A 55,972-nucleotide genomic window follows, 5' to 3' on the forward strand; every position below is an offset into this window, starting at 1 on the left:
ATACGGAACGTCCGAATCTGGGCGGCTCACGAACGCCTCGGGTGGTGGATTCTCGGACTTGTATTACTGGCCGTGTTGGGACTGGTCGTCGACCAGTACCTCCCGTGGCTCGTCTTCGGGTTGTTCATCTACTATGTCGCCCGGCCCATCACGCAGCGACTCGAGCAGCGCATTGCCTCGCCGTCGCTCGTAGCTGCGCTGACGCTGCTTCTGATCGTCGTCCCGATCGTGGTGATGATCGGCGCGATCCTACTGGTTGCTCTCGGGCAGTTGGTAACCGCGGTCGCGGACCTGCCGATCGACAGGATCCTCGCGCAGTTGCCGGTTCAGATCTCGGACCTTCCGAACACGCCCTCTGAGGTGTACGACACGACGGTCGTGTTGATCCAGGATCCGTCGGTTCAGAGCCTGCTCGGGTCGGTCGGCGGCGTGGTCGGCGCCATCGGTGCGACGCTGTTCAACATGTTCATCTCGCTGCTGATCGCGTTCTTCCTGCTGGTCAGTGACCGAACTATCGCCGACTGGTTCGAATCTAACGTGTTCGGCGAAGACAGCCTGGCAACCGACTACCTCTCGGTCGTCGATCGAGGACTGGGTTCGATCTACTTTGGGTACACGATGACGATTTTCGCGGTGATCGTCCTCTCGGCGATCATCTATACGGTGTTTAATTTCTTTGCGCCCGGCGACCTGGCGATCCCGTCCGCGGTGCTGTTCGCCGTCGTCACCGGCCTGTTCACGCTCGTTCCACTCGTGGGTCGGTCGATCGTCTACTTCCTCATCGCCGCGACTCTCGCCCTCCAGGCGGTCGCCGCCGATCCACGACTACTCTGGTTCCCGCTCGTGTTCCTCGCGGTCATGATCGTCGCGTTCGACAATCTCGTCCGGACGTACATCCGGCCGTACCTCTCCGGACGACTGCTCAACACCGGGCTCGTCATGTTCGCGTACCTGTTCGGACCGCCGCTGTTCGGCTGGTACGGGATCTTCCTCGGTCCATTCCTGATGGTGTTCATCGTGACGTTCGTCCGGATGATCCTCCCAGTCCTGGCCGGTCGAGATCGCGATCGCGTCGACGTCGAACCCGAACACACGCTCGACGAGTATGCCGAGAGCGTCGCCGATCGGCAGAGGAAACGGCCCTCCGAAGCAGACCGCTCCGACCTCGGGTCCGAGGGAGATCCGACAGCGTGAGTTACTCACTTCGTCGGTGAGTTCTTCGTCGTGCTGGTGATCATCGGACTGACCCTCCGGTACCTGCCGTCACAACCGAGCGACGAGCGCATCTGGTTAGATACCGATGGAACAATCCTGGGGATCGTTGGAATCATCGGCGGATCGCTGCTCGCCGGGTACTACGGCTGGATCCGCCAACTTCGGCCGCTCGTTATAACTGGAAGGCTGATTTAGCCGCTCGGTATCACCATCCTCACGGCGTTCGTCCACGGGGAACTCCGGCAGGAGCGGGCCGGCCAACCGACGCTGATTCCGCCAATCGTCCTGCGGAACCGAATGATCACTGCCGGCATCTCGACGTTCGCCAGCCAGTTGCTGATCCTGTCCGGGTTCGTATGTTTACGGTCCCGGTGTTTCTCCAGTCAGCCTTGTGGTTCTCGGCGTTCCACGCTCGCCGTGGCGGTGGGATCGACCGGCTGGCGGCGGTACGTCGCCCAGAAACGCCTCATTCAAGTCGGTCTCGTGCCCATCGGGGCCGGTCTACTGGTTTTAACCCAACGAACCGCACCAGATCTTACCATCATCGAGATGATCCTGCCGATGACAATCATCGGCGTCGCTCTCGAAAGTTCCGCCGGCAGTCATATGATAATTTAACAGAATGTTATTGTCAGCAAGACGTTCGTCGAACGCTCCTGCGACGCTCTCTCTCTCTCTTTCGGGATTGTTGTTCAGCGACATGACGAAACCGAAGTAAATAGAGTACTTGTGAGAAATAGGATGTTTATTCATGTAACCTCAACACCACTAATTACCTTTGCCGACTTACCTCTCTTGAGAGAGAACTGTGATGATGTTGCACAAGATATTCATCTCCGAAAGTGGAGGTGTCGGCCGACAGAACAAATCAGATCAGATCGAGCACGAGCCATGAGCCTCTTGCAGGTTCTCCCGTTGGTCATGGTGATGATTACAGGTCCACAGATACTCTCCCCCATCTTCCTCGCCACGAGCGAAAAGTGGCGGACGAACTCGATAGCATACGTCTTCGGTGCGTCCCTCTCCATCAGTCTCATCGTCATCATCGCGTATTTCATCGGGAATAGCCTCAGTGGTAGTGGCAGCCTGCTCGGTGCGAGCGCACAGGAGCTACTCTATCTCGTCGTCCTTGTTCTCCTCCTCTATGCAGCGGTGGGGACCTATCGGACACGGAATGTGTCAGATCCACCAGCGTGGATGGGCAAGCTGACCACGGCGACGCCACGGTTCTCGTTTCGACTGGGGTTCCTCCTGTTGGGCTTTTTCCCAACCGACATCGTCACCTCGGTGAGCGTCGGAACCTACCTCGCGGCGAATGGCGATCCGGTCGCGGACGCAGCAGGGTTCGTCCTACTTACGCTCTTCATCCTGGCGCTTCCGTCGCTCAGCGTGTTCGCACTGGGCAAACGAGCCGAAGCCGCACTCCCAAAGATTCGTGACTGGATGGACGAGAACTCATGGATCATCTCCGAAGCGGTGATTGTGCTCTTCGTCATCATGACGCTGCAGAATCTCCTCGGATGAGACATCTACAAATAAGCAAGGCGAGTGCCTCGGGGTCAAACCCCGAGGCAGTTCACAATCTATGAGTCAGAGCCTCACAAACCAGGAAGAAACCCGAAAATGACAAGCGAAGTCGTCTTCGAACGCCACTCGTGTTCTTCGAGTGGCCTGAGAACACCTACTGTGCTCAACTGATAAAGGGACACAACGAGTATGTTCGATACAGAGATGGCGTCCAGTACCGATTCCTCGGCGACGGTCGGTGAAGAAGTCTGCCGACTATACGAGCGGTATCAGTCGGTCGAGAGTGACGAGGAACGCCACGAGATTGCCCTCGAGATGGGGACGCTTGACGGACACCGTCACGCCGATATCTACGCTGCACTCGAGGACGAGTAATTCGACAGGGTTTCTCAGCACCTCCTTAGCCATCGACGGAACACTAGCAACATCAAAGCCGCCGACGAAGTAGCCGCTTGAGGAGCGTCCGAGAGTGGAAGATATCGCGGTCTACTCCGTCGAGGTCGCGTGATCCCCCTACCAGCGCCTTCCTGCCCGTCTCTCGGGAGCGTTCGGACCTTCAGTTGAGTACGCCCTTCCTACTTCTAAGGCCTGTACCAATCAATTCGCAGCTCCACTGGTTGGCTAGTTCGGGACGGATCGTTTGAAATATGTCAGTTCACTCAATTCATCTTCTCAGCCTCGTTTAGATACCTGAATTCATGGGTTAGAGTGCTCAAATTGTCGAGATTCCGTACCAACACTTATCAGCCAAGCTGCGTGTCGTGCGGTTGTACGGTAGACGCGATTCACGAGACTGATCCGGTATTCCGTCCGATTGCAGCGGTAGCCCGCGATGGCCAGCGAGACGAACACCACGGTCGCGAGGAGATACCGACGAGTGATACATGTTCCCGCGGTTACCGATCTTCGGATCCTGTGCCATCGTCCGGTCGTGATGTACCCGTTTGGATCTTCGCAATGCCATCGTCGAGGGGAACTCCCTCGAGTTCTTGACGCCAGTACGGGGTAAAGTCGGTCGGCGTCGGTTCGGTTACGGTCCACTCGTCGGTCAGAACGTGGTCGAGTTTCGCTTTGACGTCGTCCAGCAAGCGGTCACCCACGTCTCCGCTTATATCCCCGCGCTGTATCGCCTCGTTGATGGCCCGGTGTTCCGCCACGAGAATGCGCCGGGTTCCGAGTCGTTCCTCGTGGCGACGGACGTCGGGATACCGGTCGAGCAACGACTCGAGGGCGGCTTCGAGCTCCGCGCGTTCGCGTCTGTAGACCGCGGTGACGTCCTCGAAGACGCTCTCCGAAATCTCGTCGCCTTCGCGGAGTCGCTCTGCAGTGTCGAGGGCTGCGTCGACGCCGTGAAGGCGACCGACGAGCGACTCGTAGAGTTCCTGGGGCGGCGTTCGCTGACCGATCTCGAAACGGTCGAGAAGTCTGCCCATCGTCGAGCCATTGACCAGAAGCGTGAACGCGGCGACACCGATGACCATCGCAGAGAGTTGTGCCACGAGGGGGTCTGAAATCGCCCCCGTTTCGGAGACGCCCAGGATCAGCGCGATGGAGACGGAGGCGTGAATGCCGCTCCACGTCAATACGTGCTGGTAGGACCGCGGAATCGAGTCGACGAGCCATCGATTGAGCAGTTCGACCAGGGGGTAGATGACGACGGCGCGCGCGAAAAATACGAGAACGATCGCCGCGAGGACGTGCCCAACGGACTCGACCTGGAGAGCGATCGGTGTGACGATGCCGATGGCGACGAAGATGATGGTGTTCGCGATGACGGCCGCGTATTCCCAGACGTTCTCGAGGGTGAAGTGCGACGTCGGGGGCAGCTCCGTGGCCCCGCTGGGCGAGGCGAGGAAGATTCCGGCAGTCAGCGTTCCGATGACGCCGCTGCTGCCGAGAACGTCGAGGAAGACGTAGACGCCGTATGCGAGACCCACCGAGACGACGATCGTGGTCAGACTGTCGTCCGCAAAGGCGATGAGTTCGGTGGCGATGTATCCGGCTACAGCACCGACGAGTGCGCCGCCGACCACCGCGACGGTGATACCGATTCCGACGTCCCATAGGAACCGGCCGTGCGTGTACATCTCTCCGAGTGCGACGCCCGCGGATTCCGCCTCGAGGATGATAGCGAGAACCGACGAGTAGACCACGATCGAAACGCCGTCGTTCAGGAGGCTCTCGCCCTCGACGAGGATCGCGAGGCGCTCGGGGGCGCCGATGTCGTCGAACGTGGCGAGCACCGAAACGGGGTCGGTCGGCATGATGATGACGCCGAACAGGATCGCGATCACCAGCGGGAACCCGAACAGAAACCGACTCACGACGGCGACGATGGCGATCGAGACGAGGAGTCCCGGGACGGCGAGGGCGAGAATGGGGACGAGATTCTCGCGGAACCCTCGAGGGTCGATGTTGACCGCTTCGTTGAAAATGAGGATCGGCAGTAAGACGAGCAAGATGAAATCGGACGTGAGTTCGACGTCGACCGGAGAGCCGACGACGGAAATGAGCAATCCCGTGACGATGAGACCGGTCGTGTACTGTATGCGCTCACGTCTCGCACTGACGACCCCGACAACGGTGGCGATGGCGAGGAGATAGAGGAGGGTTATTAACTGGTCCTCGATGCCGACCATAGGCGCTGTTCGGCAGTTAGTCAAATAAACACCCTCTCCAAAATAGTGGTTCAGATTCCTTCCATCCGTGAATTTCACGGCAATTGTATATAGATCTCGAGTGATATTTTTCTGAGAGATGCACCGAAGATCGAAGGGGCAGCAACGTGGCTGCGCAGAGAATTCGTCCGCGTCGCCCGGTCAGCCTCAGACGGTATTCCGGAGGGTGTTCGGTGAACCGCAGAGGATGATCTACTCCTCCTCTCGCTCGTTCCGACGCCTGCGCTGTGCGATGATTTGATCGGGCGTCACCGAACAGCCACAGGGACCGACGGTACCGGTCTCGGGACCGGTGGTCGTAATTCTGGTCACCAACCGGCCACAGCACGGACAGTCTGGGAGCGACGACGATCTATCGCCGTCATCTGGGCCTCGATCGCTACTCATACCGACCCCCTATACACGGTCTGTTTCACTCCTGATCCTGGACCAAAAGCTAGTCTCGTCTTGCGATTTCGATGATGTGCGGGACGTTTATATCCCGTTGGAATGAACGTAAGCATGGCTCCTGGACCCTCGCGGGTTTGGAAGCCAAGTCTCGGGTGCTGTATCCACCCGGGGCGTTTGAGCGATGCCCCCTCGCTTCTGGAGACTGGCTTCCGTTTTACCCAATGGTCTTTTATGACTTATAACTACTGTTAAATTTGGAAAATTTACGACAGAGATAGATAGTCGAAACCAATCAAATCGCCAGCGGAAAGGGCCGAGAACGACTGACAGGCTCGTCCCGATGACAGTTCGCGAATCCGATGTTCGAACCGGCACATCGCTCGAGTCAAAATCCCGAACCCGACGCACTACGAACAGCCGATCGACGACGCGATCTCGAGCAGCGGGGAATCGTCGACGAGGCTCGAGACTTCGTAGCTCAGGTCGTCGCAGGTCCAGAAGATGCTCCGAATTCGGCCGTCGCGTCGGTAGGCCGTCTGCCCGTCGAATTCGATCTGCTCGAGCACGTCGGGATTGAACCGCTGTTGTTGTCGAACGGCAACGTAGAGTTCTTTCGCGATCACGTTCGGATCGTTGTACCAGAGCGTCGCGATGGTGCCGCCGTACTTCGGCTTCTGTTCGATCACCGTAACTCGATCGAGGACGTACGCGTCCGGCACGTCCGGGTCGGGCAGGTCGTAGGGGAGAATTTCTTCCGCGCCGGTCAGCGACTCGAAGACTCCTTCGGGCTCGGACCCGTCGGTGACGACGGTCGCACCCTCCGGCGGTTCGTACGTGAACGTTCCCGACTGTATCCCCTGATCGATCGAGAGATCCTCGTACGTGACGATCAGTTCGTGGAGCGTCTCGCCGTCCTTGGCGACTACGTTGCGCTCTTTGATCGGATATCGGTACTCGTCGTCGATCCAGATCGTCCGGGAAACGTCCACCGTCTCGGGATCGCCGGTCACTCGCAACGGGACGACGAAGGTCGTTTCGCCGACGACGAGATTGATCGTCGGCCCGACGTCTTCCGCCGGCGGTTTCGTCTCGATAACGTGTGTATCGCGCCCGTTTACGGTCTCCTGGCCCTCGTACCCGAGTTCGTGATTCGACCGAAGGTCCTCGAGGACGAGTCGGACCCCGTCAGTGTCGACCTTGTTCGGGTGATACTGTTTGTCAACCGTTTCGGTCTTCGGGTTGTACTCCCACGTCGTCGCACGGTTCGTCACGGTGACCGAACCGGCGGGGGTGTCGGGATCAGTCGACTCGACTACCTCGATGCGCTGTTTGGCCGGCGGGGCCCGTGCGAGACGCTCGACTCTTTCGACCGACCCATCGGGAGCGTCGACCTGCATGGTTCGACGGGCCGTCAGGTCGTGCATGTGACGGCGCGTCTCGATCGCGGACTCGAGGAGTTCGTCACTCGTCGGCTGCTCGCCGTTCGTGTCGTCGCTGTCAGGGGTGGTTGCACAGCCGGGGAATGCAACTGCCGCCCCGATCGCTACTATCTGCCGGCGATTCATACGTGTGAGAGTCCTAACTTAATTCATAAATGTGTTGGTCTGAATCGACAGCCGGCGACACGGAACCCTGGGATTATGTAGCCACCCGATAGATACCTTCGCATGAACGTGGACGTTGATCTCACTCCCCTTCGCGAGTACCTCTCGGAAACCGGCCTAGACGGGTACCTGATCGACGACGACGCGTCGGACGCCGACCAGCGGTACGTCTCCGGGTTCAGCGCTCCCGATCCCTACCAGACGCTAGTAACCGCTTCGGAGGTCCACGTGCTCGTCTCGGGTCTCGAGTACGGCCGCGCGAAATCGGAGGCGAACGCCGACTCGGTCTCCCGACGTGCGGACTACGAGTACCAGCGGCTGGTAGCAGAGCACGGCCAGTACGAGGGGAAAATACGGACTCTGGCGGCGTTTTGTCGGGAACACGAGGTCTCGTCGATCGCCGTTCCGCGAAACTTCCCAACGGGAACCGCGGACGGACTCCGGGAACGCGGTCTCGAGGTGACGGTCGAACCCGACGGGATCGTGACTGACGTCCGCGCGAAGAAAACTGACTGGGAGGTCGAGCAGATTCGAGCGACCCAGCGGGCCAACGAAGCGGCGATGGCGCGAGCCGAGGAACTGATCGCGACCGCCGACATCGACGACGGCGTCCTCGTTCGCGACGGGACGCCACTTACCAGCGAGCGCGTCACGGAGGAAATCGAGATCACCCTGCTGCGACACGGCTGCGGGCTCGACGAAACCATCGTCGCCTGTGGGGCCGACGGCGCCGATCCCCACGACAGGGGCAGCGGGCCGCTCGAGTCAGGCGAGTTGATCGTGATCGACATTTTCCCGCGGGACAAGGACACGGGCTACTTCGCGGACATGACCCGGACGTTCGCCCGCGGCGACCCCGGTGAGGAGGCTCGGCGGCGCTACGATGTCACGCTCGCGGCCTACGAGGCCGCACTCGAGACCGTTCGGGCCGGCGTCACGGGTGCCGACGTCCACGACGCCGCCTGCGACGTAATCGAAGACGCGGGCTACGCGACGATCCGGAGCGATCCGAACGCCGAGACGGGATTCATTCACAGCACCGGCCACGGCGTCGGCCTCGACATCCACGAGCAGCCGAGCGTCTCGCCGTCTGGCGGCGGTCTCGAACCGGGTCACGTGATCTCGATCGAACCCGGCATCTACGACCCCGCGGTCGGCGGCGTCCGCATCGAGGACCTCGTGGTCGTCACCGCGGACGGATACGAGAACCTGACCGACTATCGGATCGGGCTCGAGCCGACCGCCGACTGAATCGCTCCGCCGCGAGCCCACCGTGACCTCGAGTTAGCGATAGCCGCCGCCGGCCCCGCCGCGAGCCTCGTCGATGCGCTCGAACTGGTCGTCGTCGAGGTCAACCTCGACCGCGCCGACGTTCTCCGCGAGTTGCTCGGGCGTCCGCGCGCCGACGATCGGGACGCACGTAAAGCGTTCTTGTGCCATCAGCCACTGCAGTGACACCTGCGCCGGAGTGGCGTCGACCTCGTCTGCGACCGACTCCACCGCCTCGAGGACGTTCCAGGCGGTCTCACTCGTGTATCGGTCCTCGAAGAGGTCAGTGAGGGTGCCGCGGGAGCCGTCGGGCGCAATCACGGTCCCATCTTCCGCGCGTTCGTATTTTCCGGTGAGGAAGCCGCCAGCGAGCGGCGAGTACGGACAGACGGCGATATCCTGGTCGGCACAGACTTCGAGATAACCGGCGACGGCGTCCGTGTCGGCCGCGTTGAACATCGGCTGGGTGACGTCGAAACGTTCGAGCCCCTCGACATCGCTTTCCCACAGCGCCTTCGTGAGTTTCCAGGCCGCCATGCTCGAGGCGCCGAGGTAGTGGACTTTTCCCTCGCGGACGAGCTCCGTGAGCGTCCGGAGCGTCTCCCGAATCGGCGTGTCATCGTCCCAGCGGTGGATGTAGTAGAGGTCGAGGTAGTCGGTTCCGAGGCGATCGAGAGTGCCCTCGACCTGGGCGCGGATGTGCTTCCGGCCGAGGCCGGAGTCGTTGGGCCCCGGTTCACCCCGGCCGTCGAAGGGGAAGTAGACCTTCGAGGCAATGACGAGGTCCTCGCGATGGTGGTCGCGATCCGCGAACCACTCTCCGATCCAGCGCTCGCTCGTGCCGTCCGGATCGCCATAGACGTTCGCCGTGTCGATGAAGTTGATGCCGGCGTCCCATGCCTCGTCGAGCAATGCTCGAGCCTCCTCGCGGTTCGTTTCGACGGTCCCGCCACTTTCCTTTCCGAAGCGCCAGGTTCCGAAGCAGAGTTTCGAGACGGTCGTCCCCGTGTTTCCGAGCGTCGTATACTCCATGGAGTCGGATTCAGCGGCGAGGATCAAAACAAGTCGGGAAGCGGCGATCGGTTCGTTGCAGTCAGTACGTACGTATCTCGAGGCCGTCGACTCGTTCGAAGTGATCGAGGTTGTCGGTCACGACCGGGACGTCGTTGACGAGTGCGGTCGCAGCGATCATCACGTCTGCGTCGTCGATCGGGGCATCGTTTTGCCGCAGCGTCGCGTTGATTTCACCAGCAGTCGTGGCGCACTCTCTGTCGAACGGTAGTTCCCGAACGTCACCGAGCAGATTCTTCACGACGCCCCGCTCACGGTCGGACGAGTCCGCGAGGTGAATCCCTTCCCAGAGTTCCATCACGGTGACCGGACTCACCTGCGCCGTGCCGCCCTCGTCGATCGACCTGACCGCGTCTTGCACCGTCTCCTCCCCGCGTAGCACGTCGACGAGAAACGAGGTGTCGAGAATCATTCGAGCGCGTCCGCGATCCGTTCGACTCGGTCACGCGATTCGTTCGTCCGCTCGGTCCGCCGTCGCGAGACGATCCCTTCCAGTTCGTCCGCCGTGTCTTCCCGTAACGCCCCGTAGTACTCCTCGAGCGTCGCACCCTCCGTCAACCGACGAACGACGTCGCTGAAGCTCTCGTTCTCGCGCTTCTCTGCCCGGAGTCGTTCGTACGCATCGTCCGCCAGTGAGATCGTTTTGGTCCCCATGTCTGTGTATGTGTACGTACACAGTGTGTAAAATCTATCGCACTGGTGAATCCCTGACGTGCCGAACCGAACGAGGAGCCGACACCGATACAGCCGTTACGGCTTCCCGAAGTTACTAAGCCCTCTGCAGTCACGTACCGGTGATGAACAACTGGTGGCGGCGAATCGTCCTCTCGCTGGTCGGGGTTCTCAGTCTGGTTCTCGTGTACGCGAAACTCTACCAGAGGGGGATGGCCGCGTTCGAGGGAGAAAACAAAACGTACGTGGAATCGATCCAGACCGTAGTCGAGACCCTGACCACGGTCGGATTCGGCGGGGATGCACCGTGGGACAGCACCGTGATGAACATCTTTGTGATCGGCATGATCCTCACGGGCGTTTCACTCGTCTTCCTCGCCTTGCCGCTCATCGTCGTTCCTCTGTTTCGGGAGGCCCTCGAGGATCGGCCGCCGGAGACGACCGACCTCTCCGACCACGTCGTAATCTGCTCGTACACGCCGCGGTCGGACGTCCTCGCAGAGGAACTCGAGGCGGCGAACGTGCCGTACGTGTTCGTCGACGACGACCCCGAACTCGTCGTCGATCTCAGTCGGGAGGGCACCGACGCGATATACGGCGAACTCGACCAGGAGGAGACGCTTCGCGCGGCGAACGCCGCCGAGGCCCACGCACTCGTCACCGACGTCGACGACGAGACCAACGCGATAGTGATCCTCACCGCGCGCGAACTCTCGAGCGACCTCAGGATCGTCAGCGTCGCCGAAAACGAGGACGTCGCGAGCTATCACCGGTACGCCGGTGCCGACGAGATCGTTCGTCCGCGGCGGGTGCTCGGCCAGAGCCTCGCGCGAAAGGCGACGACGACCGTCTCGGCCGAACTCCGCGACACGATCGAGGTCAGCGAGGAGCTCGCGGTGACCGAACTGCTCGTCCAGGAGCAAAGCGACCTGGTCGGCCAGACGATACCCGAGTCTGGTATTCGAGATCGGATGGGGATCACCGTCATCGGCGCATGGTTCAACGGCGAGTTCGTCCCCGTTCCCGGTCCTGACCACCGAGTCGACGGGAACACGATTTTGCTCGTCGCGGGCCGGCGCGACGACCTCTCGGAACTGAAAACGCGGACCGTGTCGACCTTGCGACATCGTCGTGATCGGGTTGTCGTCGGCGGGTACGGCGCCGTCGGCCGAACGGCAGTAGAAACCCTCGCAGACGACGGCGTCACAACCTGCGTCATCGATCACGAGGAGATGCCGGGTGTCGATATCGTCGGGGACGTCACCACCGAGAACGATCTCGAGTCCGCCGCCGTCGACGATTCTCGGTCGATCATTCTCACCCTCGACGACGATGCGACGACGATCTACGCGACACTGATCCTGAAACAGGTGGCACCCAACATCGAAATCATTGCGCGAGCGAACGAGCCGAAGAACATTCCCAAGCTCTACCGGGCTGGGGCGGAGTACGTCCTCTCGTTGTCGACGGTAACCGGTCGGATGCTCGCGTCCGTCCTGATCGAAGACGAGGAGATACTGACGCCGGAGACGCAGTTCGAACTTGTCCGGACGGCCACACCACAGATCGCCGACCGAAGCCTCGGCGACGTCGACCTGCGGGCGCGGACCGGGTGTACAGTCGTCGCGGCCGAACGCGGTGATGAGCTATTGACGGACCTCGGCCCGGAATTTACCGTCCTCGAGGACGACACCCTGATCGTCGCGGGGAGCGACGAGGCGATCAATCGTTTCGTCGCGCTCGCGACCGAGTAGTCAGAACGAGGGCAGGACTTCCTCCGCGTAGAACTCGAGCGCCATATCCTGATCGGGCCCGATCTGGTGGAAGTAGACGTGGTCGTAGCCGGCGTCGAGCGCGTTCTCGATACTGTCGATGTGGGCCTGCGGATCGGGATCGGTGGTCGTTCCCGACTCGGCGATATCTTCCCGATCGACCATCTGGGCGGCCTGCTTGAAGTGGGCCGGGGTCGACAGCTCCTGGCCGAGTTCGCCCGGGATCGACCCGTTCGGCCACTGCTCGTAGACGGTGTCGATCGCTTCGTCCTCGGTTTCGGCGTAGCAGCCGTGTAGTTGCGTGAACGTCGGTCCGTCGCCGCCAGCCTCTTCGTACGCCTCGACCGGCTCTTCTCTCGGCCCGGAGCACCAGAGGCCGTCGGCGTGATCGGCCGTCCACTGGGCGGTCTGGGTCCCGAACGCGCTGGCGATCGTCGTCGGCTGCTCGTCGGGCACGGTGAACAGTTGCGCGTTCTCGATCGTATAGTGCTCGCCGTGGTGGCTCGTCGTCTTGCCCGTCCACAGTTTCCGCATTGCGTTCATCGCCTCCTCCAGTTTCTCGAGGCGGACGTCGTGTTCGGGCCAGCGTTCGCCCGTGACGTGTTCGTTCAGGTTCTCTCCCGTGCCGACGCCGAACGTGAACCGGTCGCCGAGCATCTCGTCCACGGTGGCGACCGCGTGGGCGACGTTGACCGGATGGATCCGGGTCGTCGGACAGGTGACGCCGGTGCCGACCTCAATCTCGTCTGTCGCTTCCGCGATTCCACCCAGCGTGGACCAGACGAACGGCGACTCGCCCTGCGCAGAAATCCACGGATGGAAGTGGTCCGAGATGGAGACGAAATCGAAGCCCACGTCTTCGGCGCTGCGGGCGATATCGACGAGTTCCGTCGGACCGAACTCTTCGCTCGAGAGGGTGTATCCGAGTTTTGGCATTCCCGATTTGGTAGCACTGACCGGCGGGTAACGGTTGAGCCTGCGAGGGCAGCCTTGCACACGACCCGGATCGGTCCACCGACGACCACGCCACCGGCGTTCCGGACGAGAAGATGGAACGTGTCATGGTCGACGGCGGACTACTGTACGTCATTGCCGGTGCAACCGCGGCCGTCCTGCAGGTGCACCGGTACACTGGTACAGCAGACCGTAGACACGAGGGCCAGCGTCGGAACGGGGCGTGGCCCTGCAGGTCGTCGACGTCTACGACCACAGCGTGACGTTCAGGCTGGGCGAACGCGACCGCTACTACCCACGACCTGACCTCCAACAGTGGACCGGCCCCCGGCTGACCCGGTCCGCGGACGGTCGCTGACGCTCGGCTCGACGTTCACGGACTGTCCGCCGCCGGAGTGGTGCGGCCGGTCGCTCGAGCCGTCCGAGCCCTTAATCCGTCGAGTATACCAGGAGGTCGAGCTAAGGCGGTGGGCTCGGATGGTGTCCAGCACGGTAATCTCCAGGAGGACGGACGACACCAATGAGCGATCCCGATCGGACGGCGTTCCAGTGGGCGAGCGGTCAGGACGAATCGAATCGAGCGACCGACACCGCCGGCGACACAGGGAGTGGACCCGGACCGTCCCGGCGGGCGTTACTGCGGAGCGGCGTCGCCGTCGGGACGGTCGCCGCGCTCAGTGCGGTTCCGGGCATGCCCGCCGGGGCCCGGACCGCGACACGGACCGTGATGTTCACCGGGTGTGCGAAGGACGGGGCGGTCACCCTGGTCGACGCGGACACCTTCGAACACATCCGATCGATCGACGTCTACCCCGACCAGGACAAGGAGGACGCACTGAACGACGCGGTCGACCAGGTCGAGCCCGTGCTCTTGAACACCCTCGTCCGGGACAACTATCTCGAACACGCCAACGTCTCGCCGGACGGGCGGACGCTGTACGCCGCCCGAGGCCACGTCGGTGACGTCATCGCCGTTGACATCGAAACGGGCGAGAAGCTGTGGGAGACGGAGCTCGAGGGGTTCCGCGCCGACCACCAGCTCATCTCGTCCGACGGCGACTACCTCTACACCTCCGACCTCACGATGGATCAGATCGACAAAATCGACACCGAGACGGGGGCCATCGTGGCCCGGGGGATGGTACGGGACCTGCCCCACGGCATCCACTACCACCGGATCCCGACCTTGGGCTCGGGGGAGGTGTTGATCAACGGTAGTCTCGGGAACATGCTGTTCCCGGACGCGACGACCGGCGACCCCCTCGAACACCAGCTCACGTTCATGGATCCCGAGTCGATGCAGGTCCTGCGGACCATGGACTTCGAGAACGGGGTGCGGCCGATGGCAGTCACCCACGACGGTCGGAAGATCTACGTCCAGGTCTCGTATTTCCACGGGTTCCACGAGTACGACTCCGTCGAGGACCGGATCACCCGCACGAAACACCTGCCCAAGACCGAGCACGTCCCGGAGGACGAGCGCGACTACCCCGCCCAGTCCGCCCACCACGGGATCGGGCTCTCCGGCGACGGGAAGTACATCTGCGTCGCGGCGACCACCGGCTGGTACGTCGCCATCGTGCGCCGGCGCGATCTCGAACTGGTCGAGACGATCCCAGTCGGGGAGTACCCCTACTGGGTCCAGACGACCCCCGATGGCGTGCACGCATTCGTCCCCGTCCGGAGAGATAACGAGGTCTCGGTCATCAGCTACGCGGACCAGGAGGAGGTTGCACGGATCCCGACGGGCAGCCACCCCCACGTGGTCGAGTCCGAGGACGTGCCCGAAGCGATCCTCTGATCGACCGTCCACCGTGGACCGGGTGCCGAGAACAACTCGCCCGACGGCGAGCGGCGACTGCGGTCCCACCAGTGGCGCCGCGCTACCGGCTCCCAGTTGTCCGACCCGCTCGGGGCCCGGGAGCGCCGACCAAAGCTTTAAATTTTCCGATGTTTATCGTTTCCCGCTGGCCACACCATCGTCGACCCACCGCTTTCGGCCAGCACCCCACCCGTGGCGGGCGGTGTCGCTTCCATCGCCCCCGCCGCTCCCATCGCTCTCTCACCACCAGCGGCGCCGACGAACTCGTCGATCCCCGGAGTCCGCGGCGGTCCTGGGGTCCGAGGTCGAGAGGGGTTGCTCGCCGAGCGGATGATCTGATACGGACTACTGTACGTCATTACCGGTGCAATCGCAGGACGGTCGCGGTTTCACCGGTACATTGGTACAACAGACCGTAGACACGAGGGCCAGCCCCGTTCCGACGCTGGCCCTCGTGAGCGTCGGCGACGTCGTCAGGGACCGCGGCTGGTCGATCGTTACTCTCGAAATCGAACTCCTTACCCGCACTCCCTGAAAATCACCTGTATGGCAGCCGCAATCGTCGCGACCGACCTCGAGAAGACCTACGGCGAGACGGTCGCGCTGGCGGGGGCCTCGCTCTCGGTCGAGCGAGGTGAGGTCTTCGCGCTGATCGGCCCGAACGGAGCCGGCAAGACGACGCTCGTGCGTGCACTGACAGGAACGACCGATCCGGACGGCGGTTCTGCACAGATCTTCGGCGAGTCACCGACGGCCGTCGATCGTGACCGGATCGGTGTTCTCCCGCAGGAGTTTTCGCCGCCGGGGAGGCTCAGTGCCCGTGAACTCCTGGCCTATTACGCGGGACTCTACGACGACGCTCGCGATTCCGACGACGTGCTCGCTGCCGTCGGTCTCGTCGACGCCGGCGGGACCTGGTACAGGGACCTCTCCGGGGGCCAACAGCGCCGTGTCTGCGTCGGGTCCGCACTGGTCAACGACCCCGATCTGCTCTTCCTCGACGAGCCGACGACCGGTATCGACCCCGCCGGCCGACGCACTGTCTGGCGACTGATCGAGGAACTCGCTGACGGCGGGACGACCGTCGTCCTGACGACGCACGATATGGCGGAAGCTGAGCGACTGGCCGACCGCGTCGGCCTGCTCGCCGACGGACGCCTCGTCGCGCAGGGGTCGCCCGAGGAACTCGTCCGCGAACACGGCGGCTCGAGCCGACTGACGATCGAAACGGCGGCCTCCCTCGAAGCGTTCGCCGATCTCGGATATCTGGTCGAACGTCCGGAACGCGACCGGGGTCGGAACCCGGAGAACGCTGTCGTCGTCCGCGACATCGAGCCCGTCGAAATTGGGGTCGTCGTCGACTACCTCGAGGCCCACACCCTCGAATACACCGAGCTCTCGTGGTCCGAACCCGACCTCGAAGACGTGTATCTCACACTGGCTGACGCCGCGGAACGCGAGCGGACCGACCGGCTCGAGGGTGGGGACGGCGGAGTCGATGAGGGAACGCTCACGCAGACGGGTGAGACCGCGTGAGTCGATTTGGACGCGTGCGTGCGGAGACCAGCGCGGGGTGGCGGTCGTTCGTCCGCCGACGGACCGCGGTATTTTTTACCTTTTTCTTCCCGGTGATCCTGATCGTTATTTTCGGAGCACTGGTCCGAACGGACCCGACCGGAGAGGGGCTGTTTACGGAGCCACCTGCCTTCTACGTGCCGGGCTATCTCGCCGTGGTCGTTCTCTTCACACCCCTGTCTCGGATGGGCAGCGAAGTCGCGCGCCACCGGGAGGGCAGCCGATTCGAGAAGCTCGCGACGACGCCGCTGTCCCGCGCGGAGTGGCTGCTCGCCCAGACCGCCGTCAACGCCGTCATCATCGGGCTCGCGAGCCTGCTCATTCTCGGTCTCGTGGTCGTCCTGACCGGGGCGGAAATCACCGTCTCACTGCTGCTTATACCGTACGTACTGGTGGGCGTCGTCTGCTTCTGCGGCGTCGGCGCGATGCTCGGCAGCTACACTGATTCGCAGGACGGTGCGGTCGCGGCGAGCAACGCGATTGGACTCCCGCTCCTCTTTCTCTCCGAGACGTTCATCTCACTCGAGCAACTCCCCGGCTGGTTCGGCCCGCTGGTGAACCTCTCGCCGCTCACCTATTTCGCCCGCGGCGTCCGGGCTGCGACGTTCCCTGGCGCAGAGCCGGCCGAAATCGCGGGGATCGATGCCGTCGTCGCGAACCTCGTGATTCTGGCCGTCGTGGCCCTCTTCGCCTTCGCGCTGGGTGCACGGTCGATTCCGCGGACGGATTGACGGCGACGATTCTCCGGTTCAGCCGCTGTCGCCGTTTCGACGGAGTACTGGCGGGCCTTCTCGAGAACGAACCGATTTAGGTTCGCCTCCCGAATCTCCCGGCAACCAGTATGCGCCCAGCCCACCCAACCGAGCAAGCCGTCGGCATGGAATACTACGTCAGCGATACCGAGGGCGTCGGCGGCCACCTGCGCGAGCAGGACGACCACTTTCGGGTGCGCGAACTCGAACGCTTCGACACCGAACCGCTCGATGCGTCGGCGGACGCCTATCCGCATCTCGTCTTCCGTGCGACACTCCGCGGGTGGGACACGAACGACTTCGCCGCACGGCTCTCGGACGCGCTCGGAATGTCCCGGGAACGGATCGATTGGGCCGGCACGAAGGACAAGTACGCCGTGACGACACAGCTGTTTTCGGTCTATGGGGCCGATCCCGAAGACCTGCCTGACATATCGGGGGTCGACGTGACGGTACTCGGCCGCGCTGGCCGGGGTCTCGAGTTCGGCGACCTCGCAGGGAACGAGTTCGAACTCGTGGTCAGCGATCCTATGCGGCCGGACAATGCGACGGCGATCTCTGACGAACTGCGAACGTTCGGTGGGCTCGATCCAGCGGCTCGTGGTGACGCGGATGGTGGGTCTGCGGTCTCGATCGGCGTCCCCAATTTCTTCGGCCAGCAGCGCTTCGGTAGCCGCCGACCGGTGACACACGAGGTCGGCCTCGCGATTGCTCGCGGCGACTGGGAGGGAGCGGTGATGACGTACCTCGGGAACCCGACTGAAGCCGAACCGGAGCGAACGCGGGAAGCCCGGGCCTTCGTCGAAGAAACTCGGGACTGGCAGGAAGCGCTCGAGCGCGTTCCCCATCGACTCCGGTACGAGCGCTCGATGATCCACGCACTCGCCGAGAGCGACGGCGAACCCGGTCCCGACGAGTTCCGCACGGCCCTCGAACGCGTCCCCTCGAACCTCCAGCGGTTGTTCGTCCACGCCGTCCAGTCCTACGCATTCAATCTAATGCTGAGTGAACGCGTCGAACGGGGGCTGCCGTTCGATCGTCCCGTCGCCGGAGACGTGGCCTGCTTTTCTGATACCAACGCTCCGGACGCGCTCGAACTACCCAACACGGAGCGGCTCCAGCGCGTCGACGAGCGTCGGGTTACGTCCGTCACCCGCCACTGCGAGCGAGGTCGGGCGTTCGTCACCGCACCGTTAGTCGGCACCGAAACCGAGCTCGCCGACGGCGAACAGGGGGTGATCGAGCGATCGGTCCTCGACGAACTCGACCTCGAGCCTGCCGACTTCGACCTGCCCGGCACATTCCACTCGACCGGGACGCGTCGCGCGATTCTCGTTCGGACAGACCTCCACCTCGAGACTGATCCGCTCACCTTCGAGTTCGCGCTACCGAAGGGTTCGTACGCGACGGTCGTCTGCCGGGAATACCTGAAGGTCGATCCGGTTTCCCTCAGCTGAACGTGGTTCTGTTCGTTTCCGACGGATTTTCCGACGATACCGGCGATGCCGTCCCAGTCGAATTCTCTGGCGGGCGATACGCGAGCATGCAGTTTTGCGATTTATGTAATTCCGTGAAAAGTAACACACGATTATCCACAGTATCTCTGTTGATGATTGCCAGTAAACACTATCGACCTCGAGACTCGAATTCCACCCAATTACGTGTTACTGGCCGCAGAACCGGGTTTCTCGAGCATGCGGTGGCGAATCTGCATCCACCCGCTCGTGGAACCGTCTCGGTCCGCAGATGGTCGCACCGTACCAATCAGACGGCTAGATTCAACATCTTCGATGGCTGTAGCGTAGGTTCTTCCGAGGCGGCGGCCCGTCAGTTTCGATTGGAACGCTGCCCCTCGGCCAGCAACGGGGATGGTGACCAAATGGACCGACCGCCGTGCGAATTATCGATGTGATATGCCAGTCTAACGAAACTTACTTAATAGCAGATAGACTTTCTAATATATGGCCTATATCCTTTCATTTAAGCCAGCGATCGGGCTCTACGGGCAACACGACCCGAGTGCCGCTCTCTTCGCCGACGGGAATCTTCGATTTGCAATCGAAGAAGAACGGCTGACCCGTGACAAACACGCCCCAGACACCTTTCCTGAGAAAGCGATACGGGCCTGTCTCGAGAGCGAGGGAATCGAACTCACGGACCTCCAAAAGATCGTGTTGCCGTACGATCCTCGACTCAGAACGAAAATCCTCGGTCATTATCTGGGCAATACGGTCCCGAATGACGGCACGCTTCGGACCGTATCGCACCTGTTCAACGTGGCCAAAGATCAGCTCGTTTCTCGATTCCTGCCGACCCGGCAGGTCGAATCGCGACTCGAACGAATCGGGACGCCGCTCCCGCCCATCGAATGTCGGTCGCACCACGCCTGTCACGCGGTCAGCGCGTTCCACCCGTCGTCGTTCGACGAAGCCCTCGTACTGACCGTCGACGCGAAGGGGGAATACGATTCGACCGTCATCTGGCACGCGACTGCCGACGGTCTCTCTCGTCTCCGAACCTACGACCATCCGAACAGCTGGGGACTGTTCTACGCGGCAATCACTGAATATCTCGGGTATCGGATGTTCAACGGCGAGGGGAAAGTGATGGGACTCGCTCCCTACGGCGAGGACGATCCGGACATCGAGCGTCGTCTCAGAGACGAAATCGAAACTGGGGTCGATTACGACGTCACGTCGCTTACCGGTCGATGGGGGACGGATCACGGGGTTCGAACGCTCGAGGACATGTTCGATCGACCGCGGTCGACCACCACCGACGAGTTCGACCAGTTCGAAAAGAACCTCGCCCACACCACACAGAAACTGCTCGAGGAATCGGTCACCGCCATCGTCGACGAGTACATCGACCGCGTCGAAACCGGGAACGTTGGGCTCGCAGGGGGTGTCGTCCTCAACTGTAAGCTCAACAAAGCCGTCATGGAGCACCCGTCAGTTGACGACCTGTTCGTCCAGCCGGTCGCCCACGACGCCGGACTCGCGCTCGGCGGGGGCTGGATCGACCAGCGTCCGGATCAGGTCGAGCCGCTGACGAACGTGTATCTGGGCCCCAAGTACGACACCGAACAGATTCGATCGCTGCTCGAGACGAACAAAGTGGAATATGCCGAGCCGTCGGATCTCGAACGAGTCGTCGCCGAATTACTTGCCGACGGGGCGCTGGTCGGCTGGTTCCAGGGGCGACTCGAACTGGGCCCTCGAGCGCTCGGCAATCGAAGCATTCTCGCGGACCCGCGAACCGATGCGTCCCGTGACCGAGTCAACGAGTTCGTCAAACACCGTGAGGGGTGGCGTCCGTTCGCGCCGTCGATGATCGAATCGGCGGCCGACGAGTACCTGGAAAACGCAACCGAATCGCCGTATATGATCAACACGTTCGACGTTTCACCGGAGCGCCGTGACGACGTGAGCGCGGTTCTCCACCCCGCAGATAACACCACGCGCCCCCAGACCGTTGGCAGAGAACAGAACCCGCGATATTACCAGTTGCTCCGGGAGTTCGAGGACATTACCGACGTTCCCGTTCTCCTCAACACCTCGTTTAACGATCACGGAGAACCGATCGTTAACACTCCGGTAGAGGCGCTCAAAGATTTCTACGGGATGGGTCTCGACGTCCTCGTCCTCGAGGACCTCCTCGTCACGAAAGACGACTCGCTGTCGGCCAATCCCTGATACGGTCTGCTGTACCGATGTACCAGTGCACTCGCAGGACGGTCGCGGTTGCACCGGCAATGACGTACAGTAGTCCGTATGACGTCCCGGGAGAGAAGAAGCTCGAACATCAGAATCCGAGAGCCTGGTTCGCAGATGCGATACCACGAGAAGCGCTTCGTGAACCGCCTCGGGGTCACGTGGCTCGAGATGCGACGCGTCTCGTCAGCGAGCGCCTCGGTCTCGCAGACCTCGCGGAGCGTCGCTCCGCGTAGTCACGGAAATCTCCGATATCCGTACGACCCCGAGGCACTCGGCTTGCACCACCTGTAGAAAGTCGGTATTGCGATTTCACAGAATCAGAATAACAGAACATAATTGAGTACCGCGTCGCCATACTCGACAGGTGAACATTCCCGCTGTGTTTCGCTGGCAAGGGTCGACACGTGGACGTGTCATCAAATACTACCTCTACAAGTCTACCAAAGCTGTCGAGTTTTATCGACCGATTATGTACCTCTTCTTTCTCGCACAGGGGCTCACCTTCACGCAGATCGCAATTCTCGAAGCAATATACAACCTCACAACACTGTTTGGTGAGATGCCGACTGGGTACATCGGGGATCGCGTCGGTCGGCGGACTAGCCTGCTCATCGGGACGGTGCTTATTTCCGTTACACTGCTCGGAATCGGTCTCGCTGGGTCGTTTCTCACGTTGGCCGTTCTCTATGTCTGCTGGTCTATGGGGTACAATTTCAGATCGGGAAGTGAGGATGCGTGGCTCTACGACGCGCTCACGGACGATCTCTCGGAAGATGAGTTTGCACACGTTCGCGGTCGCGGTGAATCCGCATCTCTCGCTGTTGGGGCTGGTGCAGCTATCGTTGGGGGATATCTGGGACGTGTCGATCTCTCGTACCCGTGGTTCGTTGCTGCCTCCGTCACCGGACTCGGCGCGATAGTGCTACTCACACTGGACGAACCGGAGACGTACGAGAAGACGAACACGGACGAATTGAGTTTTCGACGAACCGTTACTATCGCTAAAGAAGCACTGTCTCAACGGAATCTTCGGGCATTCATCCTCTATTATTACGTCCTCTATGCTGCCGTGACGTATCTCGTATTTATCTTCCTTCAACCGATATTCCGGACCATCGTTGTCGATTTGGGCATCTCTCCTGATCGAGTCGAATCGCTCCTTGGATGGTTCTATGCGGCGTACAGTTTCGTTGGTGCGATTCTCAGCTACTACACCGGTGCAATCAAGGACTTCTTCGGCATTCGGATGTGGTTCTTCATTCTTCCGTTCATCGTCGGCGCAGCGCTCATTGGTATGTACTTCGTTCCTGTTCTCGCTCTTCCGACGTTCCTCGTTGCTCGGGGGCTAGCAGATGTCACGCGAACATTCGCAGGACAGTATGTTAACGATCGCATCGAAACACTCGGGCGGGCGACTGTGTTGAGTGCCATGGCGATGGTCAGTGGTTTGGCAGTTGTTCCGTTCCAACTTGGGAGCGGCGTTATTTCGGATTACGTATCTCCACTATTTGCATTAGCCATTGGAGGAGCAGTCCTTATCGTCGGGTCAGGTGTCATCCTCCTGTGGGAAACCCCAGTGGACGAATAACCCCTCTCACAGGCATACTCGATACGAATTGTGATTTTGCACGGTGGTAGTGTGGAACAAAATTCCGGCGCTGGTGAAATGACTAACCGGTGTAGAGTTCCCCCTCCGACCAGAATCAGCTGTGCATGAAGTCGTCGGAGTCGGGAGCGAAATCTCGCACCAGTGATCGATCCGACAATGGGCCCGCTACGCGAGGTACCGCCGAAGGACTGCGCCGAAGCCGGCGGCACCGATACAGATCGACAGAATGCCGCCGACGGCGGTCAACACGAGGAGACCGTTGAGGGCTGCAGCGACCAGCAGTGGCTTCAGCCAGCCGTCGTCGCGTCCGACCAGCCGCTGTGCAATCGCAAGATAGGCGATCGCCGCGCCGATCGACCACACGAGATATGCCAGGAGCAAAAGCGGGACCGCGACCAGGACCCCCACGATGGTGATGACCAGTACGACCATCACGACGGTCACCACAAGTAGCGAGACGATCCCGTACGTGAACGAGCCCACCGGGTCCTCGAGGACGGTCGCCATCGTTCGTTCAGTGTACCCGGGGACGACAGCCACCAGGATCGCGCCGACCACGAGCGTAGTCAGGAACGCTCCGACAGCACCGCCGAGAAGGCCGTTGGTGGGTCCGATGTCGACGTTGATGCCCGGGTCCGTCTGCCCGAGCAGCGAGACGATTGGCATCCAATGGCCGACTCCGATCATACTGGCTAGATGTTCCGTAGCGATGTAAACCGTTGCCTCGCGCGTCACACACAATTTGTCATCCGTCTTCGTCGTCGTCCGTCGTCCGTCTGCGTTCCCTCACTCGCCCGTCACTCGAAGTGGGGCTGACAGCCTTTTACTCGCACTTCCCCTACGATCACCATGCGCACCAAACGGCTACAGCGCGAGATCGACGACCTCGTCGCACAGGGCTGGCAAATCGAGGACGAAACGCCGGATCGCGTCGTGATGGTCGACCGGGAGGTCGGTTCCGTCGGCTCGCACGTTCTCGTTGCGCTGCTCACGTTCTGGTTCTCGCTCGGGATCGGCAACGTCGTCTGGGCGGCCTACAATTACGTTTCGAAATCTCGCCGTCGCGTTCTCTGGGAGGACGGCGACAGGTGCCCATCCTGCGGAATGGACGTCCCGGCGGCCGCGGACTATTGCCCATCCTGCGGCGACGCCCTCGAGGTCGACGCGGAACTGAACGGAGGGGTCGCCTGTCCCGACTGTGATGCGGTCGTCGCGGAGGGATCGCGGTACTGTCCAGCTTGCGGAGCGAAACTCGCTGATGCGATCGACGGTTCATCGACGTGAATTCCGAATTGCCAAACCGAACTGATAGGTGGGTCGCTCGCTAGACGAGGAGTACGGCAATGGAACTGGACTCAGCGCCACACATTCTCCTGACGAACGACGACGGGATCGACGCGCCCGGGATTCGCGGGCTTGCGGACGCGCTCTCAACGGTCGGCACGGTCACCGTCGTCGCGCCGGATCGAAATCGAAGCGCGGTCGGCCGATCGCTGTCCTACGGCCGGACGCAGTCGTCGACCGGGGACGACCTCTCGATCAATCTGTCCGACAGCGCGTTCACCGTGCCGGTCCCCCACACCGACCACGAACTCGGCTACGCCGTCGACGGCACCCCCTGTGATTGCACCATCGTCGGCGTCAACGCCCTCGAGCCGGCGCCCGATATCGTCGTCTCCGGCTGTAATTCGGGGGCGAATCTCGGGGCGTACGTCTTCTCCCGGTCGGGTACCGTCAGCGCTGCCATGGAAGCGGCGTTCCTCGAAACCCCGTCGATCGCGATCTCGATGGATACGCTCGGCTACGACGAGGATCTCGAGCCTGCGAACTTCGAGCGGGCAGGTGAGGTCGCTGCGGCCCTCGTAGATGGCGCACCCGGAACCGGGCTGTTCGACCGCGTCGATTACCTGAACGTCAACGTTCCCCGACCGGATTGCGAGCCAAACGGCTTTGCGGTTACGCGTCCGACGAGGGTCTACGAGATGGACGCGACCCACGAGAACGGCGGGTTCCAGTTGACCAATCGACTCTGGCAGCAGATGGCGAATCGGGACATTCCGGATCCCGAGGACACCGACCGCCACGCGGTACTCGACGAACGAGTGTCGGTCTCCCCGCTCCGGGTCCCGTACGAGGTCGTCGATACGGAACCGGTTCGGAGGATTCTCGGAGACCTTCTTTGATGCCGGCGGACCGACCCACGGAGAGATTCAGGATTCCGTCGGGACGACCGAAAAACACGTCCGTTTTACACGCCGACGTTCAATCCCGCGTATGGAGTGTCGCCACTGCGCATCGTCCCTCGAGAAACCCGGAGACTTCTGTCTGGTCTGTCGGGAAGCCAACACCGCGGCGGTCGTTCTCGAGGCGGCGCGCGATAGGGCGACCATCACGATGCTCGCAGACGAGGACGACGGCCCGGTCGACACGAGGACACCGGGCGACGTCGACGAGTCGGTACTCGGCGAAACGACCATTACCACGACCCCGGAAGAGGGCGAGAACGAACCCGTCGAACTCCGTAACTTTGCGGGATTGATCGGCGACGAAATCCAACGGAAGCGACCCGAGGAAGTCTACGCCGGTGGGACGCGGGCGGTGATCCGCGCCGTCCGCGAGGACGTCCATCACTCCTTCTATCGCGTCGACGACGACGACCCCGTCCGGGCGGTCCTCGACCGTCGCGGCGATCGCGCGCTCGACGTCGTCGAGACGCCACCGGCCGAGAAAATCGGCGGCAGTCACACGACGCTCATCGGGGGTCGATCGGGAATGCAAGCCATCCAGACTGTCGCAGGCCATCCCCACGTCAAGAAGGTGATTCCGGGCCCCATCGACGCCGGCGGGAAGGGATCGCAGTCAGGGCTGCGGGCGAAGGTCACCCGTGCCGACGACGGCGGCAACGTCCGCATGCTCATCAGGGATGGCTCGAGCGTCCAGGAAAATCGCATCGTGACGACTGCCCGCGATCGGGAGATGGGCGAGCGAATTCGTACCGATCTCAACGATGTCCTGGCGGATGCGGAATTCCAGTAGGATCGGATTTCGGGGACCGCTGTTGGTTCCGCGAACGGGAGGCTCATCGGCCGACGAGTGTACCAGGCCGATGGAGGCGTCAGGTGCTGCTGGTTGTCCCAGCATTAATGGGGCGGGTGTAATTAGATATAATTAGCTATGCTCGAGCGACCGGATGTCGTTTTGACCCTGATTCCGCTGCTCGCCGTGAGCGGCCTGGCAACGCGGATGCTGATCGTGATGACGGGTATTGGCACGAGTTTGCTCGCCGCACCACTCGCACCGGTCGGATACGGTGCTGCGCTCGCGCTCGTCTTTCTGGAACTGCTTGCGTGGCCGGCCGCCGAGCGCCTCGGCGGTTTCCTGTGATCGGACTCGGGTCCACACCCTCGATCGCTGACGCGCGGGCACGCCACTCGAGCTCCGTCCGAACCGACGTGACTCAACAGGTTTAAGAATCCGCTGGCGATAGACAGCACTACTATGGCCAAGAAAGGACAGGTCGGTAGCGCTGGCCGCTTCGGTGCTCGCTACGGCCGCGTCGCCCGCCGTCGCGTCAGCGAAATCGAAGACAACATGGAACACGCCGAAGTCGACGGCGACGACGTCACCCGCGTCGGCACCGGCATCTGGAAGAACGAAGAAACGGGCGAGGTCTTCACCGGCGGCGCATACCGCCCGGAGACTCCCGCTGGCCGCACCGTCCAGCGTTCCATCCGCGCAGCACTCGCAGAGGACGACGAATAACACCGCCCCTTCAGTCCCAGTATGAGTTACAAATGCTCTCGCTGTAAACGCGACGTCCAGCTCGACGAGTACGGCGGCGTCCGCTGTCCCTACTGCGGTCACCGCGTACTCCTGAAAGAACGCAGCCGCGACGTCAAGGAAGTCGACGCCCAGTAACGACCGTGTCTTCGCACGACGCGACCCTCGAGTTCGACTACGAGAGCGCGTCGCGTGCCACACTCGTCGCCCGGAGCGTCGACCGCGAAATCGGTGAAATCGACGACGACCGGTCACGGACCACCCTCGAGCGCGACGGGGCGCGACTCGTTATCGAAATCGACGCAGACGATATCGTCGCCCTGCGAGCGGCGTTGAACACCTGGTTTTCGCTGGTCGACGTCGCCGAACGGACCGCCGATGCGGGTTCGAGGATTCTCGAGTTCGAACTGCAGTGACAGGACGCGGCTGCTGCGGATTCCGTCGAGGGAGCAACTCCTGTCGCCCCATCATCTCGTGATGGCTGCCGGATGCCTGTACCGGCAGGCAGCGCCGTCTTCGGCGCTGCGTTCGAATCGGCCGCATGGCACGACAGAACGCAAACGAAACGTGGATCGGTCTCCGACGGGACGCGAAACCGCTCGTGCTGGCCGGACTCGCACTCGGGGTTGGGATCGGCGGCTTCTTCGACGGAATCGTCTTTCACCAACTCCTGCAGATACATCACATGTTGTCCTCGTATCCGGACTCGAGCGTCGCGACCGATCTGGAACTCAACGTGATGGCGGACGGGGTCTTTCATCTCGCGACGTACACGTTCACGATCATTGGTATCGTGTTGCTCTCCCGCGCGTGGCGATTTCACCCGGTACCGAAGTCCCGGCGGACGCTGTTCGGCGCGGTGATCATGGGCTGGGGCGTCTTCAACGTCGTCGAAGGGGTCGTCGCTCACCAGTTGCTCGGGCTACACCACGTCTGGCCCGCCGGACCCGGCCCCATCCTGCTGTGGGATCTCGTGTTTCTGTTCTGGGGAGTGCTGTTCCTGCTCGGCGGGTACCTCGTGATTCGGACAGACAGCGCTACGACACCGGCTACTCGCGACAACGCGGTTACAACGGACGGGAGCGGATCGACGTAGAGATGCCACACGGAAACGGTATCCGATCGGACCGACACCGATGGGACAGCACATCGCTCTGACCGTCGGTCCGAGTTCGCGACCCGATCCAAACGATAAAGCTGGCCTTTATCAGTCCGGAGGGCGAGGGTCGAGATATGCAAGGAAACCTGCCGCCGGAAGCACAGGAGAAAATCGAACAGTTACAGGACCTTCAAGAGACGGCTCAGGAAGTCGCCGTCCAGAAACAGGAAGCCGAATCGACCCTCACCGAAACCAAAAGCGCCCTCGAGGAACTCGAGAACGTAGACGAAGAGACCACCATGTACCGCAGCGTCGGCGAACTCCTCGTCGAGACAGGGTACGATCAGGCGGAAGAGGATCTCCAGGACAAGGTCGACACCCTCGAGATCCGTCTCGAAACGCTCGAGAAACAGGAAGGGCGCGTCCAGGATCAGTTCGAGAGCCTGCAGGACGACCTCGAAGACCTACTCAGCGGTGGCGCCGGTATGGGCGGTCCGGCCGGCCCTGGCGGTCCGGGCGCTGGCGGCGCGTAAATGCCGACCGACGAGCCGTCTGACGAGACCGTCGTCCAGACGGCAGCCGAGGCCGCGGAGGACGTAATCTTCTCGCGATACAAACAATCGGCCGTGCGTGATTACGACGTCACCGTCGTCTTCGAAGCCGGCGTGCTCGAGGTCGACGTCTATCTCAACGCGCCCGAGGATCAGGCCGACCCCGACCAGGTCGCCGACGACGCCGCACTCACGGCGAGACGGGCAGTCGACGAACTGTTCGGGGAATAAACTAAAAGCACATTTCCCGGCTTCGGTTTCCGTTTTTCTACGCGTGATAGTCTGCCAAGTCACGTACTCGTGCGTACGCGGCCGTCGACCGGCCGACTTGCTGCGACCGTCACTCAGTGGGACCCAACCGTGAAGCGACCTGCGAGTCCTGGGATATGCTGGTTCCTCACACGCGGTTGAGAGAGGTATCACCGTCGGAGTCGGCCACTCCCGACGAACGCGAACGCGAGATTCCCGGCCAGTAATAGCACGGTGCGTACCGGCTCTGGGAGCGGTACGATTCTCTCACTGAGGGATCCGACCAGGACGAGCGCGACAGCGAGGGTGGCGGGACCCGGATGTGCGGCCAGTTGCTGACCGATGACCCGGATCGACCAGTTGAGCATCTCGAGTGTCAGCGCGACGGTGGATGCGAACGGATTGTTTCCGTCCGGATTCTCCGCTCGATCGAATCCCTCGAGGCCGTCGGCACCGACCGTCACGATTTCGCCGGTGCTGGCTTGCCGACCGTCAGCGTCGACCGCCGCTACGTCGCATATCCGTCGGGCGCGAGCAACTCGATTGGGTGGGGCACCTCTCGTTCGAGGAGCGTCTCGAGTTGATCGCCACAGGAGGTCCCGGACGCGACGACCGTCGGTGCATCCTCGACCTGGGTCGCCAGGCGCTCGCCGACCTCCATACTCAGTTCGTAGTAGTCTCGCTTGTAGCCGAACGAGCCGGCCATGCCACAGCACTCGGCGTCGGAGGGTTCGGGCGCGTAGCCACAGCGCTCGAGAACCGCGACGGTTGGGGCCTCGAGGTCGAGCGTCCGCTGCTGGCAGTGGGAATGGTAGGCGACCGATTCGTCACCGTCCCCCGTCGACAGCGCCGCGGGATCGGCCCCGTTCTCGAGGAGACCGTAGACGTATTCACAGATCTCGTAACTATTCGACCGGAGGCGTTCGAACGACTCCTCGGGCAGCAGCCGCTCGTATTCCCGGTGGATGGCCGCCAGATCGGACGGTTCGATGACGACGACGTCCCCACCGGCGTCGATGTCCTCCGCCAGCGCCGCGTAGAGTCGGCTGGCCTGGCGATCCGCTGTCGCGATCATCCCCTGGGAGAGTGCCGCGCGCCCGCTCTCGGGGAGGTTCGGGACGCTGACCGGGATACCGAGAGCCTCGAGCGTCCGTACGGCAGCCCGTCCGCGATCGGTGTCGACGTAATTCGTGTAGATGTCGGGGTAGAGGACCACTTCGCGATCGATCGCGACGCCGCGAGACCCGGCTCGGTCCGCGCGTCGCTTCGAGGCGTCCGCGCCGCCCCGGCTCCGGAACCAGTCGACGAGCGACGTCCGCTCGAACGACGGGAGGTCGCGACGCCGGTCGATCCCGAGCGTCCGTTCGAGTAGCCCACGGACGGGGTCCGCGTCGGTGAGCCAGTTGGAAACGGGCGCCGTCGCGCTGGCGGCTTTCGCGACCGTGCCAATGTTGCCGAAGAATCGCTTCCCGTAGTCGATGTCGCCCTCCTCTCGGTCGGGCGTGAGGCCGTCGACGAGGAAGTCGTACGCGTCCGGTTCGCCGCTGCGATTGACCCGATCTCTGACGACGGTGTTGATCCACGGAATGTCGATCTTGACCGGACAGGCGTCGACACAGCGCGAACAGCCGGTACAGAGGTCGTTGAACTCCGCAGCCGACTCCCGGCCGTGGACGCCGGCTTCCCAGCCGGTGGCGATGCCGCCGGAATAGGTTTCGCCGCCGAAACCGTGGCCGCCGACGGCGTGGAAGTTCGTACAGGAGTTTGAACAGGCCCCGCACCGAATACAATAGAGTGTCTCCCGGAGCTGGTCATCCTCGCGCATTTCCATTCGGCCGTTGTCCAGTAACACGAGGTGGAAGTCGCGCTTTCCCGCGTGGCTGTTCGCAGCCGCCGCTTCGTCCGTCGACGTCCCTCCGCTCGTGATCGACTCCTCGGGCGCGTCGAAATTCACGGTCGGCGAGTCGCTCGGCGGCGAGAGCATCGTTACGTACTGGGAGATCGGTTGGCCGGTCGCACTCTTGGCGATGATATCGACGAACGGCTCGAGGTCCGACAGCGTCGGTATCAGTTTCTCTACGCCGGCGACCGCGACGTGGGTGTCGGGCGTGACGGCGCACTTGCGGGCGTTTCCCTCGTTCGTGATGAGCGTGATCGTTCCGGTGTCGGCGACGACGAAGTTGGCGCCCGTGATACCGACGTCTGCATCGCGGATGTGTTCCCAGAGGTGGTCGCGGGCGAACCGGGTCAACTCCTCGGCCGTCTCTAACGGCTCGTCGGGGTCGAACGTTTCGTTGAACAACTCGGCGATCTCTTCCCGGGAAATGTGCATCGCCGGACCGACGATGTGCGAAGGCGTGTCGTCGGCCACCTGCAACACCCACTCGCCGAGGTCGGTCTCCGTGACGGCTATCCCGTTCGCTTCGAGCGCGTCGTTGAGGTCAATCTCCTCGGTCGTCATCGATTTCGATTTTACGACCGACGGCGTACCGTCGTCCCCTGCGACCCCGTTCGCGTCGGTCCGGGTCTCGACGACATCGGCCACGTATGCGTTCGCGTCCGCGGCATCATCGGCGACGTAGACCGTGCCGCCGTTCGCCTCGACTGCCTCTCGGACTGTGTCGATCAGGTCGGGAAGTCGATCGACAGCGGCTTCCTTGATCGATCTGGCTTCGACTCGGAGCGCCTCGAGGTCGTCAGTGGCGCCGTAGGTCTCGTATCGGAGGGCGTTCGACGCACTCGCGTGTGCGTGTATTGTCTCACCTTCGGTCTCGAGCAGGTGTCGGATCTGATCGGCCCGATCCGATCGCGTTCGCTGGGCCATCTTATCGGTCCTCCAGGACGATCACGGTGACATCACCGGGTCCGTGGACGCCGTGGACGAGATCACCCATGTCGGCGGTCGCGCTCCGTCCCGTCGCGAAGACGACGCTATCCCGACCTGCGTCGAAGCCGTCGGCGAGACGATCGAAACCGGCACCCAGATCGGGCACCACGTCGCTTTCCGCGACGACGGCGACGTGGTGCTCCGGATAGAGCGCGATCGGTTCCGCGCCACGTGGTGTCGATTCGACCGCAACGGTGCCGTACTCGGCGATGGCGAATCCGACCGGGGTCACGCCCGTTCGAGCCCCCTCGAGTTCCGCAGCCGTCGGTTCCGTCGTGACCGATTTCGGGAGCGCGACCCCGTCGAAAGGGAGCGGTGCACCGACGGCTGGCTCCTGGGAGATCCGTTCGATCCGCTCGCTTGCGTCGGCGGCCGCAACGCGCTCGAGTCCCACCTCGAGTCCCTCGAGTGCGCGTTCGAACCGACCGACCGTGTCGACTGTCATCGGCTGTCACATCTATGCGGACGGTCATGAGACTGACGATTGGTCCGCCGATTTGCCGCCGGGGCCGGTCGCTCGTGGCGCTCCTGTACTACGAACCGAACTGCTCACCGTTTCGTACTCGGTGCTGACCGATAGCGTTCTCAAGAACCCCGTCGACGCAGACGAACTCCGAATGACGTTCGTCTTCGGAATCAACGCTTCGACGAGGAAGGGATCGACATCCCCTACCCGTCCGCACGCTCGAGGGTGGCCTCTCGCTCGAGAGCGGTAAGACACTCGTGGAACCGGCCGAATAACCGAACGGAATCGGCCGTTCGTACCCCGCCGAATTTCCGCTCAGAGCCCGGACCTCGATTCACCCTACGAGATATCCCGGACAGTGGCGTTTTCTGGCGGTTGGAACGAGAACGTCTCGTTGTCCACCCCGGTATTGAACGTGACTGATTCGAACTGCTCGGTCATGATGATTCGTTCACCGTCCGGTTCTTCGAATACTACTTTCTCTTTGAGTGGATAGGTATACTCCGTATCGATCCATAGCCGTTGTTCGACGACCCTGAGTTCTTCTTTCGGATTACTGGTCTCGAGGGCGAAGACGAATCTGGTCGCGCCAACGATAGCCGATATCTCCGTCTCGACGGTATCGTTTTTCGCTTCGAGGTCGAGAACGTGTGTTTCCCGGTTCGCGACCTGTTCGGTGCCTCGGTACTCGAGGTCGTATTTATCGAGATTTTCGTCGGCCATTTCGGCGCGGTCGGACTGGGTCTCCTCGTCGTCGAACGGTTCGTCCGGGACGAAGTACTCTGCCGTGTTCGACTCCGGATAGTAGAACCAGTTCCTCGTAGCATTCGAAACGTAGATGTTGCCGATTCTGCCGGGATCCGGCGAGTCGAGTACCGTCGTCCGCTCGTTGATGTACGGTCGTGTCTTGACGCGGGCCGTTTCGATAACCGTTTCGGACCCGTTGGTCACTTTGTTCGTCCTCGTTCCCTGCACGTCCTCGAGGTCCTCTGCGTGAACGTAAGCCCCTTCGAACACCTTCGAAAGGTTTGGGTCGGGGTCGGTTGTGCCGTCTTCGTTCTCGGCCGAGGGCGTACTACCCATCGAACAGCCACTGAGAAGAACCATCAGGGCGAGCAACCCGAGGACGGCTGTGTGTCGCCTGTTTGCCATCGATACAATTATCGGATATTACCGTTGTAAGTTTTTCTATAGCTCTCCGACGAACTGAACGTGCGACAGTCGAGTCGAACGACCCGTCGCTCGAGGACCACGGGAATTGCACACCACTGAGGGGCGAGGACGATTTCACTATTGTCTACAGGCGGAGCAGGCCGAACGGCTCGGCGTCGTTCGAAAATCGAATATTTTCGTGACTGAGCGGAGCGACGCTCCGCGGGGTCTGCGAGACCGAGAGGCTCGATGACGAGACGCGTCGCGTCTCGACCTACGCGACCCCAAGGTGGTTCTTACAAACGCCTGTCTGCCGTAATTCCCGTCTCGAGAATACGTTACGCACCTGGACTAGTGCACTCGCTTGTCGTCCCGGTGAATGAGATATGAATGCGGACGACCGCGATTGCCCGGCGTTCCGACCGGGGGAATCCCGGTTGCCTTCTCCACCCCGCGACCCGTCGAGCGACAGCTGTTCGGCGGTCCACTGCTCGCTTCCGCGCCTGATGGGCTGTCGCCGACTAACTACGATGGGTCATCCCTGCGGACGGCCACCGTAGACCGCTGTCCCCGACGGACGAGGCTTCTCTGTTAGCTCCCGGGGCCCCGGTCGGTCTGACCGGACGCCCGCGGCGTTCGGACCCCGCTAAAGACCATAGCGCGGGTTATGAGCAGGGCCTAGCTGCCCGTCCTAGTCCAACCAAGAATAGTCAGGCGGTACTTAAGGACTTTTCGTCTCTCGGATCGTCGCCGTCTCCGGGTACGCGGCCGTCGAACGGGAACCGTGATCGAGCGACCGTTCGGATCAGTCCCGTTCAGTATCATTGAGCCGGCCGTCTTGCGAGCGCCTCGCCGGAAATCGCCCGCCGATTTCGGACGGCGGGCGACGTTGTGCTTCGCTTTCCGCGCTCCCGGACACGTCTTCGACGTTCCCGGCCCCGGTCGTGAATTCGCCGGCCGACTCCGTTGAAACCACTTCGAGTACTCGCTCGAAGTCGTCGTCGAGCACGCCGACGTCCTCGTAGGGGGCCTCCGGTGGGCGTCCGTTGGTTTCGCGATCGGTCTCGAGCGTGTCGGTCGCTTCGACCGGGCTGGACGCGCGACGACGCGACCCGCCGGTCCATCGACGGCGACGAACTCGCCGCTCGAGACCTCGCGTTCGGTCATCGTTTTGCGGTCGATTGCGGCCAGACCACTCCCTGCATCCGTACGTTTGAGCGGTTTGACTCGAAGTTGCATGATCGGTACCTGTTAGTTCGGACTGATCGGAGTGGGCACCACTCGTCGCGTGCGGACGATCGACGAAAGTCAGGTCAAGACAGGGACCGACCGATCGACGCGTGGAGTCGACGCGTCGACGGAGGCTGGGTCACCCGACAATGCCGGGAAACTCTTCACCGGTAGTGGACGGAAGGCAGTGCGCGATCGTCGGACTCGCGACTGCCGCATCAGGGGCGTTACGCCTCGAGCGGGATCGGTTTCCCCCGTACGGTGGTCGACTCTGCCGTCGGTAGCCGGACCTCGAGGACGCCGTTAGTGTACTCGGCGCTGGTGTAGTCGTCCTCAACCGTCTTGGGGAACCGGAACCGACAGGTACCTCGACAGGCTGTCAGACGACGTCTGACAACGCCGTGGAAACAGGAAGCCCCTCGGAGTGAACGGCGTCGGCCGCGAGCGAGTAGGGGGTAGTTCACTGGGCGTACTAATTGCTGGCCTGAAACGGGTTCGCTCTTTCCCGCGACGCGACTGCTTCGTTCGGTGACCCGATGACCGGCGGGAGACTGCCTCGCGTGATCGGGGCCGGCTGGCTCGTACGAAAGGAGATCGTGGGCTCAAGCGGACGGATACCGTGATCTAGTTCGCAGACGAATCGCTGGCAGCCGCGTCGGCCGTCCCGTCCTCGGTTGCGGCCGCACTCCGTTCGTCACCGGCCTCGTCCGTCGCCTCGAGTTCGGCCTCGTCGATCGCCGCCTCCGCCAGGATCTCCTCGCCGTGTAGGCCCTGTTCTTCCGCGATCGCGAGCAGGAGTGCGCGCTGTTCGGTGAGCTGGTGGTCCATGCGCGTGACCGTGTCGTGCGTTTCGGCCGTCTTCTCTTCCAGGCCGGTGATTCGCTGCTGGAGTTTCTGTACCTGCTTGTACATCGCTTCGGCTCGATCCGAGAGGGTCTGGATCTTCTTGGCGGTGCTTCCGAGTCCCATATTCACACGGTTTGTCGGGGAACTAATGGGTCTTTTCCTCCCTTTCACGTTATTTCGTGCCGCACGGTACCAACCTGTGCTATACGAAAGACTTATTACGAACCGTTGGCAGGCATGAATCGTATTCGAGGTGATCAGCAACGGTGCCAGCGAGGACACCGAGTACCTGAATGCAAGGCCTCGACTTGCCGTCTCAGCTCTTCGGAGAGATCGGCAGCAACAACTACGAACTGTCCGAAGAGACGGACCGTTCGCCTCCACCACCTCGACTCCGTCGTCGATCGCGTCCTGTACACCGCGCTCGAGGACGCGCTGGCGGACCTTCTGACCGCGTTGGCACCGACGTCGCAACCCGTCGTCGACGTCCCGCTCAGGCGACGAGACGACGGTGCTGGACCTTCATGCAGTAATCCTGAACGACGGTTTTCCCGCCGGCCTCCGCCCGATCGACGGCCTCGTCGTCGCGGATGCCCAGTTGCGTCCAGATGGCCTCGATTTCGTCACGTTCGAGCGCCGTGTCGACGACGTCGCCGACCTCCTCGCTCGGTCGGAAGATACAGACGACGTCGATGGCTTCGTCGACGTCCGCGAGGGAGTCGTAGGCGGTACTACCGAAGATTTCGTCGGCGTATGGATTGACCGGAATCACGTCGTAGCCGTTCCTACGCATATACTTCGGAACGCCGTGGGCTGCCTTTCCTGGCGTACTCGAGCAGCCGACAACGGCGATCGTGTCGTGCTCGAGAACCGCCACGATCTCGTCTCCCGATTCGACTGGCATGGACCGACAAAGGAACTCCAGGAGTAAACGTTCCGGGTTGCGGCGTATCGGCACTCTGTCTACACTATCGGAGCGCAATTACGTGGAGAACCCGGCAGTCCGTATGGCAGGCTCTTCGCCATCCGCCATTTCCTCGAGTTCGAGGACGGCGTCGAACAGTTGTTTGAGCGTGTTCATCGTTTGATCGTCGTGAGCCGTCGAATCGATAACGTAGACGCCCATCGCGTCGGCGCTCTGAATTCGACCCGTGAAGACGTGGAGAAATCGGAACACGGTTTGCAGATCGGAGTACATCAGTAGCGTCGAGACGGAGTGTAAGAGGACGCGGTTCTTCGTGAGCCCACGCGTCTCGTAAAAATCCTGGAGGAACTCCGAGAGCTTGATGCCGATACCGGTCATGTCGACGGGCGATGATGCGTACTTGATCCGCGGATCGTCGTCGATCGTTCCGATACCGCGCTGTTTCGTCACACAGTCGACGACGCCGACGTTCGGTTCGACGTCGTCGTCGATGTGATCGTCGAAGCTCTCAAGGACCTTGTTGGCGCTATCTTTCGTCGTCACGACGGTCGAACCGTTCCCATCGTTTGCGCCGCTTGCGAGGATATCGAAGGCGATTCGTCGTTTACCCGTCAGTGGTGGGCCCGCGACGAGAACGTTGGTCCCCGGATCGATCTGTACGTCCGGAAGGACGTCTGGAAGGTCATACATGCCAGATACTCACATCCATCGCCTTGGCGACGACCGTTGCTGGTACCGATTACACCAGCGTTCGGCGTATTGTATGAGAATACGCGAACCGGCTTATAGTACTTTTGATTATACAACCCTCGGGTTGTTACCTTGGTCGGATTCGTCATCAGCCGATCGCCGAATTCGCACTCACGTGTCATCCGGATCCCGGTAGCGCGAGCGCCGCACGCCCGACGATAAACGCCAGCGCGGCAAGAAACATGCCGTACTTGAGACGGGACTGACCGACGGTCGGATTCTCGAAACTCTGGTAGGCGGCGGCGAGCATGATCGCGTCGGCCGGGGCAACCATCACCAGGTAGGCCACCCCAAAATCGTCAGTGAGAAACGGGACCGGGCTCGCGACCACGGCCATCACGAGGAGGACGGCGGCGATACCGAGCGCACGACGTTCACCGACGGCTATCGGAAGGGTGTTTAGCCCCTCCTCGCGGTCCCCTTCGATGTCCTCGACGTCTTTGATAATTTCGCGCGTCAGCGTGGCGACTCCCGCGAGAACGAAGAGGACGACCGCCGGACCGATCTCCCCGGCTGCACCGATCGCTGCAGCCCCGAAGAGAAACGTACTGCCGACCAGATAGGCCACGAGCGCGTTACCCAGACCGGGCAGTCCTTTGAATATCTCGGTGTAAGCCACCAGTGCGAGGAGATTGACCGACGCGATGGCAATCGCCAGTTGTGGGAGGGTCACTGCGAGACCGACAGCCCCGGCAAAGAGGACGAAACTGAACGCCAGTGCGCCGCGCGGGCTCACCGCCCCACGGGGAATCGCCCTGTCAGGCTGGTTGACCCGATCGATTTCTCGGTCGAAATAATCGTTGATCGCGTTGCCGGCCCCGACCGCGAGTCCCGTCGCACCGACTGCCGTGGCGACTGCGATCGGTGCCGCGACGACGCCGCCGGCGACGAACGCCCCGATGAACGTCAACACGCTCGCCGCGAGTACGTTCACCGGTCGCGTCAACTCGAGCAACCCGCGAACGGTCTCTCCCGCTGTCATAGCGGAGAATGGTCAGTCGGGCTGGTTAAACGGTCCGATCCGACGCCGAGATCAGGGTCACCGTCTCCTGGCTCTCGAGAGGACGGAGCATACCCGTCCGTCGTCCCCCGTCTCGGCCGCCCCGCTCAGTTCGACACCGATCGACGTCTCAGGACCACTCTCCGAGATTGCACAGCGCGTCGACCTCGATCTCGAGTCACTTGCTCACTCGGTCCTCGCCGCTTGCATCGGACGGGACGGCGGTCCAGACACGCTCGTCGTCGGTGAACAGCTCGAGCGGTGTCGCGTCGGACTCCACCTCATCGTGGGCCGGGACAGCAGGTTCCGTCATCACACACGTATCCATTGTGATGCCCTACCAAAGATCCCGGGCGGCGATTGTCAGACGCTGAGAATTGCCAATCGTCGGGCTCGTCCTGACGGCCCCGCTCGAGGTGGGCGAAAATCGAGTGACTTATACGGTCTCATCGGGAACGAAGCGGTGAGGGCGCTTAGCTCAGTCTGGACAGAGTACTTGGCTTCGGACCAAGCTGTCGTGGGTTCAAATCCTGCAGCGCCCATCCGAAATTTACTCGGCGGGAATTGACCGGACAGCAGCCGATTTCGAGGCCTGAGCGCCGTCCAGTGCCGTTTGATTTCAACACGTGACGAGTCGGTCGTCGCTCCCGTAAGGCGTTCAGGAAGATCTAATGGTTCCTATAGTTATATAACTACAAGTCGGAATCACCGGCGGACTGTCAGGCAACAACGAGTTCAGGATCGAAGCGGGTGACATACCCTGACGTCTCAGATATGTTGTTTATCAACCGACACACCCCCTTTCACGCTGCCAAGGTGGTCTCTCCCTGAAAGCGGGAGTACACTGAGACAACTGATTGGTCGTTTCGGGTTTCGGTTCGGAAGCGCGCTTGAGGATAGAGACTACGAGGAGCTACCACTATTTGAGCCTGCAGCGACCACCAAGGGGTGAGATAATTGTAGGTAGGGACGTCACTGCATAGGGTGCTCTACCCAACTGAGTATGTCTCGTGAACAATTGACTCTGTTGAGATCCTCTCGGTCAGTATAGGCGAAGGCGTTACCGGAACGGCCACCTACCTATCGGAGAGACGTCAGAAACGCCCTGCTGACTCGATGGAAATTCTGCTATCCCATAAGAGCGTGACACAAGTATGGGACGCAAGAGACCGAGCTGTATTCCGTGCCCGAGAGCACGTGCTGCTGACTGGTCCGAGTGCGTAGGAAGCCGAGTCATGGGCGTCACAGCCCGACTGCCGCTCCTGGCGGCAGTCGGGAAAGCCCGTATAGGTGAATCTCTGTTTCACGCACCGCCGTCCCGAGGTGAACCCAATGTTCATCGGAATCGACGTACACAAACGGTACTCACAAATCGCAGTATTGGACGAAAACGGTGAGATTGTCGAAGAGGTTCGCGTCGAAAACGCGAACCTCGACGACTTTGCCCAGCAGTACGCTGGGTCAAAAGCCGCGCTTGAAGCGACTAGCAATTACTACCACATCCATGATACTCTTTCAGAGTATCTGGATGTGATCGTTGCTAATCCAGGCGAACTAAAGTTAATCTCCGACTCGGACAAGAAAACTGATCGCGTCGACGCGAAACAACTCGCTCGGATGGTTAGGTTAGGCTCGATTCCTGAAAGCTATGTTCCTACCGACGAGGTTCGGCAAGCCCGCGCACTTGTGCGCGGGCGCCAGAAGCTTGTCGAGAACCGGACCGAGTACGCGAACAAGATCCATGGCTTGTTGAGTGACCACGGGATCGCTCAGGAGGTAAAACCGCTGAGTGTGGAGGGACGAGAGTTCCTCGCGGAACTCTCGCTCCCGGCACCATGGGATGCGTTGCTGGAATCGTATCTAGAGCTTATTCAGACACTCACTGAGCAGATTGAGTCGTTGGAAGCAGAGATCGAGGAGCGGGCTGGGTCTCTGAAGGAGACCCAGCTCCTGATGACGATTCCTGGTGTGAGTTACTTTACAGCGTTGACGATTTACGCGGAGTTGGGAGAGGTCGCCCGGTTTGACCGGGCCAAGGAGGTCGTAAGTTACGTCGGGTTGAACCCGATAATCCGCGAGTCTGGCGACTCGCGGTTTGAGGGAAGCATCTCGAAGCGAGGATCAGGACGAGTCCGGTGGCTGCTCGTCCAAGCGTCGTACACGGCAGTTCATACATGCGAAGACGAGTACCTCGGCCGGTTTTTCAACCGGTTAGCTCGAAAGAAGAACTCGAAAACAGCGATTGTAGCAACCGCCCGGAAACTGCTGGTTTCAATGTATCATATGCTGGACCGTGAGGAGGTGTACGATCCACCAGGGGTGAGTGCCTGAGCGCCGCCGGGGCGGCGCTCATTGGCCGGTCGGTGGCAGCGTGAGTGATAACTCTCGCAACCAAGAAGTCTCCCGCCTGATGGCTGTTACAGTAGCCATCGGTTCGCCGGTTGTCGATTCTATGCTCGAAGACTGCAGCAAGTCCTGATCGCCCGAAGAATTATCTTAGCAAACGTGGCTTGTTTAATCAGCAGAATTTCCATAGGTGAATACAGAGAATGAGTTCAGTATAACGACCTCGTTTGTTTCACGTTCAAGTCAACGAACTAGCCGCTCAGTAGATATCCGAACCTATCGAACCCACCAGAATTGGGTCGACCAGTGGAAAAATTATATTATCGAAGCTTCAATTTATTTGAGGGGCCTGAAGGACGAAGACACCGTCAGAGAACTCGTGCAACAGCACTAAACCGGTGCTAATCTTCCGTTGCCACGTTGAAGGCGAGGATAGCTACGTCTACCTGATTACCACCGTCATTCGGTCTGTCGAACGAGTACTGCCACCAGTTATTTTGCTTTTTGTCTTTCAGGCCTGCGCAGAGTGGATGCTCCTCAACAGCATCCGGGATCTTCTCTAGGATGCTGGAGAACGAATCACGGTCCACGAAAAGGATTACTGCTGCCTTTGTATCTCTCCACGTAAGATAGCGTTCGAGCAGTTGTGATATTTTCCCGCCCTCCTCGTCCGCACCCGAAAGTGTCTGCGGGCCGCCCCACATCCCGCACTCTGCGATGAAGATGTTGTCTCCATCATTACGGAGGAGAATGTCGGATTTGCCGTCCTTGTTGAACGTCTCACCAGTTGCCGAGCCTTCGAAGTTCATCTCAAGGAACGTGAGCATGACGTTCCGGTAATCCTCTTCACCGAAGTCAGAGTATGTCTCCGGTGACTTCTCGAAGCCGTGTCCAACCGCATCTACTGCCTCAATAATTTCATAATAGATGTCATCAGAGATACCCGGACCAAGTTGTTCTTTGCTGATATCGTCGATGGTGATCTCTTTCCGGCGTTGGGGTTCATCAATTTTCAGCGTCTCATCTATATCGTCTCGCCGGACAACATCTATTCCGAGGGCTTGGAACCGCTGCTGTTGTTGCTGAATCTTCTCTTTCTTTTCTTCGTGAAGACTCTTTGCTTCCTCTCGAATCTCATCGTAGAACTCATCGAGGTTATTGTTGACCTGTCGATATTGCGTTTTGACGTAATCCTTGAGTTGTTCTTGGAACTTCTGGAGTTCATTATCGGAGTAACCATCATTTCGTCTGGGAAAATACACATCTACGTAGTTTTCCTCCTCATTCACCTCAGCCCGGTATCCACTTCTTCTACTGGGTGAAGGCTTGTACTGCAGAATCTGTTTATTACCGGCGTATTGGAACCGAAGGGCTGGCTCTTCATCACCCCAGTCGTCGATCGTAACCTGGGGGTTGTCCACATCGAGGTTCAGAGGATCTAACTCATAATCTTGGACGACATAATCCACAAAGTCATCCGAGCTCGTCGCTAGAATATCATCGGAAGACAAATCCTCCACCGTCCGTCTGGCCTTCTGGTGTGGCCGTTGGGTAACGTTCGAAATCGGATCGTCATTGAAAATAAAAAATGTGTTCATCATCTGTCTCAATGCTCAGGTATTCGCCCACATATAATATTCGGTCAGTGTACTGTGCTGACGATTAACACTTCCGTAGTCAAACAGGATCTCGTGCCGGATTCGCGTTTTATATTCAGTAAGGTTTTGTGAACATCACATGTGTCTGATAGAACCCTCGCCATTTGATAAGCACCTCGTAGTGAGTGGTCACTTTCATCGTGGTTTCCCCCTCTTTGTTGGCTCCTGATCATCCCTGACTGGTTGCTACACCTAATAGACGGCCACCCAAGAGAGTTCATTACTGGAATCATCGTTATCCAGGTATTCATCGGGTTACTGGGAGGAGCGTGTCATAGAAAGCGTCACGTACGAAGCAGCAGGGTGCGGAAAGTGTGTCCAACACAATCGCAGCCCTGCAAGACGTAGCTTCGGTAGACGACTTCTTGAATGCGGCGGCTACCGAAACAGTACCGCTATTCGAGCATCTTGAGTTCGAGTTTCTGCTGGAGTACGACGTGTTCGCCCCCTCGAAGCGGGGGCGAGCACGAGTTCATCAGCCACCCGATCTCTTCCGCGGTTTTCTACACTGCTACTACAAAGATGTTTACGGCACACGTCCGGTTACACGAGAACTCAAGCACGGCCTCGTCTGGTACTACTGCGGACTCGATAAACCGCCATCCAGAGACACGGTTGATCGATTTCTCACCGACCTCGAACACGTGATTGACGATGTCTTCGAGAGACTCGTCGAGCAGGCCGCCGCCCGCGGCCTGCTCGACTCCACGTACTCTATCGATTCGACTCACGTCGAGGCGATCCAATACAACGACGCTGCGTCGTGGAACTACGATCCAACAGCCCAAGAGTACTACTACGGCTTCGGCTGTACGATCGTCTCTACTGGCGCAAAGATCCCGATAGCAGCGGAGTTCACACAGGCCAAGCAAGCGGATCAGGAGACGGCGATGCGCGTCACGCGTGACGCGCTCGCCGTCGATACACCGATCTGGATGCTTGGAGACAGCGCCTACGATATCCTCAATTGGCACGACCACCTGCTGGCCGCAGGGGTCGTACCAATTGCTCCGTACAACCCGCGAAACACTGACGACCCGAAAGATATCGAGTATAGGGTCGAAGACCGGATCGAGGAACGCAGCGAGGACGTTCAGCTGAAACAATCCATCTTGGACGAGACGTACAACAATCGGACAGGAGTCGAGCGAACCAACGACGCAGTCAAGGACTGCGGCCTCGGGCACGTCCGCGCCCGAGGCCGCGTCCACGCACGAACAGAAGTGTTCCTTGCGCTGTGCCTCCGGCTCGTCGTTGCAATCACCAACTACGAGCGAGGAAACGAACCTGGCTATGAGAAGCTATGAGATGGATTCTATGACACGCTCGGGAGTACTATCCAATCAGCGTTCCAGCGAAGCAATCCGACATCGAAATAGAAGATCCACTGGAGGGACAGACAGAAATTTCTGGCCCGTCTGGCGTGACGGTGATGGCGTATATTGATACTCAAGCCCTCCCTGGTGAATTCCGGGAAATTGGTGTCGACCCAAAAGCGCCAGCATCCTGTAGCGGTACCAAGATCGGCTTCGGGTTTCGGTTCATAAGCGTCGCAGGGGTCAGAGAATACGAGGAGCTACCACTATCTGAACTTGCAGAGAGTCCCTAGGGATGAAGACCGTGGCGGATAGGATCGTCGTTACGTTGGGTTCTCGACCTAACTGAGGTATCTCAAGGCTTATTGAACTACCAGCTTAGCTCGAAGCCGACGCCGTTGACGATGATGTCCGCGGTCTCAAGCGGTTGATCCGGTGCAACGCCGTCAACGTCGTCGTGGAACAGCATTTTCATGCCTATATCCTCGGGTTCGTGGACGTTGATCACCGCTTTAACGTCGTCAGTCATCGGTCTCACGCCGTTGGATGTCGTCAGCGTCAAAGTCGTAGGTCGCACCGGACCCACCGAACAGACCTTGCGACCCGGTCTCGATCGTGTAGTGCGTTATGTCGTCGAACTCGTCTGGACTCAACTCCCTGAGAGTTCGGACCTTCGACTCAGTCAGTCCACCACCCAGGCCATTGAATCGAACCCCACCGGAGTCTAAGCGCTCGTCGCCACTAAACAACTCGATGTTGGCATACGCGTCAGACGCCGATCCGGTGTTGTTCCTGATTTCGAGGCCCATTTCAACCGCCCACTGGGTGACATTGAACCAGTGGTCTCGGAGTTCAATGTCAGGCTTATCATCGCCACCATCGCCACCATCGTCTGACGGTTCAGGCTCAGGCTCAGGGTCGTCCGACGTATCAGCACTCGCCTCCGGGTCTTCAGAGTCAGGGACCAGCGCACCCAGCGTACTCAATCCGACGATCGCCGAACCAGCGAGCACCTTACGCCGCGTCACAAAGCCACTGTCGTCGTCAGTGGTTTCGTCATCGTCGTCATCTGAGCCACGTATCTTCCTAATCGCCTTCTTTCCGGCCCAATACCAGAAGTATAGCGTGGCGAAAATGAACGACCAGCCGAGGACTCCCACCACGAATTTGGCCGCGAAACTCATAGAAGATCACTCCCACTGTCGCCACCTTCGTCCGGCGGGTGTAGCGTCAATTCTAAGCTGTCCCAGTACATTGTAATCGGCTTTCCGCGTAGAAGTCGAATCAATCCTAGACCACTCATTTGAATGGTGTCGCCTGACGATTCAGCCCGGCCATTAGAGACCATCTTTGATGATCCAGGTTCAGTTGGGGGTCTGTCGATCGCCGGTGGGACAATCACGTCATTGCTCGTTGCAGATGAGACGGCGTCGATCACTCCTTCGCGGAGGGATTGGTCCGGAATGGCTTCGAACAACCCCCCTGTTAACTGGGGATATGAGTAGGACATTCGATTATCGCCACTCGCGGCATGAGTAATAATATTGATGGATATTTTAAATGAGTTAGCTCTTGCAGTAGAGTGTATACCGTCCTGCAACCCACCCCGTGAATTTCAGAAATTGGTGTGACACCGAAAGTACCAATATTCTGTGACGGTACCGAGGTCGTCTTCGGGTTTCGGCTCAGGACTGCGGCAGTGGTCAGAGATTACGAGGAGCTACCACTGTCTGAGCTTGCAGGGGTTCCACGGGGAGGAAAGATCATTGTAGGTAGGAACGTCGCTGGATAGGGTGCTCTACCTAACTGAGAGAATCCGAGAGACTCTTAGAGATCATCGTGGGTGAAGATGAGTTTGACACTGTTCTCTTCCAGCCACTCGGCATGCTCTTCGTATTTCGGATCGTGGTCAGCGACGAGTGACCAGAATGCGTTCGTGTGACTCTGTTCCCGAAGGTGGGCGAGTTCATGGACGACGACATAGTCGATTACATCCGGGGGTGCCATCATCAGTCGCCAGTTGAGGCCCAGGGTCCCCGTCGACGAGCAACTTCCCCACTTCGTGCGCTGGTTTCGGACCTCGATTTTCTCGTATTCGACGTCCATCTCAGACGCATACTGATCCGCGCTCTCTTCGAACGTCTCGCGTGCTTTCCGTCGATAAAGTGTCTCGAGCGCCCGTTTCACAGACGTCTGTTCGACGTGATGCTCGGCAAGACGGAACTCACCATCATCGACAGCCGATGTGGGACGCTGTTCGACGACGATCTCGTGGGGTTCGTCCAGATGGGGGAACGACTCCCCGGCCTCGAAGCGACGGTCTGGAACCTGTTCCCGGTACGTCTCGTACTTTCGTTTCTTCTCGAGGACCCATGCCGCGTTTTCGGCAAGTAGCGTCTCAGGATCAGTTGACGAGCCGTCTGGAAGCACCACTCTCACACCATGGATGTCGACATCGATCCGTGGTTCGGTCGCGTCCCCACTCCGACGGATCTCATAGCTCACGGATTCACCGAGTAGATTGACTTCGCCTGAAGGTTCAGGCGTAGGCTCAGGCATAGTTCTCGAGTAGATAGCCACGGACGTCGTCGTCGAACTGATCGTCATCACTGAGCAACTCACCGAGGTCGTACTCGATGACCAGGGTATCCAGCAGGATACGCTCGATCTCGTTGATCGTGCGCTGGTTCGTCTTCCACCCTGGGTAGTCACGATCGATTCGTTCGTCGAACGCTTCGACGATGTCTTCGGCAACCGCTTCGGCTTGACTGTCGGTCTCGATAACGTCGGGAGTTTCCTCGGTCAGGTGGGTGTAGATCGCAAACTCAGCCTTGTCCATGTCCCGCTCTTCGGCTTCACTCTCGACTTCGAGAAGGTCCTCTTCGGCCCGCTTGAGCGCCTCGAGCGCCTCCGGATCGGTTCGGTTGCCCTGTTGCCAGTCTTCGACGATGTCGGTCACACGTTCGCTCAGGCGCTTGTATCGGGGGTTCTGGTTCATCCGCGGGTGAAGATGGTCTTGGGTCGCGTGGGCGACCTGTGACGCCTTCACACCGGGATTCTCGAGTCCCTCGACGTCTTCCAGGTACTCTTCGCCGAGCTTGTAGGTGGGGAAGTCCCGTTTGATCTCCCCGACGTCGACGTGTTCCTCAAGGATGTCACGGGTCTTCTCACGCATTTCTTCTTCGGGGTCGTCTGAACCCCCAGATGTCCGCTTGAAGCCGACGTAAACCCGACTCAGCCACTTGTATTCGTCTTGTATGCCCTCAGTGATGAGTCGACCGTCAGGAGCGACGGACTCGTAGAGATTCTGGAGACGTCGGAAGCCCTGCTTGAACTCTCGGCGTTCTGGATGGGTGCTGATCCGCTCGATTGCTTCACTGGTCGCTTCCTGGGTGTCCGTTTTCGGAATCCCGTCGAAGATGTCCATGACCCGATCGACCTGCTCGACGAGATCATCGTAGAGGTCTTCCTTGTCACGGGCGGCGTAGGCTTTCGTCTCGGCGTCGTAGTCGAGTGCTTCGTCGATGTTCTCGAAGACGCCCTGGAAGTCGACGATTTCGCCGTTCTCTTTCCCTTCTGCTGGACGATTGGTCCGGGCGATCGCCTGCATGAGGCTGTGGTTCTTCAGGTTCCGGTCGAGATAGATGGTTTTCAGTACGGGGGCGTCAAAGCCCGTCAGAAGCATGTTGTGGACGACCAGGAGCTTCGGGCTCTCTTCTTGCTTGAAGTCCCGGACGATCTCGTCACGCTCCTCGGTGTCCGTGTGGAACTGTGTGATGAGATCAGGGTCGTCATCGGTCGCGGTGTAGAGCACGTCGATCTGATCGTCCCCGAAGTGTTCTACGAGACGTTCACCGTACATCGCGGCCGACCGGCGACTCGGCGTGACGACCATCCCCTTCCAGCCGTTCGGTTCGACGTTGTCGGTGTAGTGGTCGACGATCTCCTCGACGGCACGCGTGACCCGCGGTTCGAGTTCCGCCATAGTCCGGCTGGTCACGTTATCCTTGATGAACTCTCGTTTCTCGTCGGTGGAGAGGGTGCGGAACTCCTGCTCGAACTCTTCGTCGAGACCAGCCTCGTCGATGTCCCACTCCATCTCGTGACGGAGCGTGAAGTAGACCGGAAGGATCAGCTCGTCGTCGATGCCCTGTTTGATCGAATACCGGTGAAGGTAGTCCTCTCCCTCGGGGCTGAACTCTCGGAACGTGTTGCGGTCTTCGTGGCGTTCACCTTCGCGGACGGGCGTTCCGGTAAACCCGAAGTGCGTGGAGTTGGGAAGCGCGGCCTCGAGTCGACTCCCGAGATCGGCCTCCATGAACCGGTGGGCCTCGTCGGACATGACCACGACCTCGTCGTTGCCCTGGCTGTCCGGCTCGACGTCCTGGAACTTCTGGATCGTTGTGAGCACCAGTTCGCTCTGGCCGTCCTCGATGAGTTGCTGAAGGTGATCGATACTCTCGGCCTCAGTCCACCGTTCGAGCGAGAGGTTCGCCAGCTGGTCCCGCATCTGGCTGTTGAGCTTGTCCGTGTCGACGATGATGAAGACCTGGGGATTGCGAGCGACGCCCCGTGACAGGAGATTCTCGGCGGCGTAGAGCATGGTGAACGACTTGCCCGACCCCTGGGTGTGCCAAATGAGTCCGCGGTTGTGTTCGCCCCAGTCGACGCGCTCGAGGATGCGATTGACGGCGTAGTACTGCATGTACCGCGGGATGATCTTCGCGGTACCGCCGAGCTGATCCTCGAAGAACACGAAGTTCTTCAGCAGGTCCAGCACCGTCTCAGGGTTGCACAGCGCCTGGACGGCCTGTTTCATTTCGTTGTCATCCTGGTACTCGGGTGGGGCGTCGTTCCACGGCTCGTAGAACTCAGCAGGGGCCCCGACAGCGCCGTAGCGCAGTTTCATCGTGTCGGCGGCAACATTGAACAGGCCAGGGACGAACAGCCGTGAGACGTCGCTCTCGTAGTTCTGTAGGTCGTCGATGGCGTCCCGGTAGTAGTTGTCCTGGGTGACGCTTTTCAGTTCCATCGTCACCAGCGGGATACCGTTGACGAACAGGTTCACGTCCGGGCGGATGGTCTGACTCCGCGAGACGGAGAACTGGTTGACCGCGTGGAAACGGTTGTTCTCGGGAGTCTCGAAGTCGATGAGATCGATGTAGACAGTCTCTGTCGAACCGTCCGGCCGCTGGACCGAGAACGTCTTGCCCTTCGTGAGTAGCTGGTGGAACTCGCGGTTGCCGTCTATCAGGTTCTCGTGGTCGAGATCGCGTCGAAGCGACGAGATGAACTTCTCGACGTTGTCCTCGGTAATGTCGTCGTTGAGCGCGATGACTTGGTCGGCCAGCAGGTCCCAGTAGATGACCTCGTTGCTCTGGTGGCCGTATCGCTTGTTGAGCGTGTTTGCGCCCCGTCCGCCGTCCTGGCCGTGGGTCTCCCACCCCACTCCGTCGAGCCACGAGAGCAGAGACCGTTCGACGCCCTGCTCGGACGGGACGCTAACCATACTGTTCGACTTCGGGTAGCACCTCTATGTTAGTGTCGATCGTTCTGACTGTACCCGAGAGGAGGTCTTGCTTGAGGCCCTGCTTGAAGCGCTGGAGTTGGTCAGTATAGCTCTCCGTGAAGATGAGTCGTTCCTGAACGTGCTTCAGGATATCACCAATTTGTTTCTGCTCTTCTTCAGGCGGGAAAGCTAATTGCAAGCGCTCCAAATCGTCGCTGCTGACCGAGTCGAACGTGCTTCCGATTGCGATTGATTTCACGTACCGCTCGCGCCGACGAAGATGCTGGTAAAGATACTCCTCCAATAACGGCCCCCCGGCGGATATTCCGGCAAGTCCCCGTCCGATACAACATTCTCTGTCGGCGGTGTTCATCTGGCCGACGTACGTACCCCGAAGTGTCATCAGAGAATCATTTTCATCTGCCGTTTTCACCGGGTTCGAACACCATCGGTCATGTTTGGGACTCCTGAGCCCGAACTCGTTATTTGCTTGGAAGAAGGGAAGCCCATCACCGGATTCGTTATAATGCTCGGACTTGGGCGACGACCCCATCGTGATTTCACATATCTCTCCCATCGGTCTAACACCCCAATGCTCCGGTATCTCCCCAAGTGTCGAAATTTCTTTCAAGTCGCTGTCCAGGTGCTTCCCCGAGAAGAGTGCCTGCTGTAGACCTCGCTCAACCCTTTCAACCTGCTCGGATATTTTACTCGCTGTATTAATCGCTTGGTCGACATTGTAGAGGACGCTGGCAATTTTTCGCTGTTCTTGAATAGGAGGAACATCAATTTCGAGAGAGTCGATTTCGGCACTACTCACCGAGTCGAAGGTGCTTCCAATAGCGATAGATTTGACATACGGTTCAATATAATTGAGATATTGGAACAGAAACTCACCATTCACTGGTCCGCCGGGAGTGATTCCGGCTAACCCTCGACCAATACAAGACTCACGGTCAGCAATATTCGTCTGGCCGACGTACGTTCCCCGGATAGTCATCAGTAAGTCTCCGGGCTGTGCTATCTTCCGAGGATTCGAACACCAGCGGTCGTGTGTCGGACTACGAAAGCCAAACTCATCGTTGGACTGAAAAAAAGGGAGGCCATTGCCGTCTTCGTTATAGTACTCGGATTTCGGGGAGGTCCCCATTGTGATGTCGGCTACCTGGGCAAGTTCTTTTGTATCCCAGTCATGCTCCTGTAACGAGGGCTGAGTCTCCTCTTGTTCCTCTACAAAATCGTCCAACGAGGCATCCTGCTCACTCATAATTCAGAGCCTCCATGTGTTGGCTCATCCGCGCCTCTATCTCATCCCGTTCAGCCTGCAACTCACGGAGAGTCGCCAGTTCTTCGCCCACGGCAATGTCCTCCTCGGGTTCGGTCGTATCGACGTACAGCGCGATGTTTAGATTGTAGTCGTTCTCCCGTATCTCATCCAGCGACACCGGCCGACTGACGCGTTCCTCGGTCGTCCACTCGCGGAAGTTATCGACGATGTGGGCCACACCCTCGTCGGTGAGTTCGTTCTGGTTGGACAGTTCCTCGTAGAACGCCTCGTCGGCCGCGTGGACTAACTGGACCTCGCCCTCGCGCTCGGCGGCCTTATCGGTGTTCAACACGAGGATGGCCGACGGGATGGAATTGTTCTGGAACAGGTTCTCGGGGAGGCCGACGATAGCCTCGACCATGTCGTTCTCCAGCATGTGCTTGCGATAGCGTGACTCGTGCTTCCGGAAGAGTACGCCGTGGGGGATGACGATGGCCGCCTTCCCACCCGTGCCGTCGGTGTTGGGATGCTTCAACTGGCTCGCCATGTGCATGATGAACGCGAAGTCGCCCCGGTCGGCGCGGGGAAGCTTCTCATGCCAGTCGAAGCGCCCGTAGGGGTCGTCCTGGAGGTCAGATTTCGCCCAGTTCGCCGAGAACGGAAAGTTGGCCAGGACGTAGTCGAACCGCTCGAGATCGTCGCCGTCGGTAAACTGCGGGCTCGACAGCGAGTCTTCGCGTTTGATCTCCCAGTTGGTCAACCCATGAATGAACAGGTTCATCCGGGCAATCGCCGCGATGTCGGGGTTGATCTCCTGACCGGTGTACCGGAGTTTCGTCGGGTCCCCTCCCTGTTCACGGTAGTACTTGGCGGCCTCGATGAGCATGCCACCCGAGCCGACGGTCGGGTCGTGGAACTCGTCGCCGTCCTCGAAGTCATCAACCAGCCGGACACACAGCTCAACGATGTGGGGCGGCGTGAAGAACTGGCCGCCGGATTTGCCTTCCGCCTCGGCGAAGTCTCGTACGAGGTCCATGTACGCCTCTCCGAGCATGTCCGGCGGGACGTTGTCGCGGTTGAGGTCGGGCTTTTTGAGGTGTTCTATCAACCGCCCGAGTCGATCGTCGTCGAGAGCGTCGGCCTCGATGTAGTTAGCCCGGAAGACGTCCTTCAACTCGGGGTTCTCTTCGGTCAGGCCCTCAAATGCATCGTTGAGCGCCTTGTCAACTCTGTCGTTGACCGCTCGGAGATCGTCCCACAGGTGACCTTCAGGGACGATGGGGACGTCGTACAGGTTGTCACGCCGAGCGAAGTCTTCGCCGTACTCGTCGACGTTCTGTTCGTACTGCTTCTCGAACTCGTCGGAGATCGTCTTGTAGTAGACCAGGGGGAGGATGTACTCTTTGTAGTCCGTCGGGTCGACAGCATCGCGTATGATGTCGGCGCATTTGAAAAGATGTGTATCGAGTTCGTTGAGGGTCAACGACATACCCCATCGATTAAATCGCTCCTCTATATCTTTCATGGTTTCCTGAAGATCTGACTCCTTCCCCAAATCGTGATGAACTTCCAACACTATCCTTTGTTCCGGTGGGATAAAATACCCTGTCAGTCGTCAACCCACGGACATCCAGTTCTGCTAATAGTTCCCTGCTGGTCCTTTCTCGACGTTGAACACGATGATCGGAGACCGGATCTGAGTCAGCCGGAATGGGATCTTCGTTGGGAGCAGACGGCAATCTCTAGAAATCCAACGATCACTGAATGGAAATACCTGTTCTACTCAAGGACCCCCGCAGATTAGCGACAGCTACCAGTCTCTTTCTCATCACTACACATGGTAGCTGAATGACACCGCGTCATCTCTACGACAGGTAAGGGGGGTATTGGTATAACACCTAGAAGACTAGTGATCTAGTATGCAATCATCTCGTTTTGTCGAAGGGGCTGGGACTACGAAGAAGTCCTTGAAGCGTTAAGAACGCTTCCCGATGAGAAGATTTCGTCGAACAGGATCAACGATCACGTAGGGGAAGTCGAGTATAACGTCGATCAATGTATACAGGACCTTATCAGATTGGGTGAAGTCGAACTCTGCCAGGAAAAGGGAACAGGTGGTGGCGTATGGTTGAAGAGACGGTCGACCCCTGAGGAAACTTGCGAGAGACGGGCTATGGCGACTCGTGGATGGCAGTGTTATGTGACCGAAGCCGAAGATTTTCGAAGACGGATTGCCGATCGTCTGTTCACAACTCGAGAAGCGGCAATGCTCCATCTCGGCGATTCTGCTGTCGTCGATCCAACGGAGTATGAAGAGATCTCTGTTCTTCAAGATGTTTGGGCTAACCAGACGCGGGGTTCGAAAGGATACTCCAAAGAAATGATCGCCGTAGTCAGACCATCGATCATCTATCAGACACCCAACGCCTCGGAACGCTTGGATCGTCTCGCCTGAACCCTCAGTCGGGGTGATAGCATGGTAGTTTACACAACACCATTTTGCCTGACCCTTCAGCGTCTCGGTTAGCAGATGCGTAGTAACGCTCGGTCTCGTCTGAACCCTCAGTCGCACAAACAAGCACAATAATTACATGATGGCATTTCGTCTGAACCCTCAGATAATAGCCGATATACCCTCTATGAATGGTATGGAAATTATGATGTGACAAGTTTAAATACATAGAGCCTATAGAGACTATCACCGATGACGGCTGACCAAACCACGATCAGCGTCACCCCGTCAGTCCGCGACCAGATACGGTCGCTGAAGCGTGGTGGCCAAAGCTACTCCGAACTGCTGGAAGCGATGGCTGACCAGTATCAGCCCGAGAAGGTGACGCAGTAACATCGACTGAGGGATGTACTCCCCCAGAAGATCGAGGTTGGGGCCTCGTCTTCTGATAAGATCCTCGAGCTATTGAGGATTTCGGAGGAATATCTCTCAGTCATGGTTTCCAACCATGACAAATACAAACCACATCCCAGCACGAGGTATAGCATCGCAGAACATCGACGAACTCGTTTCCGCAGTCGGCGAAGACCCTGACCTCCAACCCATCGAAAAGGAGACGATCATCCGCTGGGGAAAACCTGATGAACACGTCCGCATCTTCAGTGAGGAAGGAAGCATCATACGGAGGTTACTACGCCACCCCCTCTTTGAGGAAGAAAGCATCCGAACTTACACCGACTCGTCAACGGGGTGGATGGATGCTACGGACTATTCCACGGATCGTATCTGTGGCGTCAGGGGATCAATCCCTATCGGAGCGATAAAGATCCAGAGTAACAGTCGCTCCAACTCATCCCACTGCAGCGTCGTCTCCAAGGACGGGTTGAAGTCGCCATGATATCATCCGATACCCAGGCTGCAGTCGGAGCAGAATTACACCGACAACGGGAACGACTCACGGACCGACTCCAAGAAGTCGATCTCGACAGTGTGCGAGCTGTCGACCTACCCAACGGAGGAAAACGAAACGATCACGACCACACGGACCCCGGAAATCACTACCGCCCCGGCGAAATCGAGGGTAACTACGGGATCATGGGTGGTAACGGATTGGTCGTCATCGATATTGACGACCATGATGACCGATTCGAAGGACTTCCGGACGATCTCAACGCTCTGCCACCCACGCTGACGGTTCAGACGCCACATGGTGGTGAACATCGATATTACGCCACCGACACCGATCTCCGTAGCACCCGATTCCCAGGAGTCGACGTGCAAGGGGTCAATAGTTACGTCCTCGGTCCAGGATCGGTTCTGAACCAATGTAGTAAGTCCTGGCACAACTGCTCGGCGAAGGGGGAAGGACAGTATCAAATCAAGCGCGATCGCCCTATCGCGTCGCTTGGGACTGATACCCTCGAGGTCCTCTCTAAGTCCCAATCGAGTCAGGACGAACTGGATCAGGACCCGCCGATAGAGACGCCTGATCTGGTATGCCAGGATCTCGAAATCGCGATTGCGGGAATCGAGGCGGATTTCAATCCGGTTCGTGTCTTCCAGAAGATGATGAACGGGAAGAAATCTCAGCGCAATCAGAATCTTATCAATGGCCAATACGCTAAGACGGAGTATCAAAATGATCGGTCTCGAGCTGAATCAGCACTCGTCGAAGAACTCGGGTGGTGGTTCGGAGACGACAAAGAGATCGTGTGGCGAATAATGGATCTCATCTGCCAGCTGAGCCCTCAGACGGATACCGATGACCGGCGGAAGTGGCTCGAACGTAACGATAGCTGGCGTGAAACCCTCTTCGACAATAGCTGGTTCGGCGATCGAGACACCTACAACCCCCATACAATGCGGTCCCTAGGAGAAGAACGACCGCAGGTCAGTAAACCGACCAAGAAGTTCGTACTGGAAGCGATCCACGAAATGGGGGCGGCGACATCGCGAGAGATCGCGGACCATCCGCGGGTCGATCGAGGCCACCGACAGGTTCAACGAGCCCTCAAAGAACTTGAGGAACAGGAGATCATCGACTGGGAGAAGCAGGGGAATATCGCCTACCATTACCCTGCAAATCGTCCAGATCTTCTATAGACTGGCTCGCTAACTGACGCCATCTACTCTCTTCATTCGTAGCTACACCCGATCAACGGGGATGTCGGTGTGGTAGGTCTTCTGGGTCGAATAGGTTAGTCGGGAAGATCAAGACTGGGAGCTACACCCACTTGACCCCCGCTAACGCAGTCTCATACTCCGTCCAGATACTCCCGGCGTTGTTCCACCTTCACTTCTTCGGACCGCCTATCGTAGTGCTTGTCGAGCACTTCAGGGCTGACATTCATCCGATCGCTGACGACCTTCTCGGGAACGTCCTTGGTCAGAAAGTGAGTGATCGCACCCCGGCGGACGGCATGGGGTGAGACTGACGACGGACACTTACTGGCGGCCTTCTGCTGGCTATCAGCGGCTTCACAGTCAGCCTCGTTGCGGTCATGGGGACAGTCAGCGCTGTACTTACAGGGACGGGTCCAGCGGTACACTGCTTCCCGTAGGGTCGTCTTGTGGGGCCGTCCGTGGGTCGTAGCCAGTAGTGGTTCTCGACCAGCATCGTCGACCACATCAGGCCGGCTGTGGGCCAACCAGTCGTCCATCACGGCACATACATCCGCCGAGAGAGCAACGAGACGTTCTCCCTTGTCTTTGTTCTTCAACGGCGTCTCAGGCCGGTGTTGGACTCTCAGATACTCTCCGTCGGGGTCGTAGTCCGAGATATCGAGACTGTGCGCACCCCCAATCCGGATGCCCGTGTGCCAGAGTACCTCGAGAAGGACGTGATCAAACGATGCGTAGTCGAATCGGCGCAGGTGCTCGAGTATCGTCGAAGCATTCACCGAATCCAACAGCACGTCTCGCTGGTTTTGCCCATCACTGAGAGTGGGGGAGAGCACTTTCGAGTGGAGGTCCTGCTCGACGGCGTCGACGCTTTCACACCACCGGATGAAGACCCGTAGGGTATCCATCTGGGTTTTCACCGTCACTTGGTTCAGGTCACCATCGTCTCGCCGCCACAGTTTGTAGCGGTGTAGAGACCGGCCAGTGATGTCGTTTAGGTTGTCGATGCCCTTCTGGTCGCACCACCGAAGGAAATGGCCCAGGCGGTATCTGTGGGCCTTCAGTGTCGAATGAGTGACTTCAGTCGCCCGTTCTTGGAGGTACATCTCTACGGCTTCATCGGGTCGTATCGGCTCGAGTTCTTTCACCATGGTTGGCTTCCGAACGCCCAACTGGAAGGATAACCGAGCGAGCTTGGCTTCGGACCAAGCTGTCGTGTCCGCGCCTGACGGCGCGGATAGGCCGCCGTTAGGCGGCCGATGGGACAAATCCTGCAGCGCCCATCCGAAATTTACTCGGCGGGAATCCAACAGGCCATAGCGGGACGTTTTTACCATCGCGCCGTCGAGCGCGCAAGAATTCACCCATTTTCTACCTGTAACAGCGAGAGAGTCCCGCCGTGTTCGGCGTCCTCAGAACGCGAGAGTAATTGGCGTTCCCGTTGAACGTCCCAGGTCTGCAAGCTGCCTCTCATATCGTCGAGCCCAGTCTCGGCGGCAACGTGTTCAACCGTCGCGCAGACCACCAATTGGTGGTGTGCCCCCGTTCTGGGAAGACCGTCTCGTTGCCAATCACGGCGAAGCGGTTGCCTTCCGCATCGGTGACGTCCAGTTCGAAGGCATTGAACCGTGTGAACGGTGTGTCGTCATCTCGCGTGATCCGACACTGGAGAGGAGTACGACGGCGTTCGCCAGAGGTTTATCCGTAAGCGCGGAGAAACCCGTCCCGAGTGGCTCGACAGC

59 protein-coding genes, 1 tRNA gene, 1 other RNA gene and 1 pseudogene (1 of these 62 running past the window's edge) are annotated in these 55,972 nt (G+C 59.8%); 34 read left to right on the forward strand and 28 right to left on the reverse strand.

Going from position 1 to position 55,972, the window contains the following annotated elements; all coding sequences use genetic code 11:
- The 5 genes from NJU76_RS14710 to NJU76_RS14730 all read left to right on the forward strand — a co-directional run.
- Positions 1 to 1,194, forward strand: the 3' portion of a protein-coding gene (locus tag NJU76_RS14710; protein WP_254529966.1) for an AI-2E family transporter. It extends 21 nt beyond the left edge of the window; 1,194 of the gene's 1,215 nt are visible here — the last part of the coding sequence; its start codon lies off the left edge, out of view; it ends in the stop codon at positions 1,192 to 1,194.
- A gap of 30 nt (positions 1,195 to 1,224) precedes the next feature.
- Positions 1,225 to 1,410 carry a hypothetical protein gene (locus tag NJU76_RS14715; RefSeq protein WP_254529968.1) on the forward strand — a complete coding sequence of 62 codons (186 nt, stop codon included), beginning with the start codon at positions 1,225 to 1,227 and terminating at the stop codon, positions 1,408 to 1,410.
- 102 nt (positions 1,411 to 1,512) lie between these two features.
- Positions 1,513 to 1,833, forward strand: a complete 321-nt coding sequence (locus tag NJU76_RS14720; RefSeq protein WP_254529970.1) for a hypothetical protein — start codon at positions 1,513 to 1,515, stop codon at positions 1,831 to 1,833.
- 273 nt (positions 1,834 to 2,106) lie between these two features.
- Positions 2,107 to 2,739 carry a GAP family protein gene (locus NJU76_RS14725; protein WP_254529972.1) on the forward strand — a complete coding sequence of 211 codons (633 nt, stop codon included), beginning with the start codon at positions 2,107 to 2,109 and terminating at the stop codon, positions 2,737 to 2,739.
- Positions 2,740 to 2,931: 192 nt separating this feature from the next.
- Positions 2,932 to 3,117: a hypothetical protein gene (locus NJU76_RS14730; RefSeq protein ID WP_254532592.1), complete on the forward strand. Its 186-nt coding sequence runs from the start codon at positions 2,932 to 2,934 to the stop codon at positions 3,115 to 3,117.
- A gap of 521 nt (positions 3,118 to 3,638) precedes the next feature.
- Here the strand turns inward: NJU76_RS14730 and NJU76_RS14735 are convergent.
- The 3 genes from NJU76_RS14735 to NJU76_RS14745 all read right to left on the reverse strand — a co-directional run bounded on the left by NJU76_RS14735 (position 3,639) and on the right by NJU76_RS14745 (position 7,375).
- Positions 3,639 to 5,381, reverse strand: coding sequence for a cation:proton antiporter (locus tag NJU76_RS14735; RefSeq protein ID WP_254529974.1), 1,743 nt, complete (start codon positions 5,379 to 5,381; stop codon positions 3,639 to 3,641).
- A gap of 231 nt (positions 5,382 to 5,612) precedes the next feature.
- On the reverse strand, positions 5,613 to 5,807 hold the full coding sequence (locus tag NJU76_RS14740) for a hypothetical protein (RefSeq protein WP_254529976.1): 195 nt from the start codon (positions 5,805 to 5,807) through the stop codon (positions 5,613 to 5,615).
- A 410-nt stretch (positions 5,808 to 6,217) separates the two neighbouring features.
- Positions 6,218 to 7,375, reverse strand: a complete 1,158-nt coding sequence (locus NJU76_RS14745) for a LolA family protein (protein ID WP_254529978.1) — start codon at positions 7,373 to 7,375, stop codon at positions 6,218 to 6,220.
- A gap of 102 nt (positions 7,376 to 7,477) precedes the next feature.
- Between NJU76_RS14745 and NJU76_RS14750 the strand changes: the two genes are divergently transcribed.
- Positions 7,478 to 8,665 (forward strand): M24 family metallopeptidase, encoded by a 1,188-nt coding sequence (locus tag NJU76_RS14750; RefSeq protein ID WP_254529980.1) that lies wholly within the window; start codon positions 7,478 to 7,480, stop codon positions 8,663 to 8,665.
- 33 nt (positions 8,666 to 8,698) lie between these two features.
- On the opposite strand, the gene NJU76_RS14755 is transcribed toward NJU76_RS14750, so the two are convergent.
- The 3 genes from NJU76_RS14755 to NJU76_RS14765 all read right to left on the reverse strand — a co-directional run bounded on the left by NJU76_RS14755 (position 8,699) and on the right by NJU76_RS14765 (position 10,408).
- Complete coding sequence (locus NJU76_RS14755; RefSeq protein ID WP_254529982.1) at positions 8,699 to 9,715, reverse strand: aldo/keto reductase; 1,017 nt, start codon at positions 9,713 to 9,715, stop codon at positions 8,699 to 8,701.
- 61 nt (positions 9,716 to 9,776) lie between these two features.
- Positions 9,777 to 10,166: a PIN domain-containing protein gene (locus NJU76_RS14760; protein ID WP_254529984.1), complete on the reverse strand. Its 390-nt coding sequence runs from the start codon at positions 10,164 to 10,166 to the stop codon at positions 9,777 to 9,779.
- Positions 10,163 to 10,408 carry an antitoxin VapB family protein gene (locus NJU76_RS14765; protein ID WP_254529986.1) on the reverse strand — a complete coding sequence of 82 codons (246 nt, stop codon included), beginning with the start codon at positions 10,406 to 10,408 and terminating at the stop codon, positions 10,163 to 10,165. The genes NJU76_RS14760 and NJU76_RS14765 overlap by 4 nt, the downstream gene beginning before the upstream one ends.
- A 143-nt stretch (positions 10,409 to 10,551) precedes the next feature.
- Here NJU76_RS14765 and NJU76_RS14770 point away from each other — a divergent pair, with 143 nt between their 5' ends.
- Positions 10,552 to 12,180 (forward strand): potassium channel family protein, encoded by a 1,629-nt coding sequence (locus NJU76_RS14770; protein WP_254529988.1) that lies wholly within the window; start codon positions 10,552 to 10,554, stop codon positions 12,178 to 12,180.
- Here the strand turns inward: NJU76_RS14770 and NJU76_RS14775 are convergent, their stop codons facing one another.
- A complete protein-coding gene (locus NJU76_RS14775) occupies positions 12,181 to 13,134 on the reverse strand; it encodes a TIGR03557 family F420-dependent LLM class oxidoreductase (protein ID WP_254529990.1) in 954 nt (317 codons plus the stop codon). It lies immediately after the preceding gene.
- Positions 13,135 to 13,375: 241 nt separating this feature from the next.
- Between NJU76_RS14775 and NJU76_RS26575 the strand changes: the two genes are divergently transcribed.
- Positions 13,376 to 13,510, forward strand: coding sequence for a hypothetical protein (locus NJU76_RS26575; RefSeq protein WP_256566072.1), 135 nt, complete (start codon positions 13,376 to 13,378; stop codon positions 13,508 to 13,510).
- A 162-nt stretch (positions 13,511 to 13,672) separates the two neighbouring features.
- Positions 13,673 to 14,953 (forward strand): YncE family protein, encoded by a 1,281-nt coding sequence (locus NJU76_RS14780; RefSeq protein ID WP_254529992.1) that lies wholly within the window; start codon positions 13,673 to 13,675, stop codon positions 14,951 to 14,953.
- A 137-nt stretch (positions 14,954 to 15,090) separates the two neighbouring features.
- On the opposite strand, the gene NJU76_RS14785 is transcribed toward NJU76_RS14780, so the two are convergent.
- Entirely contained in the window at positions 15,091 to 15,333 is a 243-nt protein-coding gene (locus tag NJU76_RS14785) for a hypothetical protein (RefSeq protein ID WP_254529994.1), read from the reverse strand.
- 41 nt (positions 15,334 to 15,374) lie between these two features.
- Here NJU76_RS14785 and NJU76_RS26580 point away from each other — a divergent pair, with 41 nt between their 5' ends.
- From NJU76_RS26580 to NJU76_RS14815, 7 genes are all read left to right on the forward strand, one after another.
- A complete protein-coding gene (locus NJU76_RS26580) occupies positions 15,375 to 15,509 on the forward strand; it encodes a hypothetical protein (RefSeq protein WP_256566073.1) in 135 nt (44 codons plus the stop codon).
- Between the two features lie 11 nt (positions 15,510 to 15,520).
- The gene (locus NJU76_RS14790; protein ID WP_254529996.1) at positions 15,521 to 16,510 is read left to right on the forward strand and encodes an ABC transporter ATP-binding protein; all 990 of its coding nucleotides are present in this window, start codon (positions 15,521 to 15,523) and stop codon (positions 16,508 to 16,510) included.
- On the forward strand, positions 16,507 to 17,280 hold the full coding sequence (locus tag NJU76_RS14795) for an ABC transporter permease (RefSeq protein WP_254529998.1): 774 nt from the start codon (positions 16,507 to 16,509) through the stop codon (positions 17,278 to 17,280). Before NJU76_RS14790 ends, NJU76_RS14795 begins: the two co-directional genes overlap by 4 nt.
- A 110-nt stretch (positions 17,281 to 17,390) precedes the next feature.
- Positions 17,391 to 18,758, forward strand: coding sequence for a tRNA pseudouridine(13) synthase TruD (gene truD / locus NJU76_RS14800; protein WP_254530000.1), 1,368 nt, complete (start codon positions 17,391 to 17,393; stop codon positions 18,756 to 18,758).
- Between the two features lie 504 nt (positions 18,759 to 19,262).
- On the forward strand, positions 19,263 to 20,996 hold the full coding sequence (locus NJU76_RS14805; RefSeq protein ID WP_254530002.1) for a carbamoyltransferase family protein: 1,734 nt from the start codon (positions 19,263 to 19,265) through the stop codon (positions 20,994 to 20,996).
- Positions 20,997 to 21,055: 59 nt separating this feature from the next.
- Positions 21,056 to 21,250: a hypothetical protein gene (locus tag NJU76_RS14810; protein ID WP_254530004.1), complete on the forward strand. Its 195-nt coding sequence runs from the start codon at positions 21,056 to 21,058 to the stop codon at positions 21,248 to 21,250.
- 236 nt (positions 21,251 to 21,486) lie between these two features.
- Positions 21,487 to 22,605: an MFS transporter gene (locus NJU76_RS14815; RefSeq protein ID WP_345781954.1), complete on the forward strand. Its 1,119-nt coding sequence runs from the start codon at positions 21,487 to 21,489 to the stop codon at positions 22,603 to 22,605.
- Between the two features lie 186 nt (positions 22,606 to 22,791).
- On the opposite strand, the gene NJU76_RS14820 is transcribed toward NJU76_RS14815, so the two are convergent.
- On the reverse strand, positions 22,792 to 23,313 hold the full coding sequence (locus NJU76_RS14820; RefSeq protein ID WP_254530008.1) for a DUF8173 domain-containing protein: 522 nt from the start codon (positions 23,311 to 23,313) through the stop codon (positions 22,792 to 22,794).
- 162 nt (positions 23,314 to 23,475) lie between these two features.
- On the opposite strand from NJU76_RS14820, the gene NJU76_RS14825 reads away from it, so the two are divergent.
- From NJU76_RS14825 to NJU76_RS14870, 10 genes are all read left to right on the forward strand, one after another.
- The gene (locus tag NJU76_RS14825; RefSeq protein ID WP_254530010.1) at positions 23,476 to 23,910 is read left to right on the forward strand and encodes a zinc ribbon domain-containing protein; all 435 of its coding nucleotides are present in this window, start codon (positions 23,476 to 23,478) and stop codon (positions 23,908 to 23,910) included.
- Positions 23,911 to 23,969: 59 nt separating this feature from the next.
- The gene (gene surE / locus NJU76_RS14830; protein WP_254530012.1) at positions 23,970 to 24,809 is read left to right on the forward strand and encodes a 5'/3'-nucleotidase SurE; all 840 of its coding nucleotides are present in this window, start codon (positions 23,970 to 23,972) and stop codon (positions 24,807 to 24,809) included.
- Positions 24,810 to 24,900: 91 nt separating this feature from the next.
- Positions 24,901 to 25,662: a DUF2103 domain-containing protein gene (locus NJU76_RS14835; RefSeq protein ID WP_254530014.1), complete on the forward strand. Its 762-nt coding sequence runs from the start codon at positions 24,901 to 24,903 to the stop codon at positions 25,660 to 25,662.
- A 138-nt stretch (positions 25,663 to 25,800) separates the two neighbouring features.
- Entirely contained in the window at positions 25,801 to 26,010 is a 210-nt protein-coding gene (locus NJU76_RS14840; protein WP_254530016.1) for a hypothetical protein, read from the forward strand.
- 114 nt (positions 26,011 to 26,124) lie between these two features.
- Positions 26,125 to 26,388, forward strand: a complete 264-nt coding sequence (locus tag NJU76_RS14845) for an eL43 family ribosomal protein (RefSeq protein ID WP_254523405.1) — start codon at positions 26,125 to 26,127, stop codon at positions 26,386 to 26,388.
- A 21-nt stretch (positions 26,389 to 26,409) separates the two neighbouring features.
- Complete coding sequence (locus NJU76_RS14850) at positions 26,410 to 26,544, forward strand: DNA-directed RNA polymerase subunit P (RefSeq protein ID WP_092928879.1); 135 nt, start codon at positions 26,410 to 26,412, stop codon at positions 26,542 to 26,544.
- 5 nt (positions 26,545 to 26,549) lie between these two features.
- Positions 26,550 to 26,822, forward strand: a complete 273-nt coding sequence (locus NJU76_RS14855) for a KEOPS complex subunit Pcc1 (RefSeq protein ID WP_254530018.1) — start codon at positions 26,550 to 26,552, stop codon at positions 26,820 to 26,822.
- Positions 26,823 to 26,947: 125 nt separating this feature from the next.
- Entirely contained in the window at positions 26,948 to 27,502 is a 555-nt protein-coding gene (locus tag NJU76_RS14860) for a DUF2243 domain-containing protein (protein WP_254530020.1), read from the forward strand.
- Positions 27,503 to 27,639: 137 nt separating this feature from the next.
- Positions 27,640 to 28,038: a prefoldin subunit beta gene (locus NJU76_RS14865; protein ID WP_254530022.1), complete on the forward strand. Its 399-nt coding sequence runs from the start codon at positions 27,640 to 27,642 to the stop codon at positions 28,036 to 28,038.
- On the forward strand, positions 28,039 to 28,287 hold the full coding sequence (locus tag NJU76_RS14870; RefSeq protein ID WP_254530024.1) for a DUF3194 domain-containing protein: 249 nt from the start codon (positions 28,039 to 28,041) through the stop codon (positions 28,285 to 28,287).
- 188 nt (positions 28,288 to 28,475) lie between these two features.
- On the opposite strand, the gene NJU76_RS14875 is transcribed toward NJU76_RS14870, so the two are convergent.
- The 3 genes from NJU76_RS14875 to NJU76_RS14885 are packed head-to-tail and all read right to left on the reverse strand — an operon-like array spanning position 28,476 to position 31,637.
- Positions 28,476 to 28,769, reverse strand: a complete 294-nt coding sequence (locus NJU76_RS14875; RefSeq protein WP_254530026.1) for a hypothetical protein — start codon at positions 28,767 to 28,769, stop codon at positions 28,476 to 28,478.
- A 44-nt stretch (positions 28,770 to 28,813) separates the two neighbouring features.
- Entirely contained in the window at positions 28,814 to 31,129 is a 2,316-nt protein-coding gene (locus NJU76_RS14880) for an LUD domain-containing protein (protein WP_254530028.1), read from the reverse strand.
- Between the two features lies 1 nt (position 31,130).
- Positions 31,131 to 31,637, reverse strand: a complete 507-nt coding sequence (locus NJU76_RS14885) for an LUD domain-containing protein (RefSeq protein ID WP_254530030.1) — start codon at positions 31,635 to 31,637, stop codon at positions 31,131 to 31,133.
- Positions 31,638 to 31,734: 97 nt separating this feature from the next.
- Here NJU76_RS14885 and NJU76_RS14890 point away from each other — a divergent pair.
- Positions 31,735 to 31,933 (forward strand): annotated as a pseudogene (locus NJU76_RS14890) (hypothetical protein); the annotation flags it as partial.
- A gap of 64 nt (positions 31,934 to 31,997) precedes the next feature.
- Here NJU76_RS14890 and NJU76_RS14895 read toward each other — a convergent pair.
- The 8 genes from NJU76_RS14895 to NJU76_RS26585 all read right to left on the reverse strand — a co-directional run bounded on the left by NJU76_RS14895 (position 31,998) and on the right by NJU76_RS26585 (position 37,874).
- Positions 31,998 to 32,810: a LolA family protein gene (locus NJU76_RS14895; protein WP_254530032.1), complete on the reverse strand. Its 813-nt coding sequence runs from the start codon at positions 32,808 to 32,810 to the stop codon at positions 31,998 to 32,000.
- Positions 32,811 to 33,200: 390 nt separating this feature from the next.
- An RNA gene (gene ffs, locus NJU76_RS14900) (signal recognition particle sRNA) lies at positions 33,201 to 33,512 on the reverse strand.
- Positions 33,513 to 33,615: 103 nt separating this feature from the next.
- Complete coding sequence (locus NJU76_RS14905) at positions 33,616 to 33,819, reverse strand: hypothetical protein (RefSeq protein WP_254530034.1); 204 nt, start codon at positions 33,817 to 33,819, stop codon at positions 33,616 to 33,618.
- Positions 33,820 to 34,664: 845 nt separating this feature from the next.
- Positions 34,665 to 35,009, reverse strand: a complete 345-nt coding sequence (locus NJU76_RS14910; RefSeq protein ID WP_254530036.1) for a DUF5798 family protein — start codon at positions 35,007 to 35,009, stop codon at positions 34,665 to 34,667.
- A 370-nt stretch (positions 35,010 to 35,379) separates the two neighbouring features.
- Positions 35,380 to 35,790 (reverse strand): CoA-binding protein, encoded by a 411-nt coding sequence (locus NJU76_RS14915; protein ID WP_254530038.1) that lies wholly within the window; start codon positions 35,788 to 35,790, stop codon positions 35,380 to 35,382.
- Between the two features lie 78 nt (positions 35,791 to 35,868).
- The gene (locus NJU76_RS14920; protein WP_254530040.1) at positions 35,869 to 36,501 is read right to left on the reverse strand and encodes an RAD55 family ATPase; all 633 of its coding nucleotides are present in this window, start codon (positions 36,499 to 36,501) and stop codon (positions 35,869 to 35,871) included.
- Between the two features lie 178 nt (positions 36,502 to 36,679).
- Complete coding sequence (locus NJU76_RS14925) at positions 36,680 to 37,543, reverse strand: geranylgeranylglycerol-phosphate geranylgeranyltransferase (protein ID WP_254530042.1); 864 nt, start codon at positions 37,541 to 37,543, stop codon at positions 36,680 to 36,682.
- A 196-nt stretch (positions 37,544 to 37,739) separates the two neighbouring features.
- Complete coding sequence (locus NJU76_RS26585) at positions 37,740 to 37,874, reverse strand: hypothetical protein (RefSeq protein ID WP_256566678.1); 135 nt, start codon at positions 37,872 to 37,874, stop codon at positions 37,740 to 37,742.
- A 154-nt stretch (positions 37,875 to 38,028) separates the two neighbouring features.
- Here NJU76_RS26585 and NJU76_RS14930 point away from each other — a divergent pair.
- Positions 38,029 to 38,103, forward strand: a tRNA-Arg gene (locus NJU76_RS14930).
- Between the two features lie 790 nt (positions 38,104 to 38,893).
- Positions 38,894 to 39,892, forward strand: coding sequence for an IS110 family RNA-guided transposase (locus NJU76_RS14935; RefSeq protein WP_254530044.1), 999 nt, complete (start codon positions 38,894 to 38,896; stop codon positions 39,890 to 39,892).
- 416 nt (positions 39,893 to 40,308) lie between these two features.
- Here NJU76_RS14935 and NJU76_RS14940 read toward each other — a convergent pair whose 3' ends face one another.
- Entirely contained in the window at positions 40,309 to 41,508 is a 1,200-nt protein-coding gene (locus NJU76_RS14940; RefSeq protein WP_254530046.1) for a hypothetical protein, read from the reverse strand.
- A gap of 371 nt (positions 41,509 to 41,879) precedes the next feature.
- Here NJU76_RS14940 and NJU76_RS14945 point away from each other — a divergent pair, with 371 nt between their 5' ends.
- On the forward strand, positions 41,880 to 42,872 hold the full coding sequence (locus NJU76_RS14945) for a transposase (protein ID WP_254530048.1): 993 nt from the start codon (positions 41,880 to 41,882) through the stop codon (positions 42,870 to 42,872).
- Between the two features lie 379 nt (positions 42,873 to 43,251).
- On the opposite strand, the gene NJU76_RS14950 is transcribed toward NJU76_RS14945, so the two are convergent.
- The 6 genes from NJU76_RS14950 to NJU76_RS14975 all read right to left on the reverse strand — a co-directional run bounded on the left by NJU76_RS14950 (position 43,252) and on the right by NJU76_RS14975 (position 51,146).
- Positions 43,252 to 43,410, reverse strand: a complete 159-nt coding sequence (locus NJU76_RS14950; RefSeq protein ID WP_254530050.1) for a hypothetical protein — start codon at positions 43,408 to 43,410, stop codon at positions 43,252 to 43,254.
- The gene (locus tag NJU76_RS14955; RefSeq protein ID WP_254530052.1) at positions 43,403 to 44,065 is read right to left on the reverse strand and encodes a hypothetical protein; all 663 of its coding nucleotides are present in this window, start codon (positions 44,063 to 44,065) and stop codon (positions 43,403 to 43,405) included. The genes NJU76_RS14950 and NJU76_RS14955 overlap by 8 nt, the downstream gene beginning before the upstream one ends.
- A 643-nt stretch (positions 44,066 to 44,708) precedes the next feature.
- Complete coding sequence (locus NJU76_RS14960; RefSeq protein ID WP_345781934.1) at positions 44,709 to 45,440, reverse strand: M48 family metallopeptidase; 732 nt, start codon at positions 45,438 to 45,440, stop codon at positions 44,709 to 44,711.
- Positions 45,433 to 48,390 (reverse strand): type I restriction endonuclease subunit R, encoded by a 2,958-nt coding sequence (locus tag NJU76_RS14965; RefSeq protein ID WP_254530056.1) that lies wholly within the window; start codon positions 48,388 to 48,390, stop codon positions 45,433 to 45,435. The genes NJU76_RS14960 and NJU76_RS14965 overlap by 8 nt, the downstream gene beginning before the upstream one ends.
- On the reverse strand, positions 48,383 to 49,657 hold the full coding sequence (locus tag NJU76_RS14970) for a restriction endonuclease subunit S (protein WP_254530058.1): 1,275 nt from the start codon (positions 49,655 to 49,657) through the stop codon (positions 48,383 to 48,385). The genes NJU76_RS14965 and NJU76_RS14970 overlap by 8 nt, the downstream gene beginning before the upstream one ends.
- Positions 49,650 to 51,146, reverse strand: a complete 1,497-nt coding sequence (locus NJU76_RS14975) for a type I restriction-modification system subunit M (RefSeq protein WP_254530060.1) — start codon at positions 51,144 to 51,146, stop codon at positions 49,650 to 49,652. Before NJU76_RS14975 ends, NJU76_RS14970 begins: the two co-directional genes overlap by 8 nt.
- 711 nt (positions 51,147 to 51,857) lie before the next feature.
- Between NJU76_RS14975 and NJU76_RS14980 the strand changes: the two genes are divergently transcribed.
- The 4 genes from NJU76_RS14980 (at position 51,858) to NJU76_RS14995 (ending at position 54,212) form a co-directional block, all read left to right on the forward strand.
- Complete coding sequence (locus NJU76_RS14980) at positions 51,858 to 52,112, forward strand: hypothetical protein (protein WP_254530062.1); 255 nt, start codon at positions 51,858 to 51,860, stop codon at positions 52,110 to 52,112.
- A gap of 249 nt (positions 52,113 to 52,361) precedes the next feature.
- On the forward strand, positions 52,362 to 52,502 hold the full coding sequence (locus NJU76_RS14985) for a hypothetical protein (RefSeq protein WP_254530064.1): 141 nt from the start codon (positions 52,362 to 52,364) through the stop codon (positions 52,500 to 52,502).
- 115 nt (positions 52,503 to 52,617) lie between these two features.
- Positions 52,618 to 53,007: a hypothetical protein gene (locus NJU76_RS14990; RefSeq protein ID WP_254530066.1), complete on the forward strand. Its 390-nt coding sequence runs from the start codon at positions 52,618 to 52,620 to the stop codon at positions 53,005 to 53,007.
- Entirely contained in the window at positions 53,004 to 54,212 is a 1,209-nt protein-coding gene (locus NJU76_RS14995) for a bifunctional DNA primase/polymerase (RefSeq protein ID WP_254530068.1), read from the forward strand. Before NJU76_RS14990 ends, NJU76_RS14995 begins: the two co-directional genes overlap by 4 nt.
- Positions 54,213 to 54,364: 152 nt before the next feature.
- On the opposite strand, the gene NJU76_RS15000 is transcribed toward NJU76_RS14995, so the two are convergent.
- Complete coding sequence (locus NJU76_RS15000; protein WP_340681222.1) at positions 54,365 to 55,567, reverse strand: tyrosine-type recombinase/integrase; 1,203 nt, start codon at positions 55,565 to 55,567, stop codon at positions 54,365 to 54,367.
- Between the last annotated feature and the right edge of the window lie 405 nt (positions 55,568 to 55,972).

The organism is Natrinema gelatinilyticum, assembly GCF_024266705.1.
Taxonomy (GTDB): domain Archaea; phylum Halobacteriota; class Halobacteria; order Halobacteriales; family Natrialbaceae; genus Natrinema; species Natrinema gelatinilyticum.

Bases quoted from the DNA above. Each gene is read 5' to 3' on its own strand.
- NJU76_RS14970 (WP_254530058.1), bottom strand. From the start codon at position 49,657: ATGAGTGAGCAGGATGCCTCGTTGGACGATTTTGTAGAGGAACAAGAG.
- NJU76_RS14865 (WP_254530022.1), top strand. From the start codon at position 27,640: ATGCAAGGAAACCTGCCGCCGGAAGCACAGGAGAAAATCGAACAGTTA.
- NJU76_RS15000 (WP_340681222.1), bottom strand. From the start codon at position 55,567: ATGGTAAAAACGTCCCGCTATGGCCTGTTGGATTCCCGCCGAGTAAAT.
- NJU76_RS14925 (WP_254530042.1), bottom strand. From the start codon at position 37,543: ATGACAGCGGGAGAGACCGTTCGCGGGTTGCTCGAGTTGACGCGACCG.
- NJU76_RS14860 (WP_254530020.1), top strand. From the start codon at position 26,948: ATGGCACGACAGAACGCAAACGAAACGTGGATCGGTCTCCGACGGGAC.
- NJU76_RS14995 (WP_254530068.1), top strand. From the start codon at position 53,004: ATGATATCATCCGATACCCAGGCTGCAGTCGGAGCAGAATTACACCGA.
- NJU76_RS14825 (WP_254530010.1), top strand. From the start codon at position 23,476: ATGCGCACCAAACGGCTACAGCGCGAGATCGACGACCTCGTCGCACAG.
- NJU76_RS14805 (WP_254530002.1), top strand. From the start codon at position 19,263: ATGGCCTATATCCTTTCATTTAAGCCAGCGATCGGGCTCTACGGGCAA.
- NJU76_RS14960 (WP_345781934.1), bottom strand. From the start codon at position 45,440: ATGCCTGAGCCTACGCCTGAACCTTCAGGCGAAGTCAATCTACTCGGT.
- NJU76_RS14740 (WP_254529976.1), bottom strand. From the start codon at position 5,807: ATGAGTAGCGATCGAGGCCCAGATGACGGCGATAGATCGTCGTCGCTC.
- NJU76_RS14940 (WP_254530046.1), bottom strand. From the start codon at position 41,508: ATGATGAACACATTTTTTATTTTCAATGACGATCCGATTTCGAACGTT.
- NJU76_RS14950 (WP_254530050.1), bottom strand. From the start codon at position 43,410: ATGACTGACGACGTTAAAGCGGTGATCAACGTCCACGAACCCGAGGAT.
- NJU76_RS14775 (WP_254529990.1), bottom strand. From the start codon at position 13,134: ATGCCAAAACTCGGATACACCCTCTCGAGCGAAGAGTTCGGTCCGACG.
- NJU76_RS14880 (WP_254530028.1), bottom strand. From the start codon at position 31,129: ATGGCCCAGCGAACGCGATCGGATCGGGCCGATCAGATCCGACACCTG.
- NJU76_RS14770 (WP_254529988.1), top strand. From the start codon at position 10,552: ATGAACAACTGGTGGCGGCGAATCGTCCTCTCGCTGGTCGGGGTTCTC.
- NJU76_RS14895 (WP_254530032.1), bottom strand. From the start codon at position 32,810: ATGGCAAACAGGCGACACACAGCCGTCCTCGGGTTGCTCGCCCTGATG.
- NJU76_RS14965 (WP_254530056.1), bottom strand. From the start codon at position 48,390: ATGGTTAGCGTCCCGTCCGAGCAGGGCGTCGAACGGTCTCTGCTCTCG.
- NJU76_RS14720 (WP_254529970.1), top strand. From the start codon at position 1,513: ATGATCACTGCCGGCATCTCGACGTTCGCCAGCCAGTTGCTGATCCTG.
- NJU76_RS14975 (WP_254530060.1), bottom strand. From the start codon at position 51,146: ATGTCGTTGACCCTCAACGAACTCGATACACATCTTTTCAAATGCGCC.
- surE (WP_254530012.1), top strand. From the start codon at position 23,970: ATGGAACTGGACTCAGCGCCACACATTCTCCTGACGAACGACGACGGG.
- NJU76_RS26585 (WP_256566678.1), bottom strand. From the start codon at position 37,874: ATGACGGAACCTGCTGTCCCGGCCCACGATGAGGTGGAGTCCGACGCG.
- NJU76_RS14850 (WP_092928879.1), top strand. From the start codon at position 26,410: ATGAGTTACAAATGCTCTCGCTGTAAACGCGACGTCCAGCTCGACGAG.
- NJU76_RS14745 (WP_254529978.1), bottom strand. From the start codon at position 7,375: ATGAATCGCCGGCAGATAGTAGCGATCGGGGCGGCAGTTGCATTCCCC.
- NJU76_RS14845 (WP_254523405.1), top strand. From the start codon at position 26,125: ATGGCCAAGAAAGGACAGGTCGGTAGCGCTGGCCGCTTCGGTGCTCGC.
- NJU76_RS14760 (WP_254529984.1), bottom strand. From the start codon at position 10,166: ATGATTCTCGACACCTCGTTTCTCGTCGACGTGCTACGCGGGGAGGAG.
- NJU76_RS14910 (WP_254530036.1), bottom strand. From the start codon at position 35,009: ATGGGACTCGGAAGCACCGCCAAGAAGATCCAGACCCTCTCGGATCGA.
- NJU76_RS14785 (WP_254529994.1), bottom strand. From the start codon at position 15,333: ATGACGTACAGTAGTCCGTATCAGATCATCCGCTCGGCGAGCAACCCC.
- NJU76_RS14935 (WP_254530044.1), top strand. From the start codon at position 38,894: ATGTTCATCGGAATCGACGTACACAAACGGTACTCACAAATCGCAGTA.
- NJU76_RS14790 (WP_254529996.1), top strand. From the start codon at position 15,521: ATGGCAGCCGCAATCGTCGCGACCGACCTCGAGAAGACCTACGGCGAG.
- NJU76_RS14990 (WP_254530066.1), top strand. From the start codon at position 52,618: ATGACAAATACAAACCACATCCCAGCACGAGGTATAGCATCGCAGAAC.
- NJU76_RS14955 (WP_254530052.1), bottom strand. From the start codon at position 44,065: ATGAGTTTCGCGGCCAAATTCGTGGTGGGAGTCCTCGGCTGGTCGTTC.
- NJU76_RS14780 (WP_254529992.1), top strand. From the start codon at position 13,673: ATGAGCGATCCCGATCGGACGGCGTTCCAGTGGGCGAGCGGTCAGGAC.
- NJU76_RS14735 (WP_254529974.1), bottom strand. From the start codon at position 5,381: ATGGTCGGCATCGAGGACCAGTTAATAACCCTCCTCTATCTCCTCGCC.
- NJU76_RS14725 (WP_254529972.1), top strand. From the start codon at position 2,107: ATGAGCCTCTTGCAGGTTCTCCCGTTGGTCATGGTGATGATTACAGGT.
- NJU76_RS14750 (WP_254529980.1), top strand. From the start codon at position 7,478: ATGAACGTGGACGTTGATCTCACTCCCCTTCGCGAGTACCTCTCGGAA.
- NJU76_RS14915 (WP_254530038.1), bottom strand. From the start codon at position 35,790: ATGCCAGTCGAATCGGGAGACGAGATCGTGGCGGTTCTCGAGCACGAC.
- NJU76_RS14755 (WP_254529982.1), bottom strand. From the start codon at position 9,715: ATGGAGTATACGACGCTCGGAAACACGGGGACGACCGTCTCGAAACTC.
- truD (WP_254530000.1), top strand. From the start codon at position 17,391: ATGCGCCCAGCCCACCCAACCGAGCAAGCCGTCGGCATGGAATACTAC.
- NJU76_RS14985 (WP_254530064.1), top strand. From the start codon at position 52,362: ATGACGGCTGACCAAACCACGATCAGCGTCACCCCGTCAGTCCGCGAC.
- NJU76_RS14870 (WP_254530024.1), top strand. From the start codon at position 28,039: ATGCCGACCGACGAGCCGTCTGACGAGACCGTCGTCCAGACGGCAGCC.
- NJU76_RS14765 (WP_254529986.1), bottom strand. From the start codon at position 10,408: ATGGGGACCAAAACGATCTCACTGGCGGACGATGCGTACGAACGACTC.
- NJU76_RS14730 (WP_254532592.1), top strand. From the start codon at position 2,932: ATGTTCGATACAGAGATGGCGTCCAGTACCGATTCCTCGGCGACGGTC.
- NJU76_RS14835 (WP_254530014.1), top strand. From the start codon at position 24,901: ATGGAGTGTCGCCACTGCGCATCGTCCCTCGAGAAACCCGGAGACTTC.
- NJU76_RS14820 (WP_254530008.1), bottom strand. From the start codon at position 23,313: ATGATCGGAGTCGGCCATTGGATGCCAATCGTCTCGCTGCTCGGGCAG.
- NJU76_RS14815 (WP_345781954.1), top strand. From the start codon at position 21,487: ATGTACCTCTTCTTTCTCGCACAGGGGCTCACCTTCACGCAGATCGCA.
- NJU76_RS14840 (WP_254530016.1), top strand. From the start codon at position 25,801: ATGCTCGAGCGACCGGATGTCGTTTTGACCCTGATTCCGCTGCTCGCC.
- NJU76_RS14920 (WP_254530040.1), bottom strand. From the start codon at position 36,501: ATGTATGACCTTCCAGACGTCCTTCCGGACGTACAGATCGATCCGGGG.
- NJU76_RS14885 (WP_254530030.1), bottom strand. From the start codon at position 31,637: ATGACAGTCGACACGGTCGGTCGGTTCGAACGCGCACTCGAGGGACTC.
- NJU76_RS14810 (WP_254530004.1), top strand. From the start codon at position 21,056: ATGACGTACAGTAGTCCGTATGACGTCCCGGGAGAGAAGAAGCTCGAA.